This window comes from Mycobacterium alsense (assembly GCF_002086635.1).
Lineage (GTDB): Bacteria > Actinomycetota > Actinomycetes > Mycobacteriales > Mycobacteriaceae > Mycobacterium > Mycobacterium alsense.
This window is the reverse complement of sequence record NZ_MVHD01000018.1, coordinates 1-55505: the sequence shown is the minus strand read 5'-3', so window position 1 is coordinate 55505 and position 55505 is coordinate 1. Positions and strand designations below refer to the sequence as shown.

Here is a 55505-nt window from a genome sequence, read left to right as displayed (position 1 = left end):
CCCGGGCAATACGATCTGCGCCGCTACGACGCCTATACTCACCAGCACTGAAACGCGTAGGGGGCCCACGATGTTCACCGTCGACGACCAGGCAGCGGGCCCGCATGACGCGTCGCTGGACCACGAGCGGCTGGTCCTCGAGGCGCGCGACGTGGAGTTCGACTGGCGCGGTTGCCGTTCCATTACGTGCCGGGAGAGCCGTTCGTCACGCACGTCCTGAACGTCCTGCACCTGCTGCTGCCCGCAGGCGAGGAGTTCTTCGTCGACGCGTTCAAGAAGGCGCTGCCGTTGATCAAGGACGACCAGCTGCGTCTGGACGTGCAGGGCTTCGTCGGCCAGGAGGCCATACATTCTCAGGCGCACTCGAAGGTGCTCGCCCACTTCGCCGCCGCCGGCGTCGACCTGACCCCGTTCACCGCCCAGATCCGGTGGCTGTTCGAGAGGCTGCTGGGCCCGCGGCCCGGGTGGAGCCCGCGCCGGCAGAACAGCTGGCTGCTGGAGCAGATTTCGATCGTGTCCGCGGTCGAGCACTACACCGCCATCCTGGGCGAGTGGGTGCTCGACTCGCCGGCCCACGACGCCATCGGCACCGACCCGGTGATGCTGGACATGCTGCGCTGGCACGGTGCCGAGGAGGTCGAGCACAAGGCCGTCGCCTTCGACACCATGCAGCACCTGCGGGCCGGTTACCTGCGACGGGCGCGCGCCCAGCTGATCGTGACGCCGGCCATGCTGTTGTTCTGGATTCGCGGGGTCCGGTTCCTTTACTCGGTGGACCCCTGCCTGCCGCCGGGCAGCAAGGCGCGCTGGCGGGACTACTTCCGCGCGGCCCGCCGTGGCCTGGTGCCCGGCCCCATGCGCTTCGTGCGGGTGGTCTTCGACTACTACCGGCCCGGTTTCCACCCGTCCCAGCTGGGCGGCCTGGAACGGGCGGTCAACTACCTGGCGGTCTCGCCGGCGGCGCGCGCGTCGCGCTGAGCCATGCCGGCACCCTTGCGCGTCACCGCCTCCGACGGCGTCACCCTCGCGGTGCACCGGTATACCGAGGTCGACGCCGCGCGCCCGACGATCCTCGCCATTCACGGCTGGCCCGACAACCACCACCTCTGGGACGGGGTGGCCTCGGAATTGGACCGGCACCGGCCCGGTGGCTACAACGTGGTGGCCGGGGCGGCCTACAACGTCGTGGCCGGGGCGGCCTACAACGTGGTGGCCGGGGCGGCCTACAACGTCGTGGCCTACGACGTCCGCGGCGCCGGCGAATCCTCCCGTCCCGCAACGCGATCCGGATACGCGTTCGCCCAACTGATCTCCGACATCGGCGCGGTGATCGACAGCCTGGGCGTCGGGCGGGTGCACCTGCTGGCCCACGACTGGGGCTCGATCCAGGCCTGGGCGGCGGTCACCGACGACTCGGTGATGCCCAAAGTCGCTTCTTTCACCTCGATTTCGGGTCCACACCTGCGCCACGCGGGCGCCTTCCTGCGGTCGGCGCGCACCCCGCGGGCCGTCGGGCAGGTCGTCAGGCAGCTGCTGGGTTCGGCCTACATCGCGTTCTTCCTGTGCCCCGGCGTGCCCGAACTCGTCTTCCGCTCCCGGATCGGCGTGAAAGTCCACGAGGCGCTCGAGCGCATCGGCGCGTCGAGCACGCGCAGCCGGCGCCACGCGCCGCCGCGGTCGATCGCCGACTACGTCAACGGGCTGAGCCTGTACCGCGCGAACATGCCCGGCCCGATGTTGCGGCCCGGACCGCTGCTGCCGCAGACCACCGTCGCCGTCCAGGTCCTGGTGCCGCGCCGCGACGTCTTCGTGACCCCCGCCCTGCAGCGCTTCACCGGTGCGATTCCGCGCGGCGGCAGGGTGATTGAGATCGAGGGCGGCCACTGGGTGGTCACCTCGCGCCCCGACGTCATCGCCCGGCTGACCGCCGAGTGGGTCGACCGCAACGATGGCCGCAACGCGAGCGGACTCGTCACCGGCGGCTGAGCCGGTAGCCGAGGTGGGCCACCCTGATGCCGGGCAGCGGCTCCCAGGTGAGGGTGCGGCCGTCGGCGTGGAAGTGGTTCTTCTCGTAGAAGCGGCGCGCCTTGGCGTTCTGTTCGGCGCACCACAGGATCACGTCACCGGAAGGATGCGCGCCCAGCACCTCGTCGAGCAGGCGGCCGCCGATCCCGCGCCGTTGGCATTCGTCCGCGACGTAGAGCGCGTCGATCTGCAGGTCGGCGGGGACGTCGGCGTCCGGCCCGAAGATGGCCACGCCGAGCGTCCGACCGCCGGATTCCGCGATCCACATGTGCCACCCTGGCCGGCTCAGGTTCTGTGGGTAGACGTCGGCGACCCAGCGTCTCGCCGGCCCGAGCAGGTCGAGGACCGCGGGGATGAGGATCCCGGTCCAGGACCGCCGCCACGCCGGATAGTGCATGTCCGCGACGGCGGCGAAATCGTCGGGCGTGGCTTCCCGGATCGCGACGTCGCTGGCCTGCACGGGTCAAGGCTAAACGGGCCCCTCCAGATAGGCGGCCAGCGCGTTGGTCAGGCCCCGGCGCGCCATGTCGAGGTCGACGTAGGAGCCCAGCTGGCGCTCCGATACCAGCCCGCGCATCGCGCCCGGGATCAGGGCGGCCACCTCGCGGACGCGGTCCGGGTCGACGTCCAGGCCGGCGAAGGCGTTTTGGCAGGTCTCGAGCCAGCTCTTGCCCCAGGAAAACAACTCGGCGGCGGTGCGCGGGTAGAGGCGTTCCAGCTCGCGGGGATCTCGGGGGAGTGCGGCGCGCAGGTTTTCGATCGCGCGGGAATCCGCGGACGCCAGGCCCCGGTAGAGGGTGTCGATGATCGCGCCGACCCGCTCCCGCAGGGGGGCGTCGGGTTGCACCGGCGCCGACAGCGTGGAGAAGACCGCCGCGCGCCGCTCGGCGGTGCGGTGCAGCACGGCGGCCCAGAAGCCGTCGGTGTCGCCGAATTGGTACTGGACCGCGCCCCAGGTGGCCCCGATGTCCTTGGCGATGCGGTTGGCCGACACCGAGCCCGGCTCGCCGGAGGCGAGCGACTTGAGCGCGGCCTCGAGCATGCTCTCGCGCGTCGCATGGCCGCGCCGGTTGGGGCGCCTGCGGGCGACCTGAGCCTCGGGCACCTCCCTAGCCTAGCATTTTCATAGAAGGTACTGTGATTGTGCGAGGAGGGAGCTCGATGGCTAAGCCGCCGTTGTCGATGAAGCCGACCGGATGGTTCCAGGTCGCCTGGTCCGACGAGATCGGCGTCGGCGACGTGCACAAGATGAAGTACTTCGACCAGGAAATGGTCGCCTGGCGCGCCGAGTCCGGCGCGCTCACCGTGATGAACGCCTACTGCGAACACCTCGGCGCGCACCTCGGTTACGGCGGCAAGGTCGTCGGCGAGGTGCTGCAGTGCCCGTTCCACGGGTGGCAGTGGAGCCGCGAGGGCCGCAACATCTGCATCCCGTACCAGGACCGGCCCAACCGCGGCCGGCGCATCCGCACCTACCCCGTGGTGGAGCGCAACGCCTCGGTCTACATCTGGCACGACGTCGCGCGCCGCGAGCCCTTCTTCGACGCGCCCGACGTGTTCGCCTCGTTCGGCGACGGCAGCGGCGCCGGCGACTACTACCCGCAGCAGCGCCTGTACCGGGCGGGCCTGGAGCTGCACCCGCAGTACGTGCTCGAAAACGGCGTGGACTTCGCGCATTTCAAGTACGTGCACAACACCCCGATCGTCCCGGTGTTCACCCGTCACGACTTCGCCGACGCGGTGTCCTTCGTCGACTTCACCATCACGTTCGAGGGCGACGACGGACAGAGGATCGAGGACGTCAACAGCGGCGTGCAGGCGATCAACGGCGGCCTGGGCATCGCGGTGACCAAGAGCTGGGGGATGGTCGACAACCGCACCATCTCCGCGGTCACCCCCGTCGACGACTGCACCTCCGACGTCCGGTTCATGGTCTACATCGGCCGCCCCGAGCTCGAGTCGGGCAAGGATCCGGCGCGGGCCGAGGCGAGGGGGGCCGAATTCGGGCGCGAGGTGATCCGGCAGTTCGAGCAGGACATCGAGATCTGGGGGCACCAGCGCTACTCGGACCCGCCGGCGCTGGCCACCGACGAGTACGCGGGCTTCACCGCAATCCGCAAGTGGGCCAAGCAGTTTTATCCCGAGGCGGTCGCAGCACAGGAAGGCTCAATGCAATGAGTTCAGCACCGATCCGCGTCTTCCAGGTGGCCACCGGAAACGTCGGCAAGGAGATGATCAAGCGGCTCGCCACGCGACCCGACCTGGAACTCGTTGGTGTGCACTGCTATTCGCCGGAGAAGATCGGGCGCGATGCCGGCGAGGTCGCGGGAATCGAACCCAACGGGGTGATGACCACCGGCACCGTCGAGGAGATCATCGCCGCCCGGCCGGACGTGCTCACCTTCCACGGGGTCTTCCCCGACGAGGATCTCTACGTCAAAGTGCTCGAGGCCGGCATCAACGTCGTCACAACGGCTGACTGGATCACCGGGTGGCACCGCGACAAGAACCACCCGCACCCGTCGGGCAAGCCGGTGACCCAACTGCTGGCCGAGGCGTGCGAGAAGGGCGGCGCGACGTTCTACGGCACCGGAATGAACCCAGGCCTCAACCAGATCCTGGGCGTGGTGTGCTCGGCCGACGTCGCCGAGATCGAGAACATCACCACCATCGAGTCCGTCGACGTGTCGTGCCACCACTCCAAGGACACCTGGATCGAGGTGGGCTACGGCCAGCCGGTCGACGACCCGGAAATCCCGTCGAAGCTCGAGAAGTACACCCGGGTGTTCGCCGACAGCGTGCTGATGATGGCCGACTGCTTCGACCTGCCCCTCGACGAGGTCGCGTTCAGCTACGAGCTGGGCGCCTGCACCAAGGACGTCGATTTGGGCTGGTACACGCTGCCCAAGGGCTCGCTCGGCGGCAACTACATCAAGTACCAGGGCATGGTCGACGGGGTTCCGCGCGTCGAGACGCACCTGGAGTGGCAGATGACCCCGCACACCGACCCGAGCTGGAACATCAAGGGCTGCTACATCACCCAGATCAAGGGCGATCCGTGCATCTACAACAAGCACATGATCTTCCCCAAACCCGGCGTCGACCTGTCCAATCCGGACAGCTTCGCCTCCATCGGCATGACCGTCACCGGCATGCCCGCGCTGGCCTCGATCAAGTCGGTGGTGGCGGCGCCGCCGGGGCTCATCACCAGCGCCGACCTGCCGCTGCGCGGGTTCGCCGGGCGGTTCAAGATCTAGGTGCACGGCGTCATCCCGGTTCGTCGTCGTCATCGTCGTCGTCGACGACGCGCTCGGGGTGGTGGTAGTCGTTCGTGCGTCTTTGCCCCCGGTCGAGACCGGGCGGGGGGATCCACTCGGTGCGCCCGTCGGGCAGCTTTCTAGTCCGCCAACCCTTTTCGATCAGCTTGTGGTTGGCCGGGCAGGTGAAGGTGAGCTTGTCGGCGTCGGTCCTGCCCCCGGCGGCCCAGTCGTCGATGTGGTGGACCTCGCACCAGTAGCCGGGCACGTCGCAGCCCGGGTGGGTGCAGCCCCGGTCCTTTGCATAGAGCACTATGCGTTGATCCGGTGACGCGATGCGGCGGGTGCGGCCGAGGTACAGCGGGCGACTCGAGTGTTCGTCGAACACCGCCAGGTAGTGCCAAGCATGGCTGCCCATGCGAATCAGGTCGCGCATCGGAAGCTCGGTCCCACCGCCCGTCACGGCCCGTCCCGCACCCGAGCAAAGCTCCCGCAGCGTGGTCGACACGACCACGGCCACCGGTAATCCGTTGTGCTGGCCCAGCTTAGGATCGCCCAGCTGCCCACGAACCAGGGCGTTGAGCGCGTCGTGTTGGCGCTGGGCGAGCGTGCGTCCATCCCGCGTGGCGGCGGCATCGTCGGGCTGGTCTGTGACGCAGGGTGTTTCGTCGTCCGGGTTGCACATGCCGTGGGCAGCGAACCGCGCGAGCCAGGTGTCGAGGTTGGCGCGCAACTCCGGGGTGGCGACCAGCTTGCCGAGGCTCATGCCGTCGGCCCGCTGGGGGCACCACGTGAAGCCGCGCTGCCGGGCGCGGTCGGCGTCGGAGAACTTGCCGTCGGGGTTGATGAGGACGGCGGCGCGGTTGGCGGCCCTGCGCAGTTGGTCGGGGCGCAGGTCGGCGGCGTGCCCGGCCAGTCGCCGTTCGGCGTGCTCGGCGACGGCGACCGGGGTGTCCCGGGGCAGGTCATGCACGAAGGTCTGGATCACTCGCAGGTGCTCGGCGTCGAGCATCCCGTCTCGCCACGCCACGGCGGTGGCCGGCAGTTCGGGCGGCAGGTGCTGGCCGGTCAGGGTGAGCCGAGGGGACAGCTGATGGGCGTCGCGGATGCGGCGGCGCGCCTCCGTGTAGCTGATGCGCAGCCAGTCGGCCACCACTTGGTGGGCCGGGCCGCCGAGGTCCGCGGGGTCCTCCTGCGCCAAGGCGCCGATGACGTCGTGGCTGAGCGCGATCTGGCGTCGTCGCGCGGTCTCCATTCGCTCCAGCGCGCCCAGCCGAACGCCCGGAGCCAGCGCGCCGAGATCGAGCCCCGCGACCACCGCGACGGCCGCGTCGAGCGCGTCCAATGCGGCGGCCACCTCCGGCGGCTCGGCAATCGAATGCATGTTCGAATTTTATGCGGCGGAAGCCGGGGCCGGCCATCGCAAGACCCGTGGCTGTGGATGAACCGCCAACTGGGGATAAAGCCACCGCGGCCGGGCGAACGGCTACGATGCGGCACCATGAACCGCCGGATCTCGCGCCGGATCTCGCGCCGGATCTCGCGCCGGATTTCGTTGGCGATAGCGGCGCTATCCGTTGGGGCGGCGACCGCCCTCGCGGCGCCGGCGCAGGCCGACGACACCGACACCAACAGCGACACCGCGTTTCTCAACGCGGCCCACGAGCGCGGCATCACCATGGAGCATGGCGATCAGGAGCTGATCGGTTTCGCGCACAACGTCTGCCGCTTGCTGGCCGACGGCTACAGCATGAACGCGCTCGTGGAAAGCGACGAATTGCATGAGACCAACGGCATATCGAACGACGACGTGCAGTTCATGGTCGCCGCGGCCGCCGCGTCATATTGCCCCGAATACGCGGTGCCCTAAAACCCACCCTGAAACCCACCCCAAATCCGGCCCCAAATCCGGCCCCAAATCCGGCCCCAAATCGGGTTAGGCGCCCGGACAAAGATCGACGATTGCGTAGCCGACGAGCGCGTTGGCCTGTTCCGGGGTGAGCCCGTTGGGGCCCAGCGTGGCGTCGGAGTGTTGCAGCGCAAGGCCCACCAGCTCCGCCGGAGAAGCGCCGTAGGTGATCTGATTGCACAATTTCTGGCCCACCTGCAGCAGCCCGTCATCACCGCGGTCGTAGTCGCGGATACCGGCGCTGTGCAGGTGGTTGAGATAGCTGGTGGCGTCGGCCTGAGCCGGGGGCGCCCACGCCGCTCCGGCGATCAAAAGTGGCCCAATTACCGCCACCACGCCCGCAAATCGCGCCGCCATAGCTCATCTCCTCTGGCTTCCGACTGAATTGGAAAGCACGCTATGAATTTTGGCCGCTGTGGTTATCAACAATAGCGCGCCGACCTGTGAAAGAGCTTCCAAATTCGAGACCCGACAACGCCCCGGTCTAGGCTGAAGCTATGCGGGTAGGCGTGTTGGGGGCCAAGGGCAAAGTCGGTTCGACGATGGTGGCGGCGGTGCAGGCCGCCGACGATCTGAGCCTGTCCGCGGAGGTCGACGCCGGCGACCCGCTGAGCCTGCTGACCGACGGCTCCACCGAGGTGGTCATCGACTTCACCCACCCCGACGTCGTGATGGGCAATCTAGAGTTCCTCGTCCGCAACGGAATTCACGCCGTGGTCGGCACGACGGGGTTCACCGAGGAGCGCCTCGAGCGGGTGCAGGCGTGGCTGGCGGATAGCCCCGACACGTCGGTGCTGATCGCGCCGAACTTCGCCATCGGGGCGGTGCTGTCGATGCATTTCGCCAAGCAGGCCGCGCCGTTCTTCGACTCGGCCGAGGTCATCGAGCTGCACCATCCGCGCAAGGCCGACGCGCCGTCGGGCACCGCGGCGCGCACCGCGAAACTGATCGCCGAGGCGCGGAAAGGCATGCCGCCCAACCCCGATGCCACCACCACCAGCCTGGACGGGGCCCGCGGCGCCGACGTGCAGGGCATACCGGTGCACTCGGTGCGGCTGGCCGGGCTGGTCGCCCACCAGGAGATCCTGTTCGGGACCGAGGGGGAGACGCTGACCATCCGCCACGACAGCCTGGACCGCACGTCGTTCGTGCCCGGCGTGCTGCTGGCCGTGCGGCGCGTCAGGGAACGTCCCGGGCTCACGGTCGGCCTTGAACCGCTCCTCGACCTGCAATGAGGGCCAATGAGGGGCCAATGAACGGTATCGTTCGCATCCAGCTGCTGATCGCGTTCCTGTGCCTGGCGATGCTGGTGTACTTCGTGCTGCTGGGCCGCATGGCCGTCGCGATGATCGCCTCGGGGCGGCCCGCCGCCGTGGGTCTGGGCGGGGCACTGTTGGTCATGCCGTTCATCGGCCTTTGGACGATGGTCGCCACCCTGCGGGCCGGGTTCGCCCATCAGAGGCTGGCCCGCCTGATCGCCGACGACGGGCTGGAACTCGACACCAGCGCGCTGCCGCGGCGGCCGTCGGGGCGCATCGAGCGCGACGCCGCAGACGCGCTGTTCGCGACCGTGCGCACCGAGGTGGAGGACGATCCCGACGACTGGCGGCGCTGGTACCGGCTGGCCCGTGCCTACGACTACGCGGGCGATCGACGCCGCGCCCGGGAGGCCATGAAGACCGCGGTCGAACTCCAGGCCGGCCGATGAGCAAGACGCTGCTGATCGTGCACCACACGCCGTCGCCGCACACGCAGGAGATGTTCGAGGCGGTGTTGTCCGGCGCCACCGACCCCGAGATCGAGGGCGTGGAGGTGGTGCGCCGGCCCGCGCTGACCCTGGCGCCGTCCGACGTGCTCGAGGCCGACGGCTACGTGCTGGGCACCCCGGCCAACCTCGGCTACATGAGCGGGGCCCTCAAGCACGCGTTCGACGTCTGCTACTACCCGTGCCTCGACGCCACGCGGGGGCGTCCGTTCGGGCTGTACCTGCACGGCAACCAGGGGACCGAGGGCGCCGAACGGGGCGTCGATGCCATCACCACCGGGCTGGGGTGGACGAAAGCGGCTGAGACCGTGGTGGTTTCGGGCAAGCCCAGCAAGGCCGACCTGGAGGCGTGCTGGGAACTGGGCGCGACGGTAGCCGCTCAGCTGATGGACTGAGCTACTGATAGGCCGGCTTGAACGCATCGGCGGGTTGCGCCAGGGCCAGCGCGGTGCTGGAGCCGATCGGCCCGTGCCGGTCGAAAAGGGTTGCGGTGCCGGTGGCCACGCCCTCGCTGCCGTAGTGACTCTGGGCCGCCAGCCCGAGGAATTCGCCGTCGGGCAGGCGGCTCGCGGTGACGGTGTAGTCGGCGTTGATGTAGCGCAATCCGCCAGTGCCCCAATGGGTGAGCGAACTCGTGACGTCGCCGACGAAGGCCAGGCGCACGAAAGGCGTCAGCGGGAACCCCTGCACCATCGGGCGGAACAGCCTTGTCCACGCGAACTTCTGCGAATGGGCCTGTTCCCACTCGCCGGCCGCGATGCCCGGGGTGCCTTCGGCGGTGGCGCCGTACCCCCAGATGAGGAACGGCATGTCCGCCGGGAAGCCGTCGGAGCGCCGCGGAAGGGGCGGCATTTCCGCCGGGGCGGACCACACCTGACCGTCGGGGTGATCGCCGCGCCGCAAAAACAGCGCACTGGCGCGCGCGACGGTCCGGCCGTGCTGCACGAGCGCGCCGTCGACCAGGCGGATGCGCCGGCCCTCGCGCTGGACCGACGTCGCTATCTGCACCGGCTCGAGCAGGACCGGGCGCAACAGGTCGACGGTCAGGCGCGCCGGCTGAAACTCGGGGTCGATGCCCGATCGCTCTATCCCAAACGCCAGTAGGCCGCCGACGTTCTGTCCGCCCATCGCCGCGCCCCACGGTCCTTGCGTCAGCGTGGTCGGCAAGTAGGAGTCGCCGTCGACAGTGAAGAACGCCTGGGGCATGATGGCGGAATCCTCGATCGTCACCGCTATCACGATAGGACACCGGAAAGTAGGAACCGGGCATGCCTCCAGTGATCGAAATCTCGCGGGACCACAACCCATTCCCAACGACGGGGGTGTCCCGCGACGCCGACGGCATCCCGCGCTACGACGAGCTGCCCGCCACCCTGCTGGACATGCTCGCCGAGCAGGTCGACGCGCGCCCCGACGGCGAGGCGGTGGTCGAGCTGGGCGGTGGCCGGCTGACCTACCGGCAGCTGTGGGACCGCGCGGCGCGGGTCGCCGGCGGGTTGCGCGCGGTCGGCCTGAAACCCGGCGACCGGGTCGCCGTGCGCCATCCCGCGGGCACCGACTGGGTGCTGGCGTTCTGGGGCGCCGTGATGGCCGGCGGCGTTGTTGTGGCGGTCAATACGCGTTCGGCGCGACCGGAGGTCGAGTTCGTCCTGACGGACTCCGATGCGCGGATAGACCTCTCCGCCGACGCGCCGCTGCCCGACGGTCCGCCCTTCGTGACGGAGCAACTCGGCCGCGCGGACACCGCCGCGCTGTTCTACACGTCGGGCACCACCGGCCACCCCAAGGGCGTGCCCACCACCCACGAGGCGTTCCTGACCAACACCGAGAACGCGATCCGGTGCCTCGATCAGCCGCGCGATCTCGGCGAAGCGATGCGCACGCTGATCTCGGTGCCGCTGTTCCACGTGACCGGGTGCAACTCACAGCTTTTGGCCGCCACCCGCCTCGGCGGCGCGTCGGTGATCATGCCCGCACTCAACCTCGACGAGTTGATCGCCACGCTATCCGCAGAGCGCATTTCGGTGATGGTGACCGTTCCCGCGATCTATGCGTTGATGTTGCGGCACAAGGCCTTCGCCGGCGCCGACGTGTCCGGCGTGCGTTGGGTGGGCTACGGCGGCGCACCGATCGCGCCGTCGCTGGTGGCCTCGGTGAAGGAGGCGTTCGCCGGCGCCACCGTGTTCAACGGCTACGGCATGACCGAGTCGGCCTCGCTGATGACCGTCCTGCCGGACCGCGACGCCGTCGAGCACGCCGACTCCGTCGGCTACGCCGTGCCCTCGGTGGACCTCGGTCTGGTCCCTTTCGGTGAGCGGGCCGATGGTGCCGAGCCCGGGGTGGGCGAGCTGGTCACCCGCGGCGCCAATGTCACTGCGGGCTACTGGAATCGGCCCGAGGCGACCGCGGCGACCATCAGGGACGGCTGGTTGCACACCGGCGACGTGGTCCGGGTCGACGACGCGGGGCGGGTGCACATCATCGACCGGCTCAAGGACATCATCAACCGCGGCGGCGAGAACGTGTCCAGCGTCGAGGTCGAGGCGGTGCTGCTGGGGGCGCCCAACGTCGCCGACGCCTGCGTGCTGGCGGTGCCCGACGAGGTCATGGGCGAGAAGGTCGGCGCCGTCCTGGTCGCCGGGGACGCGGAGATCGACGTGCCGGCCGTGCTCGAACACTGCGGCGCCAGGCTGGCCGATTTCAAGGTTCCCCAGTACGTCACCGTGGTGACCGAGGCGTTGCCGCGTAACGCCGGCGGCAAGCTACTCAAGACCAAGCTCCGCGGGCAGGTGCGATGGGGTGACCCGCTACGGTGAGCGCCGCCCTGTTGATCGCCAACCGCGGTGAGATCGCGCTGCGCATCATCCGCACCGCAACCGAATTGGGGATCCGGACGGTGGCGGTATACGCCGAAGATGACGCGGACAGCCCGCACGTGCACGCCGCCGACGAGGCGATCGGCCTGCCGGGCGCCGGACCGGGCGCCTACCTCGACCACGCCGAGGTGTTGGCGGCGGCCAAGAAGTCCGGTGCCGAGCTGATCCACCCGGGCTACGGGTTCCTGGCCGAGAACGCCGAATTCGCCCGCGCCTGCGCCGCGGCCGGCTACACCTTCGTCGGCCCGGATCCCGGCGTGCTCGAGCTGGTCGGCAACAAGTCGTCGGCCCGCGCCGCCGCGACGGCCGCCGGTGTCCCGGTGCTGCCGGCGACCGAGGGGCCGAGCAGCGTCGAGGACGTCAAGGCGTTCCTCGCCCGCCGGGGCGGCGCCGTCATGATCAAGGCGCTCGCCGGCGGCGGCGGCCGGGGAATGCGCAAGGTGCGCGACGCCGACGAGGTCGACGCCGCCTACCGCCACTGCGCCGCGGAGGCGCGACTCGGGTTCGGCGATCCCGCGCTGTTCGCCGAGGCGGTCCTCGACGCCGCGCGGCACATCGAGGTCCAGGTGGTGGGCGCGCCGGCCGGGCATCAGACGCATGCCCTGGCCCTCGGCGACCGCGACTGCAGCATCCAGCGGCGCTACCAGAAGCTGATTGAAGTCGCCCCGGCACAAGGGCTTTCGGACGCGCTGCGCCGCGCTCTGCACCAGGCCGCGGCGCGGCTGTGCGCCAAGGTCGGGCTGCGCGGGCTGGCCACGGTCGAGTTCCTGGTCGCCGGCGACGAGTTCGCGTTCCTCGAGATCAACCCGCGCATCCAGGTCGAACACACCGTCACCGAGGAAACCACCGGCGTGGACCTGGTGGCCGTCCAGCTGGCCATCGCCGGCGGCGCGTCGTACTACGCGCTGGGCCTTCCGGCCGGGATCGCTTCGGACGGAACCGAAGTCATCGGTGAGCCGGCCGCGCGTCGGGGCATCGCGATCCAGGCCCGTGTCAACATGGAGACCTTGGCCGCCGACGGCTCGGTGGCGCCCGCGGCGGGCACTGTGACGGTGTTCTCGCCGCCGGGCGGTCCCGGTGTCCGCGTCGACACCTACGGCCGGCCGGGCCTGATCACCAGCCCGCGCTACGACTCGCTGCTGGCCAAGGTCGTCACCCACGTGCGCGCGCCGTCGTGGGCCGCGGCGGTGCGCAAGGCGCGCACCGCTCTGGGCGAATTCGCCATCGAGGGCGTCGCCACCAACATCGGGATTCTGCGAGAGCTGCTGGGCGACGGTCAGATCGGGTCGGGCCCGGTCACGACGGACTTCCTGGACGGGAAGCTTCCCGAGCTGGCGGCCGCGGCGCTGGCGCACCAGCACGACGTGCGCGTGGCCCCGGTGGAGCTGTACCCCGGCGAGGAGGCGCTGCGCGCACAACTGGCCGGCACCGTGGTCGAGGTCGCCGCCGAGGGCGCCGAGGTCGCCGCCGGCGGGCAGCTGGTCGTCCTCGAGGCGATGAAAATGCAGCACGTGCTCACCGCCCCCGACGCGCTGCGCACGGTCCGCAGGCTCGTGGCGCCGGGCCAGGTCGTCGGAACCGGCGATCCGCTGCTGGTGTTCACCCGCACCGACGCCGGCGCCGAGGGCGAATCACCCTCGGCCGCAGTGGATCTCGATCGACCGCGCGCCGACCTCGACGAGGTCGCCCACCGCCACCTGCTCACCCTCGACGGGGGTCGGCAGGCGGCCGTCACCAAGCGGCACGCGCAGGGGCGGCGCACCGCCCGGGAGAACATCGCCGACCTGGTCGACCCGGGCAGCTTCGTCGAATACGGCGCGCTGGCCATCGCCGCCCAGCGCAGCCGGCGCTCCGAGGAGGACCTGATCGCCAACACCCCCGCCGACGGCCTGGTCGCCGGCCTGGCCACGATCGGCGCGGAGCGTTTCGGGCGGGCCGCGGCCGAGGCGGTCGTCGCGTCCTACGACTACACCGTGCTGGCCGGCACGCAGGGCATGCGCAACCACGCCAAGACCGACCGCGTCTTCGAGCTGGCGGGCCGAAAACGCCTGCCGGTGGTGCTGTTTGCCGAGGGTGGCGGGGGCAGGCCCGGCGACACCGACGTCGGGGGCGTGGCCGGGCTGGACGTGCCGACCTTCCGGATGCTGGCGGGCCTGAACGGCCGGGTCCCGCTGGTTTCGATCGTCTCGGGCCGCTGCTTCGCCGGCAACGCGGCCCTGGCCGGGGTCTGCGACGTGATCATCGCGACCCCGGACGCCAACATCGGGATGGGCGGGCCGGCCATGATCGAGGGCGGCGGTCTGGGCGTGTACCCGCCGGAGGCGATCGGCCCGATCGACGTGCAGCGGCACAACGGTGTGGTGAGCCTGGTCGCCCGCGACGAGGCGCACGCGGTCGCGCTGGCCAAGCAGTACCTGTCGTATTTCCAGGGCAGCGTGGACCACTGGGACGTGCCCGATCCGCGGCTGATTCGACATGTGGTGCCCGAGAACCGATTACGGGCGTACGACGTGCGCAAGGCGATCGACTCGATCGTCGACGTCGGATCCGTCCTCGAGCTGCGGCCCGACTACGGCGTCGGGATCGTCACCGCGCTGGTGCGCGTCGAGGGGACGGCATACGGCCTGATCGCCAACAGCACCCACCACCTCGGTGGCGCGATCGACGCGGAGGCCGCCGACAAGGCGGGCGACTTCCTCGCCCTGTGCGAGTCGTTTCGGCTGCCGGTGATCTCGCTGTGCGACACCCCCGGATTCATGGTCGGGCCGGACGCGGAGAAGGAGGCCGCCGTCCGTCGCTTCGGCCGGATGTTCGTGCTCGGCGCGAAATTGACTGTGCCGCTGGGGATGATCATCCTGCGCAAAGGCTACGGGCTGGGTGCGATGGCGATGGCCGGCGGCTCGTTTCGGGCGCCGCAATTCACAGTGGCGTGGCCGACCGGGGAGATCGGCGGCATGGGACTGGAAGGAGCCGTGCGCCTCGGGTTCAGCAAAGAGCTTGCGGCCGAGGCGGATCCGGTCGAGCGCGACAAGCTGTTCGACAAGCTCGTCGCGGCGGCTTACGAGCACGGCAAGGCGCTACGCGCGGCCACCACGTTCGAGCTCGACGACGTCATCGACCCCGCCGACTCCCGGGCCTGGATTTCCAGGCTCCCGGGGGGCTCGGGGTGAACCGCTATCCGTGGCCGGAGCCGCAGCCGACGCCGGGCAGGCAGCCCTGGCCGCCGGGAACGCCGCCGGGACCGGCGAACTGGCCGCCGGAGCCGCAGCCGACCCCCGGCACGCAGCCCTGTCCGCCCGGGCCGCCGCCCGGCCCGTTGTTCTGGCCGCCGGAGCCGCAGTTGCCGTTGTTGTCGCAGCCGCCCCCGCCCGGCTGGTCCTTGAACACGACGTGCGTGGGCGCGGGGCCGGTGGGCCCCGCCACCAAAGCACTCGAAGCCATGGAACCGGTGACGGCGATCGGCGCGACCGCGATCGCCGCGGCCGCCGCCCCGCCCACCACCAGTCTTTGCGTGAGGGTTAATTTCGTGGACATGCGGGTCGCATACCACGCACCCACATGTGTAAAACATCCCTGTAGCGAACTTGTGGTAGCGAACTTTTTGTAGCGAACTTGTAGTAGCGAACTTGTGGTAGCGAAGCATCGTTCGCTTCCGCGCTAGGAAAGGCACACCATGACCTCACTGGATTTGACCGGTCGCACCGCGATCATCACGGGTGCCTCGCGCGGAATCGGGTTGGCGATCGCCCAGCAATTGGCCGCCGCCGGCGCCGACGTGGTGTTGACCGCCCGCAAGCGGGAGGCGGCGGAGGCGGCCGCGGCGCAGGTCGGCGAGAAGGCCCTGGGCGTCGGGGCGCACGCCGTCGACGAGGACGCGGCGCGGCGCTGCGTGGATCTGACGCTGGAGCGCTTCGGCAGCGTCGACATCCTGGTCAACAACGCCGGAACCAACCCGGCCTACGGCCCGCTGATCGACCAGGACCACGCCCGGTTCACCAAGATCTTCGAGGTCAACCTGTGGGCCCCGCTGCTGTGGACCTCGCTCGTGGTGAAGTCGTGGATGGGCGAGCACGGCGGCGCGATCGTCAACACCGCGTCGATCGGCGGCCTGCACCAGTCACCGGCGATGGGCATGTACAACGCCACCAAGGCCGCGCTGATCCACGTAACCAAGCAACTGGCGCTGGAACTTTCACCGCGCGTCCGCGTCAACGCGATCGCGCCCGGGGTGGTGCGCACCCGGTTGGCCGAGGCGCTGTGGAAGGACAACGAGGACCCTCTGGCCGCGTCGATCGCGCTCGGCCGCATCGGTGAGCCGGTCGACGTCGCGCACGCGGTGGCCTTCCTGGTTTCCGACGCGGCGAGCTGGATCACCGGCGAGACGATGGTCATCGACGGCGGCCTGTTGCTCGGCGCCGCACAGGGATTCCAGTCGCGGCCGGAGGGCAACCGATGAACACCGACGACCTCGACGCCCGCCTGCGGGCCCTGCTCGACGAGCACGACCCGGCGACCAGCGACCCGCGGGAATTCCTTGGTGCGCAGTACGATGCGGGGCTTGCCTGGGTTTATTTTCCGGAGGGATTCGGCGGGCTCGGCCTGCCGCGCAAGGCGCAGGAACTCGTCAACGCGCGGCTCAGCGCCGCCGGGGCGCCGGTCGGCGGCACCGCCAAGAACTACATCGGAATGGGCATGGCCGCTCCCACGATCGCGGCCTTCGGCACCGACGAGCAGAAGCGAAAGTTCCTGCGGCCGTTGTTCACCGGCGAGCAGATCTATTGTCAGCTGTTCAGCGAACCGGGCGCCGGATCGGACCTGGCCGGGGTCGCCACGCGCGCGGTCCGCGACGGTGATGATTGGATCGTCAACGGCCAAAAGGTGTGGACGTCGCAGGCGCAGCACGCACAGATGGCCATCCTGGTCGCGCGCAACGACCCCGCGGTGCCCAAACACCAAGGCCTGACGTACTTTCTGTGCGACATGACGCAACCCGGCGTCGAGGTCCGGCCGCTGCGCCAGATCACCGGCGAGGCGGAGTTCAACGAGGTGTTCCTCACCGATGTCCGGGTGCCCGACGCCAACCGGCTCGGCCCCGAGGGCGGCGGCTGGCGGGTCGCGACGACCACGCTCAACCACGAGCGTGTCGCGATCGGCTCCCGCTCCGGCATGCCGCGGGAAGGCGGCCACATCGGCAAGGTCACCGCGGCCTGGCGCAAGGAGCCGGGCTTGCGAGATCCCGCCATGCACGACGAGCTGATGCGGCTGTGGGTGGACGCGGAGGTGCTGCGGCTGACCGGTGAGCGGCTGCGACAACAGGCCAGCTCGGGTCAGCCCGGACCCGAGGGCGCCGGCATGAAGGTCGCTTTCGCCCGTCTGGCGCAGGCGATCTCGGGATTCGAGATCGAGCTGCACGGCGAGGCCGGGCTGCGCTACGACGACTGGACCATGCGCAGGCCCGAAACGGTCGACCTGATCGGACGCGAGCCCGGCTACCGCTACCTCCGGGCGCGCGGCAACTCGATCGAGGGCGGCACGTCGGAGATCTTGCGCAACACCATCTCCGAGCGCATCCTCGGGCTGCCCGGCGAACACCGCGTCGACAAGGACGTCGCCTTCAAGGACCTGAACAAGGGGGACCAATGAGCGCCGGCGACCTGCTGTACTCCGACACCGAGGAGGCGCTGCGCGACAGCGTCCGCCACCTGTTCGCCGATCGCTGCCCACCGGAGTCGGTGGCGAAGGCGTACGAGCAACCACCGCAAGACTTTTCGGACCTGTGGCGGACACTGGCGGCCGAGCTGGGGGTGGCCGGCCTGTTGGTGCCCGAGTCGCTCGGCGGGGCCGGGGCCGGCGCCCGCGAAGCCGCCGTCGTGATGGAGGAGATCGGCCGCGCCGTCGCCCCGGTGCCGTACCTGTCCAGCGCGGTGCTCGCCACGGTCGCGCTGTTGGAGGCCGGTGAAACCGAGATTCTGCCCGAGCTGGCCCGCGGTTCGCTGACCGCGGCGCTGGCGGTGCCGCTGTCGGCGGCACCGTGGGAGCCGATCGCCGGGGTGAGCGCCGGCGCCGACGGCGTCAGCGGATCGGTCAGCAGCGTCGCCGGGGCCGATGCGGCCGACGTCCTGGTGGTGCCGGTCGCGGGCCACGACGGCCTCGAACTGCACACCGTGTCTTGCTCCGCCGCCGGTGTCGAGGTCTTGCCCGTGCTGGCGCTGGACATGACGAGACCCCTTGCGGACGTGCGTTTCTCGGGAGCGCAATCGACGCGGGTCGGCGCGGCGGACGGGCCGATCGCGGCGGCCCTGCAGGCGGGGGCGACGCTGCTCGCGTCCGAGCAGCTCGGCCTGGCGCAGTGGTGTTTCGACACCACGCTCGACTATGCCAAGCAGCGCAAGCAGTTCGGCCGCGCGATCGGCTCCTACCAGGCGATCAAACACCGGCTGGCGGACCTGTGGTTCGAGGTCGGGGCGGCGACGGCGGCGGCCCGCTACGCCGCCGACACCCGCGCGCGGGGAGATGACGACGCCGACGTCGCCGGGAGCATCGCGCAGGCCTATTGCAGCGGGGTCGCGGTGAACGCCGCCGAGGAGTGCGTGCAACTACACGGCGGCATCGGGATGACCTGGGAGTATCCGGCGCACCTCTACCTCAAGCGCGCCAAGAGTGACCAGCTCGCGCTGGGCACCCCGTATCGTCACCGCGCGCGAGTGGCCCAGTCGGTCAACCTGCCGGTCTCGTGATCCGGCGCGTCGTCGTTGAGCCAGAGCTCTTCGGTGCGGTCGTGGAAGGTGACCAGCGCGACGGTGTCGTCGCGGCGGCGCATCGCCGACTTGCTCATGCTGGCCCACACCGCATGGCCCGACTTGTGCCGCAACTCGACGAGGCGGCTGGTGCCCGTGCCGACCAGCGCAACCCAGCGGTCTTCGTCCGGCGGGCGGAAGAAGATGCCTTCGAAATCCATCGTGAGCAGTTCGTCGCACGAGTAGCCCAGCATGTCGCAGAACGAGCCGTTGGCGAACAGGATGGTCCCCACGCGGTCGACCGCCAGGGCCGGGGCGGGTAGCCGCTCCAGGACGACCAACGCGGGCATCCGTCGCAGTTCGTCGATGGGCATTTGGTTGGGCGGCCGCGGGATTCGACGGTCGACTCGTCGACCATTGACGGCTGTGGGATTCTTCGTGATCACCATCCGCCCTTCGTGGCCTTCGGCCATGCCCCGACTCGGGGATAAGCGCACTCCGGCCTAAATGCGCTGACGGCAAATATTATGCGCGGGGACGGTACAAAGTCCATAGTTCGTTAGCTCTATTAAGCTATTTGCCATACGCCCAATTATTTCGGGTGGTAGCCGCCAATATGGGCATGCAATTCCCGATGTCCGTCACTAGCTGACCGCCCGCGCTATTCGTCGCCCTGCGGCGCGCGACCATTCCACAGCAAACGCCTTCCAACGAACTTCGCTAACTCCGCGGGCGGCGGTCCGGCCGGTGAGCGCGGCGGCAGCAACCCCACGTTACGGGTGCGCCGCTAACTCCGACGATTGGGCGTTCTCGGCGCCGGGGAAATGCCCGCCGTTTCGCCCTTTCGACGACTTTTCATTCGGCCGCCCGCGGCAGCGCCGCGCCGAACGTCTCCGTCATCGCCGCCCAGTGCCGCTCGTCGGCGGCGACGTCGTACGGGGGGTTGTCCGGAACGGCGAACCCGTGCCCCGCCGAATACCACTCGATCGTGTGGTCCACCCCGGCCGCCGTCAGCGCCTTGTCGAGTTGTTCGGCGTGATCGGACGTGAACGACGCATCGTTTTCGGCGCCGCCCACGTACAGAGTGGCCGTCATCCGGTCGGCCAGCAGGTGCGGGCTGTCCGCGCCGTCGGTGACCAGCCCGCCGCCGTGGAACGACGCCGCGGCGGCCACGCGTTCGGGAAGGCGGCCGGCCACCACCAGCGAGGTGCGCCCACCCATGCAGTAGCCGCACACGCCGAAGCGGCTCCCGGACACCTCGGGCCGGGAGGCCAGGTAGTCGAAGAAGGCGCCGGCGTCGACGGCCATCTTGTCCGGCGTGACGCTGCCGATCATCGCGAACAGCCGGTTGCGCTCCTTCGCGTCGCCGAAGACCGTGGCCATGTCGAACGGGGCCCAGTCCCCGCTGCGGTAGTACACGTCGGGAAGCAGCACGGCATACCCGAATCCGGCCAGCTTGGCGGCCATCTGGTCGAAGGTGTCGCGCACCCCGCCGGCATCGCAGTACATCACGACGCCGGGCCAGGGGCCTTCGGAGCCGTCGGGGGTGAAGAGGCGGACTGGGCAGGAGCCGTCGGGAGTGGTGATGCTGTCTTTGATGTTCGGCATGGCACCGTTCTACTCCTGGGCCCCAGAGCTGGATTCATCGCGGTGACCCGCCGCGTCCGGCTCCGCCGCCCCCGCGATCACCGCTGAACTATTGGCGGTGACCCGCCGCGTCCGGCTCCGCCGCCCTCGCGATCACCGCTAAGCTGGCCGCGTGCCGATCCCCACGCCCTACGAGGACCTGCTGCGCCTGGTGCTCGAGCGGGGCGCGGCCAAATCCGACCGCACCGGCACGGGGACCCGCAGCCTGTTCGGCCAGCAGCTGCGGTACGACCTGTCGGTCGGCTTCCCGTTGCTGACCACCAAGAAGGTGCATTTCAAATCGGTCGTCTACGAGTTGCTGTGGTTCCTGCGCGGCGACTCCAACGTCGCCTGGCTGCAGGAGCACGGCGTCACCATCTGGGACGAATGGGCAAGCAGCACGGGCGATCTCGGGCCGATCTATGGCGTGCAGTGGCGGTCCTGGCCGACGCCGACCGGCGAGCACGTCGACCAGATCAGCGCCGCGCTGGAGCTGCTGCGCACCGACCCCGACTCGCGGCGCATCATCGTCTCGGCCTGGAACGTCGGCGACATTCCGAAAATGGCGCTGCCGCCCTGTCACGCGTTCTTCCAGTTCTACGTGGCCGACGGGCGCCTGAGCTGCCAGCTCTACCAGCGCAGCGCGGACCTTTTCCTCGGGGTCCCGTTCAACATCGCCAGCTATGCGCTGCTCACCCACATGATGGCCGCCCAGGCCGGGCTGCAGGTCGGCGAGTTCGTCTGGACCGGCGGCGACTGCCATATCTACGACAACCACGTCGAACAGGCGCGGCTCCAGCTCACCCGTGAGCCCCGCCCGTATCCGGAACTTGTTCTGGCCCAGCGGGATTCGATCTTCGACTACACGTACGATGACGTCGTGGTGAAGAATTACGATCCGCACCCGGCGATCAAAGCCCCCGTCGCCGTATGACGCGCGCCGGCGACGTGGGGGCCCCGCCAGCTCGCGGGGGAGAGCGGCGCCGTTGAGCACCGTGGGCCTCGTCTGGGCTCAGTCGACTTCCGGCGTGATCGGGCGCGGCGGCGACATCCCGTGGCGCGTGCCGGAGGACCTGGCCCGCTTCAAGCAGATCACCATGGGACACACGGTGGTCATGGGGCGGCGGACCTGGGAGTCGCTGCCGGCTCAGGTGCGCCCGCTGCCCGGGCGTCGCAACGTGGTGCTCTCGCGCCGGCCCGACTTCGTGGCCGAGGGGGCCGAGGTGGTGGGCTCGATGGAGGCCGCGGCGGCCATTTTCGAATCCGGGCCGCAGGCGTGGGTGATCGGGGGTGCGGAGGTGTACGGGCTCGCGCTGCCGCTGGCCGCCCGCTGCGAGGTCACCGAGGTCGAGATCGACCTGGTGCGCGACGACGAGGACGCGCTGGCCCCGGCGCTCGACGAAGGATGGGTGGGCGAGACGGGGGAGTGGCTGAGCAGCCGCACCGGGCTGCGGTACCGGTTTCACAGCTACCGTCGGACGTAAGCGCGCGCACCGGCGCCGATCGCACGGTGACATACTCGCTGACATACTCGCTGACATACTCGGAAGTCTGGGGTCGGGGCGCACGGGGTCTACGAGGCGTTTCCAGGAGGGGAAAATTGGCAGTGATAACCGAACCCGCGAAGACGTTCACGCGCATGTTCCGGGGCTATGACCCCGCGGCGGTCGACGCCCACATCGAGATGCTGACCACAAAGCAGCAGTTGCTGCTCGACGACGTCGAGAGCCTGCGGGCGCGCCTGAAGGAGTCCGGCGACGAAGCGGCCGCCCTGCGCAAGGAGGTCGCCGTCCTCACCGACACCTCGCCGTCTCCCCACGCGATGCAAAAGCGGATGGCGCAGATGCTGCGGCGGGCGGTCGACGAGGTTTCCGAGATGCAGGCCGAGGCGCGGGCCGAGGCGGAGGCGCTGATCGCGGCGGCGGAGGCCGAGATCGAGGCCGAGCGGCGCAAGCACCAGGAGGTGCTGGCCGACCTGGAGGCGCGGCGCAAGGCCATGGAGGCCGAGTACCAGGAAGCCAAGGACAAGCTCGAGGCCGAGCTGGCCAGCATGCGCGAGGACGCCGACCGGGCGCGCGAGCAGCTCCTCGCCGACGCCAAGCAGAAGGCCGATCATGACCGCGAGCAGGCCCAGCGGGCGGTGGACGAGGCGAGCGGGCAGCGCATCAGGATCCTCGAGCAGCTGATGGGCGTCTACCGCGACCTGGAAGGGGTTCCGGCGGCGCTCGAGTCGGCATACGAGGAACAACAGGACCCGTCGGAGGCGAAGTCGGAGAACCCGTCGGAGGCGAAGTCGGGGAACCCGTCGGCGGAGAAGTCGGCGGAGAAGTCGGCGGCGAAGGTAGCCGCGCGGTAAGCGTCGCGGCCGGGAATGTCGGATGCGGCCGGTATTCTCGGCGCCGTGTCCATCCCGAGGATGACCGCCGCGCAGGCTCGGCGGACAGCCGTTGCGGCCCAAGGGTTTAGCGAACTGCGGCCCACCGGTGCGGTCACCCGCGCGCATCTGAAGCGGCTGATATCGAGAATCCAAGTGCTGCAATTGGATTCGGTGTCGGTGGCGGTGCGTGCCCACTACGCGCCGGTGTTCAGCCGGCTCGGCCCCTACGACCGCGACGTGCTGGACCGCGCGGCCTGGGGCCCGCGCTCGTCACGGCTGCTCGCCGAGTACTGGGCCCACGAAGCGGCGCTGATGGCCGTCGACGACTGGCCGCTGCTGCGCTGGCGGATGCGCCAGTACCGCCACGGCCGCTGGCGCACGCACATCGCCAGGGACAATCCGCAGCTCGCCGACGCCATCGTCGCCGCCGTCGCGGAGCTCGGGCCCAGCACCGCCGGGCAGATCGAGGCCCACCTGGCCGCTATCCACGGCGAACCGCGGCGCAAGAAGGGGACCTGGTGGACGCGCAGCGACACCAAGTGGGTCGCCGAGGCGCTGTTCGCCTCCGGGGTGCTCACGACCGCCACCCGGGTGGGCTTCGCCCGCCACTACGACCTGGTCGAGCGGGTGCTGCCGCCCGGCGTGCTGGCCCGCGAGATCGACGACGACGAGGCCGTCCGCGAGCTCACCCTGCGGGCCGCGAGCGCGCTGGGCGTGGGCACCGAGGCCGACATCCGCGACTACTTTCGGCTGTCTGCCCAGCAGACCACGCCGGCGCTCGCCGGGCTGCTCGCCGCCGGCGAGATCGAGCGCGTCGAGGTCGACGGCTGGTCCGCCCCGGCCTACCTGCGGGCCGGGCGGGCGGTGCCGCGCTTCGACCGCGGCACCGCGCTGCTGTGCCCGTTCGACCCGTTGATCTTCTTCCGGCCCCGCGTCGAGCGGCTCTTCGATTTCCACTACCGCATCGAGATCTACACCCCGGCCGCCAAACGCCGGTATGGCTACTACGTGTGGCCGCTGCTGATGGACGGCGAGCTGGTCGCGCGGGTGGATCTCAAGGCCGACCGCGCCGCCGACTCGCTCAGGGTGGTCGGCGCGTTCGCGGAGCCCGGCAGGCCGCGGGCGCGGGTCGCCGCGGCGTTGGCGGGCGAGCTGGAGTCGATGGCGTCGTGGCTGGGTCTGGGCGGGTTCAGCGTGGCCGACCGCGGCGATCTGGCCGGGGACCTGCGGCGCGCCGCGAAGCTGTCTCGATGATCTGCCACCGCGAGGTACCTTTCTGCCATGAGCTCGAGCGGTCACCCGGCCGGTCGCTGATGTCCCCGCCGACTTCCAGAGAACTCAAGGCCACGCTGTGGAAGGCGGCCGAAAAGCTGCGGGGGTCGCTGTCGGCCGGCCAGTACAAGGATGCCATCTTGGGGCTGGTGTTCCTCAGGCACGCCGCCGAGCCGGAATGGAAGTCGTTGGTGGACAACGCGGATTCTCCCGCCATCGGCCGGCTCGTCGACGACGCGATGGCGGCCGCGGCGCTGCCCCGGCTGTACCAGAACCTCGACGGGCGCCGGCTCGGTGAGCTGCTGCGGCTGCTCGACGGCGCGCTGTTGGGTCCCGACGGCGGCCCTCGGGCGCGGGACCTGATGGGCGACGTGTACGAATACTTCCTGGGCAACTTCGCCCGGTCGGAAGGCAGGCGGGGCGGCGAGTTCTTCACCCCGCCCAGCGTCGTGCGGGTGATCGTCGAGGTCCTCGAACCGTCGAGCGGCCGGGTGTACGACCCGTGCTGCGGCTCGGGCGGAATGTTCGTCCGCACCGAGCAATTCGTCGCCGAGCACGACGGCGATCCCGCGCGGGTCTCGATCTACGGTCAGGAGAGCGTCGAGCAGACCTGGCGGATGGCCAAGATGAACCTCGCCGTCCACGGCATCGACGGCGCCGACCTCGGGACACGGTCGGCCGACACCTTCGCCGACGACCAGCACGCCGGCGTGCTGATGGACTACGTGATGGCCAACCCGCCGTTCAACATCAAGGACTGGGCCCGCGACGAAGAAGACCCGCGCTGGCGCTTCGGCGTCCCGCCGGCCGGCAACGCGAACTTCGCCTGGATTCAGCACATCCTGTCCAAGCTCGCCCCGGGCGGGAAGGCCGGTGTGGTGATGGCCAACGGCTCGATGTCGTCGAAAACACTGGGGGAAGGCGACATTCGTGCACGCATCATCGAGGCGGACCTGGTATCTTGCATGGTGGCGCTGCCCGCACAGCTGTTCCGCAGCACCGGGATCCCGGTGTGCGTGTGGTTTTTCGCCGCGGACAAGGCCGACCGGTCGGGCCAGGTGCTGTTCATCGACGCCAGGGGCCTCGGCTATCTGGTGGACCGCGCGGAACGCGCCCTGACCGACGAGGAGGTGGTGCGCATCGGCGACACCTACCACGCGTGGTGCGGGTCGGCGTCGGCGACGGCCAAAGGCTTGACATACCAAGACGTTCCGGGATTTTGCAAGTCCGTGTCGCTGAACGACATCAGGGCCGCGGGCTACGCGCTGACGCCGGGGCGCTACGTGGGTGCGGCCGCCGCCGCGGACGACGGGGAGCCCGTGGGCCGCAAGATCGCCCGGCTGACGGACGACCTGCTGGCGGCGCTCGACGAGTCCGCACGATTGGACCGGATCGTGCGCGAGCAGGTGGGACGCCTGCGGTGAGGGTCACCCTCGGCGACCATCTGGAGTTCCGCAATGGGACCAGCCCGCCCCGGCGGGCGCCGGACGGCCGCTTCCGTGTCTACGGTGCCAACGGCGCGATCGGCTACGCCGCGCAACACAATGCGACCGGGCCGCTGATCGTCCTCGGGCGTGTCGGATCCTATTGCGGCAGCTTGCGGTACTGCGACTCCGACGTGTGGGTCACCGACAACGCGCTCGTGTGTCGGGCCAAGGACCCGGCGGAAACCCGGTTCTGGTATTACGCGCTGCACACCTGCGGGCTCAACGGACAGCGGGGCGGATCGGGCCAGCCCCTACTCAACCAGAGCACCCTGCGCGGCGTTTCCGTCTCGACCGTCGCCGCGCCCCAGCGCCGCCGGATCGCCGAGCTGCTCGGCGCGCTCGACGACAAGATCGCCGCCAACGAGCGCGTGATCGACGCCGCCGAGGCCTTGATGGTCGCCACGGCGGAGGCGGTGCCCGACCGCGTGCCGCTGTCCAGCCTGGCCTCCCGATCGGCCGAAATGGTCGGCCCGCGGGACTTCGACGACGTGGTGGCCCACTTCAGCTTTCCGGCGTTCGACGGCGGCGCCACGCCCCGGGTCGTCGCCGCGGAATCGGTGAAGAGCGGCAAGTTCGCCCTCGCGGAGCCGTGCGTGTTGGTCGCGAAGCTGAACCCCACAAAACCCCGGATCTGGAACGTCGTGCGCCTGCCGCGACCAATGGCCTTGGCCAGCACCGAATTCGTCGTGCTGCGGCCGCTCGGTGTCGACACCTCGGCGCTGTGGTCCGCGCTGCGGCACCCCGAGGTCAGCGACGCGCTGCGGGGACGGGCGGCCGGAACGTCGGGCAGCCACCAGCGCATCCGCCCGCGCGACCTGCTCGAGGTGCGCGTCCGCGACGTCCGGCGGTTGGGGCCCGCGGCGCTGCGGACGATCACCGCACTGGGCGCGCTGTGCCACGCGCGCCGCGACGAGTGCGCGCGGTTGTCCGCCTTCCGCGACGCCCTGCTGCCGCTGCTGACGTCGGGCAGGATCAGCGTCCGCGCCGCCCCTCGCTAAGGTGATCGCCGTGGCCGAGACCGCGCCGCTGCGCGTGCAACTGATCGCCAAGACGGAGTTCCTGGCGCCGCCGGACGTGCCGTGGACGACCGAAGGCCCCGACGGCTCCGATGTCAGCGGCGGCAGCGCCTTGACCGAGTTCGCCGGCCGGGCCTGCTATCAGAGCTGGTCGAAGCCCAACCCCAAGACGGCGACCAACGCCGCCTACATCAGGCACATCATCGAAGTCGGGCACTTTTCGGTGCTCGAGCACGCCAGCGTGTCGTTCTACATCACCGGCATCTCGCGGTCGTGCACCCACGAGCTGATCCGCCACCGACATTTCTCCTACTCGCAGCTGTCGCAACGCTATGTGCCCCAGGGCGACTCGCGGGTCGTCGTCCCGCCGGGCATGGACGACGATCCCGAACTGCAGCGGATCCTGACCGCGGCCGCCGACGCCAGCCGCGCCACCTACGCCGAGCTGTTGGCCAAGCTGGAGGCCAAGTTCGCAACGGGTCAGCCCAACGAAAAAATGGGGGTACTGCGGCGCAAGCAGGCGCGCCAGGCCGCCCGGGCGGTGCTGCCCAACGCCACCGAGACCCGTATCGTGGTGACCGGCAACTACCGGGCGTGGCGGCACTTCATCGCGATGCGCGCCAGCGAGCACGCCGACGTGGAGATCCGGCGGCTGGCGATCGAGTGCCTGCGCCGGCTCGTCGACGTCGCACCGGCCGTGTTCGCGGACTTCGAGGTCTCCACCCTGGCCGACGGCACCGAGGTCGCCACGAGCCCTTTCGCCACCGAAGCCTGAGGCTGCACGCGCCGAGCGTCGCCAAAATGTCGGTCCGAGCGGCGTGTCGCCGGACAAGCAACGCGCGCTCACGCGCGGTGACAAAAGCCCTTGGTACCGCCAGGTAACCTGAACATCGTGAGCTCCGTCGGATTCGACGCCCCCACCCGGTTGGGAACCCTGCTGACCGCGATGGTGACGCCCTTCGCCGCCGATGGCTCCCTGGACACCGCCACCGCGGTGAAGCTGGCAAAGCACCTGGTGGGCGCGGGGTGCGACGGCCTGGTGCTGTCCGGGACCACCGGCGAGTCGCCGACCACCAGCGACGACGAGAAGCGCGAGCTGCTGCGCGTCGTGCTGGAGGCGGTGGGGGACCGGGCCCGCATCATCGCCGGCGCGGGCACCTACGACACCGCGCACAGCGTCCGGATGGCCAAGGACTGCGCGGCCGAGGGCGCGCACGGGCTGCTGGTGGTCACGCCGTACTACTCGCGACCGACGCAGGCCGGGCTGATCGCGCACTTCACCGCCGTCGCCGACGCCACCGACCTGCCGGTGCTGCTCTACGACATCCCGCCGCGCTCGGTCGTGCCGATCGAACCCGACACGCTGCGCGCGCTGGCCGAACATCCCAACATCGTCGGCGTCAAGGACGCCAAGGCCGACCTGCACGGCGGCGGCCAGATCATGGCCGAGACCGGGCTGGCCTACTACTCCGGCGACGACTCGCTGAACCTGCCCTGGCTGGCGATGGGCGCCACCGGCTTCATCAGCGTGATCGGCCACCTGGCCGCGGGACAGCTCCGAGAGTTGTTGTCCGCCTTCAACTCCGGGGACGTCAGCACCGCCCGCAAGATCAACGGGTCCGTCGCCCCACTGTGCGACGCGATGTCTCGGCTGGGAGGGGTGACGATGTCCAAGGCCGGCCTGCGCCTGCAGGGCATCGACGCCGGCGATCCCCGGCTACCGCAACTGCCGGCAACGCCCGCACAGGTCGAGTCGCTGGCGGCCGACATGCGCGCGGCCTCGGTGCTCAGGTAACCCAAGGGTGGCCGACAAGTGGATGTAGACCTCGCCCCGCCCGGTCCCTTGACCCCGGGCGGGCTGCGGGTCACGGCGTTGGGCGGTATCAGCGAAATCGGCCGCAACATGACCGTTTTCGAACACCTGGGCCGGCTGCTGATCATCGACTGCGGGGTGATGTTTCCCACCCACGACGAGCCCGGGGTCGACCTGATCCTGCCGGACCTGCGCCACATCGAGGACCGCCTCGACGACATCGAGGCACTGGTGCTGACCCACGCCCACGAGGACCACATCGGGGCGATCCCGTTCCTGCTGAGGCTGCGCCCCGACATCCCGGTCGTCGGTTCGAAGTTCACCCTGGCGCTGGTGGCCGCGAAATGCCGCGAGTACCGCATCAAGCCGGTCTTCGTGGAGGTGGCGGAGAAGCAGCGCACCACGCACGGCGTCTTCGGGTGCGAATACTTCGCCGTCAACCACTCCATCCCGGACGCGCTGGCCATCGCGGTCCACACGGGCGCCGGAACCGTCTTGCACACCGGCGACATCAAACTCGACCAGCTTCCGCTCGACGGCCGCCCCACCGACCTGCCCGGCATGTCGCGGCTGGGCGACGCGGGCGTGGACCTGTTTTTGTGCGACTCGACCAACTCCGAGATACCCGGTGTCGGGCCCTCGGAAAGCGAAGTGGGCCCCACCCTGCACCGGCTGATCCGCGGCGCCGACGGCCGCGTCATCGTGGCCTGCTTCGCCTCCAATGTGGACCGGGTGCAGCAGATCATCGACGCCGCAGTGGCGTTGGGCCGGCGGGTGTCGTTCGTGGGGCGGTCCATGGTGCGCAACATGGGCATCGCCCGGGAACTGGGCTTTTTGCGGGTGGACGACTCCGACCTGATCGACATCTCCGCCGCGGAGATGATGCCGCCCGAGCGGGTGGTGCTGATCACCACCGGCACCCAGGGCGAGCCGATGTCGGCGTTGTCGCGGATGTCGCGCGGCGAGCACCGCAGCATCACCCTGACGTCGGAGGACCTGATCATCCTGTCGTCATCGCTGATACCCGGTAACGAGGAAGCGGTGTACGGGGTGATCGACTCGCTGGCCAAGATCGGGGCCCGCGTCGTAACCAACCAGCAAGTGCGCGTTCATGTTTCGGGCCACGCGTACGCGGGCGAACTGTTGTTCCTCTACAACGGGGTACGGCCGCGCAACGTGATGCCGGTCCACGGCACCTGGCGCATGCTGCGCGCCAACGCCAAACTGGCGGCGCGCGCCGGGGTGCCCGAGGAATCGATCCTGTTGGCCGAGAACGGCGTCAGCGTCGACCTGGTCGCCGGGAGGGCCTCCGTCTCCGGGGCGGTGCCGGTGGGCAAGATGTTCGTCGACGGCCTGATCACCGGCGATGTCGGCGACATCACCCTGGGTGAACGGCTCATCCTGTCGTCGGGCTTCGTCGCGGCGATCGTGGTGGTGGCGCGCGACTCCGGGCGTCCGGTCGTTGCGCCGCAACTGCTTTCGCGCGGCTTCTCCGAAGACCCCAAGGCGCTCGAACCCGTCGTGCGCAGGGTCGAGGCGGAGCTCGAGCAGCTGGCCGCCGACAACGTGACCGACGCGGTGCGGATCGCGCAGTGCGTGCGCCGCACCGTGGGCAAGTGGGTCGGCGAGACCTATCGCCGGCAGCCGATGATCGTGCCGACGGTCATCGAGGTCTAGTGGCGATCGCGAGCGCGGCGCTGGGGGCGCCCCGCGAAGCTGGGGGACCGGGCGAAGCGGGTCGCCACCGTCGGGGCTAAGCCTTCTCCGCGTAGGCCGACCATTCCAGTTGGGACGCCGGCAGTTTGCGGCCGGCGGGCTCGACGTAGCGCCGGACGAGTTCGTCGGGACCGGCCTGCTCCACCAGCCGCCAGCCGTACTCGGCGATGAACTCCGCGACGTCCTCGGGCTGCAGCCCGAATCGCCACAGCCGGCGGCGCTCACGGACGTTGCGGTACAGCGTGCGGGCGCCGTACAGGTTCGTCCCGTCGATGAAGTCCTTTCGGACGTAGGTGAACACCAACCGGCTGCCCGGCGCCGCCGCGCGCAGCCCCTCGAGGGTGCGCCGCACCCCGCCCTCGGTGAGGTACTGCGTCACGCCCTCACAGATGAAGAAGGCCCGGTAGTCGGTTCGATATCCGTGCTCGGCCAGCGAGGTGAGCAGGTCGTCGCGCTCGAAGTCCAACGCCACCAACCGAACCGACAACGGCAGCGACCCCAGCACCCGTCGCACGGTCTGGGCCTTCCTGGCGATGTTGACCGGCAGGTCGACCTCGAACACCGGGATCCTCACGCGCCGGGTCAGCAGGTAGCCGCGGGTATCCAGCCCGGCGCCGAGGATGACGACCGCGTCGATGCCGTCGCGCGCTTCGTCGAGCTTGTCGGCGATGAACCGCTTTCGGCAGGCCAGATTCGCCCACAGCCCCGGGCCGGTGTACTCCGACGCGCGGACCATCAACCGCCGGGCCGGCGCCCACCGCGTCGCGGCCACCAGCCAGCGCAGCCGGGCGGGCAGGAACAGTTCGGCGAGGTCGTCATCCACCAGGCGGCGCCCGGGCGGCTCGTTGTGTTCCACCGCCGCCAGCACCATCGGGCCGAAAGCGGTCTGTGCCACGGGGTTCGGTGCCATGGGCGCTACTTGTTCAAAAAGCCCGCGTCGACCGGCAGGGCGACGCCGGTGACGTAGCGGGCCTGGTCGGACACCAGCCACGCCACGGCGTTGGCGATGTCTTCGGCTTGCAGCACCTCCACCGGCATGGCGTTGCCCATGGCGCCCGGCGTGTCGGTCCCGGCGGCCATCTTGGCCAGCCATTCCCGGGTGAACTCGTTGTTGATCATCGGGGTTTCCACACCCGACGGGTGGATCGAGTTGACCCGGATAAATTGCTTCGCAAGCAGATTCGCGTACACCCGCATCAGCCCGACCACCCCGTGCTTGGCGGCCGCATAGCCGACGGACCCGGCGTCCGGGCTGCCGACGCCGGCCAGCCCCGCGCTCGAGCTGATCAGCACGATCGACCCGCCGGTGCCCTGCTTGACCAAGGTCGGAATCGCGGCCTTGATGGTGTTGTAGACACCGGTCAGGTTCACGTCGATGACGTCGCGCCAGCCGTCGTCTCCCGAGGACATCGGGGCGATGCCGGCGTTGGCGACGACGATGTCGAGGCGGCCGAATTCGTCGAGGCCGGCCCGCAGCGCCGCCGACAGCGAGGCCCGGTCGCGGACGTCGCCTTGGCGGGCCACGATCCGGGCACCGGTGTCCTCGACCAGCTTGACGGTGGCCGCCAGGTCGTCCGGGGTTGCCATCGAGTACGGCACGCTGGCGATCTGGTCGCACAGGTCGACGGCGATCACGTCCGCGCCGTCGGAGGCCAGGCGAACGGCGTGCGCGCGGCCCTGGCCGCGGGCCGCGCCGGTGATGAACGCGACCTTGCCTTTCAGCGGGCCGTTCAGCGGGCCGTTCGGGGCGGCGTGGCGTGGCCGGGCCATTACGGGCGCAGCTGACCCTTGTCCGGGTCGCCCGCGGGCACCGGCTGCAGCAGCTTGATGTCCGGGGCCCCGGCCAGGTGGTCGCCGACGGCCTGGAACATTCCGCCGACCGCGGGCGCGGCGCTGTGCGCCTTGAGCGCCTCGTCGTCGGCCCACTGCTCGATGAACACGAAGGTCTCGCCGGTCTGGTGCAGCGAGTACAGCTGGCAGCCCGGCTCTTTGTGCACGTCTGCCACCGTGCGGGTGAGGATGTCGCGGACGGTGTCAACCGATTCGGGTTTGACGGTCAGGGTGGCGACGACGACGGGCATGGGGGTCTCCTGGGCGGTCGCGGGGATCTAGCGGCGTGACGGCTGCCACCCTACTCACGAAGTTCGCCGGGATCATTGGCACCGCGGCGACGAGCGCCGACGGCCGAAACCGTCACCTATTTGTGACCCGTGTGGCAGATGGTGATTCTGGGGCGATTGCGACTACGCTTGGCCCCATGCCCAGTAAGACCGCCGCCCGCTCCGGATCCCGAACGAGCAGGTCAAAGGCCGCTTCCCGAGGCAAAGCCCGGAGCCGGCGACCGGCCCCGCCCCGCAGGCCCACCAGGCGCCACAGCCGGTCCGTGCTGGTCACCGCCGGGCTGACCTGCGGTCGGGCCCTGCGCGCCACCTGGCTGATGGCGGCCCGGGGCACCGGCACCGCGGCCCGGTCGATCGGCCGGGCCCGCGACATCGACCCCGGGCACCGCCGCGACGGCATCGCGCTAGTGCTGCTCGGCTTCGCCGTCGTGGTCGCCGCCAGCTCGTGGTTCGACGCCGCCCGGCCGGTCGGGGCGTGGGTCGACACCGTGCTGCGGACCTTCATCGGCTCGGGGGTGCTGGCGCTGCCCCTCGTCGCCGCCGCGGTGGCCGTGGCGCTGATGCGGACCCAGCCCAACCCCGATGCGCGGCCCCGGCTGATCCTGGGCGGCAGCCTGATCGCCCTGTCGGCGCTCGGGTTGCGTCACCTGTGGTCGGGTTCGCCCGAAGATCCCGAATTACGCCGCCGCGCCGCGGGTTTCGTCGGTTTCGCCATCGGCGGGCCGCTGTCGGACGGGCTGACGCCCTGGATCGCCGCGCCGCTGTTGTTCATCGGCTTCATGTTCGGCCTGCTGCTGCTGACCGGGACCACCATCCGGGAGGTGCCCGACGCGGTCCGCGCCATGTTCGGCCCCCGGCTGATGGGTGACGACGAGATCGCCTACGACTACGCGGACGAGTTCGACAACGACGCCGACCAACCCCGCGACGACTACTCCGAGGGCTACTACGACGAGTTGACGGAACAAGAGCCGCAGGCGTGGCCGGCGGCCGGCGCCGCAATGTCGGAAGCCCCGCTCGCCGACGACTCACCGACCATCCCCGAACCCGGCGTCGCCCGCGGGCGCCGCCGCGCGAAAAAGAGCACCGAAGCGCTGGACCGGGTCGTCGAGGGCCCCTACACGCTGCCGCCGCTGAGCCTGCTCATCGCCGGCGACCCGCCCAAGAAGCGCAGCGCCGCCAACACCCACATGGCCACCGCGATCGGGGAGGTGCTCACCCAGTTCAAGGTCGACGCCGCGGTCACCGGCTGCACCCGCGGGCCCACCGTCACCCGCTACGAGGTCGAGCTGGGCCCCGGGGTCAAGGTGGAGAAGATCACCGCGCTGCAGAAGAACATCGCGTACGCGGTGGCCACCGAGAGCGTGCGCATGCTGGCCCCGATCCCCGGCAAGTCCGCCGTCGGCATCGAGGTGCCCAACACCGACCGGGAGATGGTGCGGCTGGCCGACGTGCTCACCGCCCCGTCGACCCGCCGCGACCATCACCCGCTGGTGATCGCGCTGGGCAAGGACATCGAAGGCGATTTCATCTCGGCCAACCTGGCCAAGATGCCGCACCTGCTGGTCGCCGGCTCCACCGGATCCGGAAAGTCCAGCTTCGTCAACTCCATGCTGATCTCGTTGTTGACGCGGGCCACCCCGGAGGAGGTCAGGATGATCCTGATCGACCCCAAGATGGTGGAACTGACGCCCTACGAAGGCATTCCGCACCTCATCACCCCGATCATCACCCAGCCGAAGAAGGCGGCGGCCGCGCTGGCTTGGCTGGTCGAGGAGATGGAGCAGCGCTACCAGGACATGCAGGCGTCGCGGGTGCGCCACATCGACGACTTCAACGCCAAGGTGCGCTCCGGGGCGATCACGACCCCGCTGGGCAGCCAGCGCGAGTACCGGCCGTACCCGTATGTGGTGGCGATCGTCGACGAGCTGGCCGACCTGATGATGACGGCCCCGCGCGACGTCGAGGACGCCATCGTGCGCATCACCCAGAAGGCCCGCGCGGCCGGCATCCACCTCGTGCTGGCCACCCAGCGGCCGTCGGTCGACGTGGTCACCGGGCTCATCAAGACGAACGTGCCCTCGCGGCTGGCGTTCGCGACGTCGTCGCTCACCGACTCCCGGGTGATCCTCGACCAGGCGGGCGCCGAGAAGCTGATCGGGATGGGCGACGGCCTGTTCTTGCCGATGGGCGCCGGCAAGCCGCTGCGGCTGCAGGGCGCGTTCATCACCGACGAGGAGATCCACGCCGTCGTCAACGCCTGCAAGGAGCAGGCCGAACCCGAGTACACCGAGGGCGTCACCACCGCCAAGCCCACCGGCGAACGCGCCGACTCGGACGGTCGGGACCCCGACATCGGCGACGACATGGACGTGTTCCTGCAGGCCGTGGAGCTGGTGGTGTCCAGCCAGTTCGGGTCGACCTCGATGCTGCAGCGCAAGCTGCGGGTCGGCTTCGCCAAGGCCGGCCGGCTGATGGATTTGATGGAGACCCGCGGGATCGTCGGGCCGTCCGAGGGCTCCAAGGCGCGCGACGTGCTGGTCAAGCCCGACGAGCTGGCCGCGACGCTGGCGTCGATCCGCGGCGCCGGGGACGGCGGGCCCACCGAATAGCGCCGAACGTGAAACTGTTGCGATTTTCCGGCCGGATTTTCGCAACCACCGCACGCTCGGCGCGCAGATTGCGCGGAAAAACCGAGGCTACCGGTGCTAAACGGTCGATGTTAGGCTCCACTCCTCGCGCATCAGCTCGATATTTGGTCGGGGGGTATTTCAGCCCAGGAGGCTAACAATGCCGTTGCTAAGCGTCGTGCCCGATCTCGTATCGGAGGCAAGCGGAAACCTGGCGAATATCGGCTCTACCCTGCGCAACACGGTCGCGGCCGCGATGACGCAAACGACGGCGATCGCGGCGCCGGGCGGTGATGAGGTGTCGGCGGCCATTACAGCATTGTTCGCCGGCCACGCCGGTGACTTTCAGGCCTCGAGCGCCCAGGCCACGTCTTTTCACAATGAGTTCGTGAATCTGCTGAGCGGCGGCGCGGCTCAGTACGTGACCACCGAAGTCGCCAACGCTCAGCAAAACGTCATCAATGCGGTAAACGCGCCGGCTCAAGCGCTTGTGGGCCATCCCTTGATTCCTACGGGCGCCGGCGGGGGCGCGGCCGCCGCCGGTACCCCCGAGTTCACCGCCGGAACCCAGCAATACGGTCCGATTACGGTTGCCACGACGTCGTCGGCCAATCTGTCCACCTTCGACGCGTACATAGGAACCCCGATCGGCAACTTGTCATTGGTGTCGGCTCACGTCTTCGTCTCGCCAGACACCATAGGGCCGCCGGAAGCGCCATTGACGCCGATGGACCTGCATCTCGGTTTCCTGAACAACGGGTTTGGCTGGACCTTGTCGGCCCTTCCCGTCGGCGCGAACACCTTCGAGTACTCGTTTTATGCAACCAACTTCTGGGACACCGCCCAGGGCTTTTATTACACCCAGCCAATCTTCGGAAGCTGGCCGGCAACCGCAAGCATTCTGGAAAGCTATGGCCCGTTAGGCCCGACGGGGATCTCATTCGTCTCCCAAACCGGCGAACCGTTCGTTCCATGGATCGTCTTCAACGGTTCACCGGTGTTGGCCATTTAGCGTCGAGTTTCTCCGGCCGAGCGTGAAGCCGACTTCACGTTCGGTGTTACAACACCAGCAGCATCCGGGAGTTGCCCAGAATGTTGGGCTTGACGTAGCTGAGGTCCAGGAATTCGGCGACCCCGATGTCGTAGGAGCGGCACATCTCGTCGTACACCTCGGCGGTGACGGGCGTGCCCTCGATCTCGGTGAAGCCGTGCCTGCCGAAGAACTCCGTCTCGAAGGTCAGCACGAACAGCCGCCGCAGCTGCAGCTCGCGCGCGACCTCGAGGAGCCGGTCGACGATCGCGTGGCCGATGCCGCGGCCGGTCATGGCCGGGTCGACCGCCACGGTGCGGATCTCGCCGAGATCGGCCCACAGCACGTGCAGAGCCCCGCAACCGACCACCTGGCCCGGCAGGTCCGGGTGTTCGGCCACCCAGAACTCCTGGACGGCCTCGTACAGCGTGACGAGGTTCTTTTCCAGCAGGATCCGCCCCGAATAGGTGTCGACGAGTTGCTTGATCGCGGGGACATCCGAGGTTCGCGCACGCCGGACCACCGGCAGGGAACTTTCGGTCACGGGTAACAGTATCGGCGACGCGAAGGGGCGCGCTGGTCAACCGTTATTCTGATGCCGTGTCGGGACAGCCTCAGACCGGTCCGCTTACGGGACCGACGCCCGGCGCCCGCATCGCCAACCTCGCCAACACGCTGACCCTGCTTCGGCTGGTGCTGGTCCCGGTCTTCCTGATCGCGCTGTTCACCGCCGACGGCCACCAGATCGCCAACCGGGTAGCGGCTTTCGTGATTTTCGCCATCGCCTGCCTTACCGACCGGTTCGACGGCCTGCTGGCCCGAAACTACGGGATGGCGACCGAATTCGGCGCGTTCGTCGACCCGATCGCGGACAAGTTCCTGATCGGATCGGCGCTGATCGGCCTGTCGATGCTGGGGGACCTGCCGTGGTGGGTGACCGTGGTGATCATGGCCCGCGAGCTGACCGTCACACTGCTGCGGCTGGCGGTGATCCGCCGTGGGGTCATCCCGGCGAGTTGGGGCGGCAAGCTCAAGACCGTCGTGCAGGCGCTGGCCATCGGGCTGTTCGTGCTGCCCCTTTCGGGGGCCTTCCAGGTGGCGGCCTCGGTGGTGATGGGGATCGCGATCGTGCTCACCGTGGTTACCGGCGTCGACTACGTCGCCGGGACCGTCAAAACGGTCCGGGAAACGACCGACTGAGCGGGAACCAGGCCGAGGCCCGCGGCGTTGTGCGTTATGAGCGCCTGCCGGAGCGGCCGGAGCGGCTTGTCAGTGAGGAGTCGAGTGTGGGGCAGGGCTGGACGAAGGAGAGCAGGATGCCGCCATTGATGCGCGAGGTCATCGGGGACGTGTTGCGTCGGGCCCGGACGTCACAGGGCAGGACGCTGCGCGAGGTATCGGACTCGGCGCGGGTGAGCCTCGGGTATCTGTCGGAGGTCGAGCGCGGGCGCAAGGAGCCCTCCAGCGAGCTGCTCAACGCCATTTGCGACGCCCTGGACATGCCACTGTCGACGGTCCTGACCGGCGCCGGCGAGCGCATGGCGAGCGCGGAACGCACCGCGCACGGCGAGGCGAGCGGGCCCGCCATCGACCCCGCCACGAAGGTCGTCATCCCGCCCGTCGTGTCGCTGGCCGTGGCCTGACCGTTCCGGCGCTGTTCCGGCCGCAAGGGTGGGGCGATCGGCGCCGACCCGTTAAATTGAGCGACAGGGCGATACCAGCTGGACCCAGCTGGACCCAGCCCGGTAGACCGGAAGCGAAGGTGGAGCTGACCGATGGCCAATCCGTTCGTCAAAGCGTGGAAATACCTCATGGCGCTGTTCAACGCCAAGATTGACGAGCACGCCGACCCGAAAGTGCAGATCCAGCAGGCCATCGAGGAAGCGCAGCGCCAGCACCAGGCGCTGACCCAACAGGCGGCGCAGGTGATCGGCAACCAGCGCCAGCTCGAGATGCGGCTCAACCGGCAACTCGCGGACATCGAGAAGCTGCAAGTCAACGTGCGTCAGGCGCTCACACTGGCCGACCAGGCCACCGCCGCCGGGGACGCCGTCAAGGCCACCGAGTACAACAACGCCGCCGAGGCGTTCGCGGCGCAGCTGGTGACCGCCGAGCAGAGCGTCGAAGACCTCAAGGCCCTGCACGACCAGGCGCTGTCCGCCGCGGGCCAGGCGAAGAAGGCCGTCGAACAGAACTCGATGGTGTTGCAGCAGAAGATCGCCGAGCGCACCAAGCTGCTCAGCCAGCTCGAGCAGGCGAAGATGCAGGAACAGGTCAGCGCGTCGCTGCGGTCGATGAGCGAGATCGCCGCCCCGGGCACCACCCCCAACCTCGACGAGGTCCGCGACAAGATCGAGCGCCGCTACGCCAACGCGGTCGGCGCCGCCGAACTCGCCAAGGGCTCCGTGCAGGGCCGCATGCTCGAGGTCGAGCAGGCCGGCATCCAGATGGCCGGCCATTCGCGGCTGGAGCAGATCCGTGCGTCGATGCGTGGCGAGGCCCTGCCGGCGGGCGGGACGGCCGCCGAAGCCGCGCCGGCCACCCCCGCGCCCGCCGAGCCCGCCGGTGGTCAAGTCGCCGAGAAGCCCTTTGGTCAGTGACGCGCCGGGCGGCGTGAGATGGCGGTGAAAGCGACCCAGCGCGGGGCGTGGCGCGCGTTGGTGCAGCGGGGATTGGACACCGCCGCCGACGTTTCCGACCTGGTGGCCCAGAAGATCAGCGCCGCCGCCGATCCGCGGGCCCGGCTGCTGCGCCGCCGCCGCCGGGCGCTGCGGTGGGGGCTGATATTCAGCTTCGGTTGCCTGTTTTGGATCGCGGTGACCGGGGTGCTCGCGGCGTGGGGCTGGTTCGCCCTGCTGCTGGAGATCACCGGCGCCGTCGCGGTCGTGCTGGCGATCCCGGCGACGCTGCTGATGCTTCGCTACCGCTGGCTGCGCGCGGAGCCGCTGCCGGCGCCGCGGCCGGCCGCCGCGCGGCGCCTGCCGCCGCCCGGTTCGGCCGCCCGGCCCGCGATGTACGCGCTGGGCGCGTCGGAGCGCGGGTTCTTTTCGCTGCTGGGCGTGATCGAGCGGGGCGCGATGCTGCCGGCGGGCGAAATCGAGGACCTGACCGCCGCGGCCCGCAAGACCTCGGCGGCGATGGCGGCCACCGCCACCGAGGTGGTGTCGATGGAGCGGGCCGCGCAGCATTCGGAGTCGTCGCGGTCGTATCTGGTGCCCACCATCAACGCGTTCACCGCGCAGCTGAGCGCTGGCGTGCGTCAGTACAACGAAATGGTCACCGCCGCAGCGCAATTGGTGTCCTCCGCGAACGGTGACTCCGAGGCCGGTTTGGCCGCGGCCCAGCAGCGCTACCGCAGCGAGCTGGTCGACGCGACCGATCGCCTGCTGGGCTGGGCGCAGGCGTTCGACGAATTGGGCGGGCTGCCCCGGGGTTAATTCTCCGGCCGCGGGCCGTAGCGCTCGATGTAGGCGCGGTGGATGTGGGCGTCACGCTCGCGGGCGCGCTCGTCGACGAGTTCGGGGTCCAGGCCGTGCACCGCCAGCATGTGGCGGCGCCACACCTTGTTCAGCGCGTGCGAGAAGTAGACGAACGGGATGAGGATCGGCAGCGTCATGCTCAGGTGGACATCCAGCGTGGTCGGGATCAACCAGAACGGCGCCAGCACCAGCACGGCCGGCACCGCGACCCGCATCATCATTCGCCGGGTGGCGCCCTTGCCGGCCAGGTCGTTGCGCACCCACTCGCGCATCGAGTCGGGCAGCCGCGCCCCGGCGCAATACCGCACGAACTGCCAGGCGTTGGGTTTCGCCCGGGATGTATTGCCGCTCATTGCTATAGCGTCGCTTTCAGTGACGGGACCACCAGCCCGGCCAAACCGCGCGCCAGCCCCTTGAACATGTCGTAAACGTCAACGTAATCGCGCCACAAAGTAATCCGCCCGCCGTGCACCTCGAAGATTCCACAGGCCCAGAATTGTATCCGCAGCGGCCCGAAGATCAGTGCATCGGTGCGCTCGGTGAGCACCGCGGCGCCGTCGGCGGCGATGCGGTGAATCTTGACCTCGAAACCGATGCGCCCTTGCATGCTCCGAAGCATTTTGGCCGTGCGGCGCCCGCCGCGGATCCTGGACAGGCCGACGTTCTCGTAGACGAGGTCGTCGTCGAGTAAGCCGTCGACGGTGTCGAAGTCCTGATCCTGCAGGGCGTTGAGGAAACCTTCGACCGTGCGGGTGTTCGCCACGCCTGTTCCAGTCAGCTCGGTCATGGCTGCCAGCGTAGGCGAAACGCGGCGGTGGGTGACGCGCCGGCTCTGTGGCAGGGTAGGGCCGATGCGTGTCGCCGTGGTCGCCGGGCCGGATCCCGGGCACTCGTTCCCCGCGATCGCGCTGTGCCAACGGTTCGGCGAGGCGGGCGACGAGCCCGTCCTGTTCACCGGCGAGGAGTGGACCGGCGCGGCCCGCGCCGCGGGCGTCGACGCCGTCGAGTTGGACGGGCTCGCGGCCACCGATGGGGACGTCGACGCCGGGGCCCGGATCCACCGGCGCGCGGCGCGCATGGCGGTGCTCAACGTGCCCGCGCTGCGCGACCTGGCGCCTGATTTGGTGGTGTCCGACGTCATCACCGCCGGCGGCGGCATGGCCGCCGAGCTGTTGGGGATCCCGTGGATCGAGCTCAACCCGCATCCGCTGTACCTGCCGTCCAAGGGGCTGCCGCCGATCGGCAGCGGGCTGGCGCCGGGCACCGGCGTCCGCGGCCGGCTGCGCGACGCCACGATGCGGGCGCTGACGGCGCGGTCCTGGCGGGCCGGCATCAAGCAGCGCGGGGCGGCCCGGCTGGAGATCGGGCTGCCGGCCGTCGACGCCGGGCCGCTGCGCCGGTTGATCGCCACGCTGCCCGCGCTGGAGGTTCCCCGGCCGGACTGGCCCGACGAGGCCGTCGTCGTCGGACCGTTGCACTTCGAGCCCACCGATCGGGTCCTCGAGATCCCGCCCGGCGCCGGGCCGGTCGTGGTGATCGCGCCATCGACCGCGCTGACGGGCACCGCGGGGCTGGCCGAGGTCGCGCTCGAGTGTCTGATACCCGGGGAGACGCTGCCGGCGGGTTCGCGCCTGGCGGTCTCGCGGCTGGGCGGGGCCGAGTTGGCGTTGCCGCCGTACGCGGTGGCCGGGCTGGGGCGTCAGTCGGAGTTGCTGACCCACGCCGACGTGGTGATCTGCGGCGGGGGCCACGGCATGGTGGCCAAGACGCTGCTGGCCGGGGTGCCGCTGGTTATGGTCCCCGGCGGCGGGGACCAGTGGGAGATGGCCAACCGGGTGGCGCGCCAGGGGAGCGGCCGGCTGATCCGGCCGCTGACCGCCGACGCCCTCGTGGCGGCGGTGAACGACGTGCTGTCGTCGCCCGGCTATCTGCTCGCCGCGCGCCTGGCCGCCGCCGGCACCGCCGACGTCGCCGACCCTGTCGGTGTGTGCCACGAAGCGCTGGCGCTGGCGGGGTGAGCGCCTCGGTATGTTGGCTGACGTGCGGCTGACGGAATTCAACGAGCGGGTGGTCTTGCGATTCGGCGCGGCGTATGGCGCGTCGGTGTTGGTGGATCACGTGTTGACCGGTTTCGGCGGCAAGACCGCCGCGCAGGCGATCGAGGACGGCATCGAGCCGCGCGACGTGTGGCGCGCGCTGTGCGCCGACTTCGACGTGCCGCGCGACCAGTGGTGAGGTCTTTCCGGTCTGCGTTGCCGCATTGAGTGGGAACTGACGGCATTGCGTGTGAACCCAGGGCGGGATTTCGGGCGGCGTTTTTCCCGCCCAGGCTTCACACCCAAAGCCCAGGCTTCACAGTCGATCCCCGCTCGAGCGCGGCGCCCGACGAAACACGCAATCCCCGCAGACGGACATCCCCGGGACGCGGTAGAGCAGGCAGCAACTGCGCCGCCGAAAGCCCAGCCGTGGGCCCTCGAGCACACCGGATCCGGCCAGCATGCCGGTGTCCAGCAGCGCGCCCGCGGCGGCAACGACCGGGCCGCGCAGGTCGGGCCGCGCGTCGAGCAGGGCCCGGGCCGCCCCGACGAGGGCGGACGCGACGTTGCCGGCCAACAACCCGGGCGCCAGCTTCATTCGCAGGCCGGCGGCCAGCGGCTCCAGGTGTTCGTGCACGACGATGCGGTAGAGCACGTCCGTCGAGGGGGAGCCGACGGGGGCCCCGACGGGTTCGGGGATCCGGAGCTGCGCCCCGTCGTCCGCTCGCTGCAGGCGGCGCAGATCGGGGACGACGCCGTGGCCCAGGGCGCAGGCGAGCACCGGTGACCACAGCCGGGTGGCGTGGCCGAGGTGGACCAGGGAGGCCGCGATCCGCAGATCCGGCGTGGCGTAGCGGCGGGCGGTGGCATCGATCAGGTCGGCGCAGCCGTCGGCGTAGGACTGCCCGACGGGATGCCATCCCGCCGCGTCACCACCCACGGTGAGCGCGAAAAACCCTTTGTAGGAGGAGGTTTCGGCCAGCGCATGCGAGATGTCCATCCGCTGGCTACCAATCCTCGTCAGGGGAATCCGCCCCGGTCTCGTGAGGAAGCGCCGACGGTGAATGGCTGGCCCTCAGCTCGTGCAAACCCCGTCGGCGCCTTTCGGTAGCAGATGTTGCCACACGCCCCGCCCCGCCCGGCGTGTCCGCTTGAATCGAACAGATGTTCGGCTAGTGTGGGGAGCGTTCGGAGACCAACTTGTCGGTGGCCTTCCCTAGGGTCACGGCCAACCGACCAATACCGGTCAGAAGAACACACCGACGATAGGAAGAGGCACCATGACGCAAGCCCCCGACCGCGAGAAGGCTCTCGAGCTGGCGATGGCCCAGATCGAAAAGAGCTACGGCAAAGGATCGGTGATGCGTCTCGGCGACGAGATGCGTCAGCCGATCTCGGTCATCCCGACCGGATCCATCGCCCTGGACGTGGCCCTGGGCATCGGCGGCCTGCCGCGCGGCCGGGTCGTGGAGATCTATGGTCCGGAGTCCTCGGGTAAGACCACCGTCGCCCTGCACGCGGTGGCCAACGCCCAGGCCGCCGGCGGCGTCGCGGCGTTCATCGACGCCGAGCACGCGCTGGACCCCGAGTACGCCAAGAAACTCGGCGTCGACACCGATTCGCTGCTGGTCAGTCAGCCTGACACCGGGGAGCAGGCACTGGAGATCGCCGACATGCTGATCCGCTCCGGCGCGCTGGACATCCTGGTCATCGACTCGGTGGCGGCCCTGGTGCCGCGCGCGGAACTCGAAGGCGAGATGGGCGACAGCCACGTCGGGCTGCAGGCCCGCCTGATGAGCCAGGCGCTGCGGAAAATGACCGGCGCGCTCAACAACTCGGGCACCACGGCGATCTTCATCAACCAGCTCCGCGAGAAGATCGGTGTGATGTTCGGGTGCATGAATTACTCCACCCGAGTCACTCTTGCTGACGGCTCCACCGAAAAGATCGGCAAGATCGTCAACAACAAGATGGATGTCGAGGTGCTGTCTTACGACCCCGCGTCCGACCGGATTGTGCCCCGCAAGGTGGTGAACTGGTTCAACAACGGTCCTGCCGAGCAGTTCTTGCGGTTCACAGTCGAAAAGTCCACCGGTAACGGCAAGTCGCAGTTCGCCGCCACGCCCAACCACCTGATCCGCACGCCCGGTGGCTGGACGGAAGCCGGTGACCTCAACACCGGTGACCGGGTGCTGGCTGCCGAACCGCATCTACTCAGCGACCAGCAGTTTCAGGTGGTATTGGGGTCTTTGATGGGCGATGGGAACCTTTCGCCTAATCGGCGCGATCGAAACGGAGTCCGTTTCCGGCTGGGTCACGACGCTAAGCAGGTGGAGTACCTGCAGTGGAAGACCGCGTTGATGGGCAACATTTCGCATGCGGTGCGGGAGAACGCTATGGGCGCGAGCTTTGTCGACTTCACTCCGTTACCGGAGCTCGCCGAATTGCAGCGCGCGGTTTATCTCGGGGATGGCAAGAAATTCTTTTCTGAGGAGTATCTCAAGGCGCTCACGCCCCTCGCCCTGGCTATTTGGTACATGGATGACGGCTCTTTCACCTTGCGCTCCAAGGGATTGCAGGAACGGACCGCCGGTGGCAGCGGGCGCATCGAGATTTGCGTCGAGGCCATGACTGAAGGCGCCCGCGTACGGGTGTGCGACTATCTGCGCGACACGCACGGCTTGGATGTGCGGCTGCGGCACGCCGGCTCAGCCGGCAAGGCGGCCCTGGTGTTTTCGACCGCGGCCACGGCTAAGTTTCAGGAATTGGTCGCGCCTTACATGGCGCCGTCCATGGACTACAAGCTGTTGCGGCGGTTCCGTGGGCGGGGGACGGTAACGCCTCAGTTCACCGAACCCACACAGCAGTTGGTGCCGGCCCGCGTTCTGGATGTGCATGTCAAACCGCACACGCGATCCATGAATCGATTCGACATCGAGGTCGAGGGCAATCACAACTATTTCGTTGACGGAGTGATGGTCCATAACTCGCCCGAAACCACCACGGGCGGAAAGGCTTTGAAGTTCTACGCCTCGGTTCGCATGGACGTGCGCCGGATCGAGACGCTCAAGGATGGCACCAACGCGGTCGGCAACCGCACCCGGGTCAAGGTCGTCAAGAACAAGGTGTCGCCGCCGTTCAAGCAGGCCGAGTTCGACATCCTCTACGGCAAGGGCATCAGCCGCGAGGGCTCGCTGATCGACATGGGGGTGGATCAGGGCTTCATCCGCAAGTCCGGGTCGTGGTTCACCTACGAGGGCGAGCAGCTCGGCCAGGGCAAGGAGAACGTGCGCAACTTCCTGATGGAAAACGCCGATGTCGCCAACGAGATCGAGAAGAAGATCAAGGAAAAGCTCGGCATCGGCGCGGTCGTGACCGACGACCCCTCCGGCGATGTCCTCCCCGCTCCCGTCGACTTCTGAGCCATCCCGCGACGAGCAGGCGCGCGCGTTGTGCCTGCGCCTGCTCACCGCGAGGGCGCGCACGCGGGCCGAGCTGTCCGGTCAGCTGTCCAAGCGCGGCTATCCCGACGACGTCCGCGCCAGGGTGCTCGACCGGCTGGCCTCCGTCGGCCTGATCGACGACGCGGAGTTCGCCGAGCAGTGGGTGTCCTCCCGGCGCGCGAGGGCGGGAAAGAGCAAACGCGCCCTGGCCGCCGAGTTGCACACCAAGGGCGTGGACAACGACGTGATCACGGCGGCGCTGGCCGGGATCGACGCCGACGACGAGCGCGACCGCGCCGAGCAGTTGGTGCGGTCCAAGCTGCGGCGGGAGGCGCTGGACGACGAAGCGCGGGTGACCCGCCGGCTGGTGGGGATGCTGGCGCGCCGCGGCTACGGCCAGAACCTGGCGTGCGAGGTCGTCCTGGCCGAGCTGGCCGCCGAACGGGAGCGCCGCCGCGTCTAGCTGCGGGTTAATCCGAGAACCCGCGGTCGCCGTACCATGGCCCCGTGACTTCGACGGTGACGCGGGACGACCCTGCCGCGGCGGGCGCCGCGCCCGCGCGCACCTACCAGGTCCGCACCTACGGCTGCCAGATGAACGTCCACGACTCGGAGCGGTTGGCGGGGTTGCTGGACGCCGCCGGTTACCGGCGGGCGTCCGACGGCGCCGATTTCGGAGACGCCGACGTGGTGGTCTTCAACACCTGCGCCGTGCGGGAGAACGCCGACAACAAGCTGTACGGCAACCTCAGCCACCTGGCCCCGCGCAAGCGCGGCAACCCCGACATGCAGATCGCGGTCGGCGGCTGCCTGGCCCAAAAGGACCGCGACGCGCTGCTGCGCAGGGCGCCGTGGGTCGACGTCGTCTTCGGCACCCACAACATCGGGTCGCTGCCGACGCTGCTCGATCGCGCCCGGCACAACAGGGTCGCGCAGGTGGAAATCGCCGAGGCGCTGCAGCACTTCCCGTCGTCGCTGCCCAGCGCCCGCGAATCGGCTTACGCCGCCTGGGTTTCCATCTCGGTCGGGTGCAACAACAGCTGCACCTTCTGCATCGTCCCGTCGCTGCGCGGCAAGGAGGTCGACCGCAGCCCGGCCGACATCCTGGCCGAGGTCCGCTCGCTGGTGGACGACGGCGTGCTCGAAGTCACCCTGCTGGGCCAGAACGTCAACGCCTACGGCGTTTCCTTCGCCGACCCCGCCCTGCCCCGCGATCGCGGCGCGTTCGCCGAGTTGCTGCGCGCGTGCGGCGAAATCGACGGGCTGGAGCGGGTGCGGTTCACCTCCCCGCACCCGGCCGAGTTCACCGACGACGTCATCGAGGCGATGGCGCAGACGGCGAACGTGTGCCCCGCGCTGCACATGCCGCTGCAGTCGGGATCCGACCGGGTGCTGCGCGCGATGCGCCGCTCCTACCGCGCCGAGCGCTACCTGGGCATCATCGAGCGCGTCCGGGCGGCCATGCCGCACGCGGCGATCACCACCGACCTGATCGTCGGGTTTCCCGGCGAGACCGAGGAGGACTTCGCCGCCACCCTCGACGTCGTGCGGGAGGCCCGGTTCGCGGCCGCGTTCACCTTCCAGTACTCCAAGCGGCCCGGCACCCCGGCCGCCGAACTGCCCGAGCAGCTGCCGAAAGCCGTTGTCCAGGAACGCTATGAGCGGCTGGTCGACCTGCAGGAGCGGATCTCGCTGGCGGGTAACCGCGCGCTGATCGGGCAGACCGTCGAACTCCTCGTGGCCACCGGCGAGGGACGCAAGGACACCCGCACGGCGCGCATGACGGGGCGGTCGCGCGACGGCCGGCTGGTGCACTTCGCACCTGTCGAGGCCCCCGGCGACGCGGTCCGGCCGGGCGACATCGTCACGACAAGGATCACCGAGGCCGCGCCGCACCACCTGATCGCCGACGCGGGCGTCCTCACCCACCGGCGCACGCGCGCGGGCGACGCCCACGCCGCCGGGCAGCGGCCGCGCACGATCGGGCTCGGCATGCCCGCCGTCGGGCCGACCGTCGAGCCGCTCGAACCCCTGGGATGTCAACGATGAAGAAACACCACACCGACATCGACGCGCTGCGCAGCGAAATCGAGGCCGCGGAGCGGCGGGTGGGGCGCGAGATCGACCCCGGCGCAAGGGCTTTGGTGGTCGCGATCCTGGTGTTCGTGCTGCTGGCTTCGTTCATCCTGCCGCACACCGGCCACGTGCGCGGATGGGACGTGCTGTTCGCCAGCCACGGCGCCGGCGCGGCCGCGGTGGGCCTGCCGTCGCGGGTGTTCACCTGGCTGGCGCTGGTGTTCGGCGTGGGCTTCTCGATGCTGGCGCTATTGACCCGGCGCTGGGCGCTGGCCTGGATCGCGCTCGCGGGCTCGGCGATCGCGTCGGCCTGTGGGCTGCTGGCCGTCTGGTCGCGCCAGACCGTGGCCGCCGGGCATCCCGGACCCGGGATCGGGCTTTTCCTCGCGTGGATCACCTTGATCCTGTTGACGTTTCACTGGGCCCGGGTGGTGTGGTCGCGCACCATCGTGCAACTTGCGGCCGAGGAGCAGCGGCGCCGCGTCGCCGCCGAGCAGCACTCCAAGACCCTGCTGGAGAGCCTGGATGACCCGGATGCCGCGCCGCCGGGCGAAGGCCGCGATCAAAGCTAGCGGTGTCGCAGGCCCGGGCTAGGTCTTGCGGGTCAGCGCTTCGGCCGCCGCGTCGGCCCACTGCCGCCACTGTTCGGCATTGGCCTTGGCCTCCTCGGCGTCCTTGGTCCGGCCGGCTGCGGCCGCCTTCTGGGCCTGCTGTTCGTACTGCTCGGCACGCGTGCGGAACTGCTCGGCGCGGGCCTGCGCCTGGGGGTCGGACCAATCCGCCTCGCCGGCGTCGCGCACCTTCTTCTCGACCGCGCGCAGGCGCCGCTCCAACTCGGCCGACCGTTCCCGCGGCACCTTGCCGATCGCGTCCCATCTGTCGGCGATCGACCGCAGCGCCGCCCGGGCCGCGTCCAGGTTGCTGGTGTCGATCCTTTCCGCCTCGGCCAGCAGCGCCTCCTTGGCGGTGGCATTGGCGCGGAACTCGGCGTCCTTTTCCGCCGTCGCCGCGTTGCGGGCACTGAAGAAGCAATCCTGGGCGGCCTTGAAGCGGCGCCACAGCGCGTCGTCGACCTCCCGGGTGGTGCGCCCGGCGCCCTTCCACTCGCTGAGCAGCTTGCGGAACTCGGCGCTGGTGGCGGTCCAGTCCGTCGAGTCGGACAGCTCTTCGGCGCGTTCGCAGAGGCGTTCCTTCGCCTGGCGTACCCCCGACCGCTCGCGGTCCAGCTCGGCGAAGTGAGCCCCGCGCCGCCGGTTGAACGCGTCCCTGGCCGCCGAGTAGCGCTTCCACAACGCGTCGTCGACCTTGCGGTCCAGGCCGCTGATCGTCTTCCACTCGTCGAGGATGGCGCGCAGCCGGTCTCCGGCAGCCTTCCATTGCGTCGCGTTGGCGGCCAGGTCCTCGGCCTCGGCGGCCAGCGCTTCCTTGCGGGCGGTCTGCGCGGCCCGGTGCTCCACGCGCTTGGAGCGGTCTTCCGCGATGGCGGTGTCGGCGTGCTCGAGAATGCTGGCCAGCCGGCCCGCGAGCGCGTCGATGTCGCCCAGCACACTGGCGGTCGGCAACGTCTCCGACAGCGCGGACGCGTTGGCCTTGATCTTGCGGGCATCCCCGCTGCCCGAGGCCAGCCGCTCCTCCATCAGGGTGATTTCGGTGCTCAGATCGTCGAAGCGCCGCCCGAAGTGGGCGAACGCGGCCTCCCGGTCGCCCGCCTGCCAGGAGCCGATGACGCGCTCGCCGGCGGAGCTGATGAGCCAGACCGTGCCGTCGTCGTCGACGCGCCCGAACCGGTGCGGATCGCTGGCGGGGTGCAGGGCCGGCGGGTGGGGCGGTCGCGGACCAGGGCTCGCGGGCCGGGGCCCGGGACGCGGCCCCGGACGGGGCGCGGGCTTGGGTGAAGCGTGGCTCCCGGGCTGGTCGGCCGTCATGCGCTCGTCACCACCCTTCTGCCCCTTCGGCAAACTTCCGCGAACCGTTCGCGCGGGAGTGTCCCGCGCGGGCCGGCTCCAACAGTATTCAAGCAGCTTGGCCGGTCGCACGCGCCTACCTGTTACGCCCGGCGCGGGCGGATAACGTTTCGATTCCACCGTCGCCTCGGCCATAGGGCGGCGTCGCGCCGCCCGGTACCGTGGCGGACACCGGCGATCAGTTTGCTGCGGTCGCCGACGGCCACGGCGGCCGTGGCGTGGCCCGTACAGTGGTCGGTGAACTGTTATGAAACGGCGCGTGTACACATGGATTTCGGGGGGAGCGCTGGTGAGGGGTTCCCATGACGAAAGTTGACATCGCGGCGCTGATCGCCTTGTGCGCAGCGCTGGCCTCCGCGTGCGGCGATGTCATCCGGCAGCGCTCCGCGCAGGAGATCACCGACAAAGAGGTCGGCCACCTCGAGCTGTTCCGCATGTCGCTGCGCGACAAGCGGTGGTGGCTGGGCGGCGCGGCGGCGGTGACCAACTACAGCCTGCAGGCCGCGGCCCTGGCATGGGGGTCGGTGGTGCTCGTGACGGCGCTGCAGGTGACCGCCCTGCTGTTCGCGCTGCCGATCTACGCGCGGCTGACCAAACACCGGGTCACCCGCTGGGAGTGGCTGTGGGCGTTCGCGCTGGCGGCCGCGCTGGCGTTGGTCGTCGTCGTCGGCGACCCGACGGCCGGACACCACCGGGCGCCGTGGTCGACGTGGATCGTGGTGGCCGTGGTGCTGGGCCCGGCGTTGGTGGTGTGCGTCCTGGCGGCGCGGATCTGGTCGGGGCGTCCGATCGCGGCCGCGCTGCTGGCCGTGGTGGCGGGGTCGTCGTTGGCGCTGTTCGCGGTGTTGACCAAGGGCGTCGTCGAGGTGCTCGAAGGGGGGCTGGGCGCCGTGCTGGCCGCGCCCGAGTTCTACCCCTGGCTGGCGGCGGCGTTGTGCGGGATGATCTTCCAGCAATCGGCCTTTCGGGCCGGGGCGCTGACCGCGTCGTTGCCGACGATGACCGTGTGCAAGCCGGTGGTGGCCGGCGTGCTGGGGGTCATGGTGCTCGACGAGACGCTGAACGCCAGGGGCCCCGAGTCGATCGTCCTGGTCGCCGCGGTGGCGATGGTGATCGTCGCCACGGTCGCCCTGGCGCGCGGGGAGGCCGCGTCGATGGCGGCGGGCACGGGGCGCGACGTGCTGGCGGCCGTGCGCCGCGCGACCCTGCCCGACGGCGGTCGCCGCTGGGACGTGGCCCCGGCCGCGTCCGAGGGAAGCCGGACCATCACCTAGCCCCGTCCGACCCCGTGCGCCTTGGCTAAGTTTGGTCACGTGCTGGGCACCATCGCGATCGTTCCCTCGACGCCGCTGCTCGTTCCCGAGCTCGCGGGGACGGCCGCCGCCGAGGTCGCCGACCTGACCGCCGCGGTGCTGGCCGCGGCCGCCCTGCTGCCACCGCGCTGGGTGGCCGTGGGCGCGGGCCGCGCCGACGAGGCGTTCGAACCCGACGGGCCGGCCGGCACCTTCGCCGGGTTCGGCGCCGACCTGCGAGTGGGGCTCTCGCCGCGGGCGCTGGACGGCGCCGACGCGCCGGTCGAATTGCCGGTGTGCGCGCTGCTGGCGGCGTGGGTGCGGGGCCGGGCCCGGCCGGAGGGCAGCGCGCAGGTCCGCGTCTACCGCTGCGACCACGACGCCGAGGCCGCGCTGGCCCGCGGCCGGCGGCTGCGCGCCGAGATCGAACGGCTGCCGGAGCCCGTCGGGGTCCTGGTCGTGGCCGACGGCGCGAACACCCTCACACCGGCCGCCCCCGGCGGCTACCGGCCGGATGACGCCGGGGTGCAACTGGCGCTGGACGACGCGCTGGCCAACGGCGACGCCGCCGCGCTGGCCGGGCTGCCGCCGCAGATCGGCGGGCGGGTCGCGTTCCAGGCGCTGGCGGGCCTCGCCGGGCCGGGGCCGCGGTCGGCCAAGGAGCTCTACCGGGGCGCGCCGTACGGCGTGGGCTACTTCGCCGGCGTCTGGCAGCTGTGAGCCGCGCCGTGCGACCGATGGCGATCGTCGGGCCCACCGGTACCGGCAAGTCGGAACTGGCGCTCGACGTCGCGGAGCGGGCGGAACGGCTGGGCATCGACGTGGAAATCGTCAACGCCGACGCGATGCAGCTGTATCGGGGTATGGACATCGGCACCGCCAAGCTGCCCGTGCAGGCGCGCCGCGGCATTCCGCACCACCAGCTCGACGTGCTGGACGTCACCGAGACCGCCACCGTCGCCCGCTATCAGCGGGCCGCCGCCGCCGACGTCGAAGCGATCGCCGCCCGCGGCGCGCTGCCGGTGATCGTGGGCGGCTCGATGCTCTACATCCAGTCCCTGCTCGACGACTGGGAGTTTCCCGCGACCGACCCCGCGGTGCGGGCGCGCTGGGAGCGGCGGCTCGCCGAGGTCGGGGTGGGCAGGTTGCACGCCGAGCTGGCCCGCCGCGACCCGGCCGCGGCCGCGGCGATCCTGCCCACCGACGGACGGCGCACGGTGCGGGCCCTCGAGGTCGTCGAACTCACGGGGCAGCCGTTCGCCGCGTCCGCGCCGCGCATCGGCGCGCCGCGCTGGGACACCGTCATCATCGGGTTGGATTGCGAGACGGCACTTCTGGACGAAAAGTTGGCCCGGCGCACCGAGGCGATGTTCGACCGGGGCCTGGTCGACGAGGTGCGCGGCCTGCTGCGCGAGGGCCTGCGCGACGGGGTCACCGCCCCGCGCGCGGTCGGCTACGCCCAGGTGATCGCCGACTTGGACGCGGGCGGAAACGGCGACGGCGCGCGGGAGCCGACGTTCGTCGCCACCCGACGCTACGTGCGGCGGCAGCGGTCGTGGTTCCGCCGCGACCACCGCATCCGCTGGCTCGACCCCGCCGACCGCGCCGACGTCGTCGCGGAGGCGGTGCGGGCCTGGCGGGACGTATCCTGAACTGGTGATTTCCGCATGATTTTCGCCAAGGGGCACGGCACGCAGAACGACTTCGTGCTCCTGCCCGACCTCGACGCGGAGCTGACGCTGACCGCCGCCCGCGTGGCCGCGCTGTGCGACCGGCGCCGCGGTCTGGGCGCCGACGGGGTGCTGCGGATCACGACCGCGCGCGCCGCCCAGCGGGTGGGCGTGCTCGACCGCCTGCCCGACGGCGTCGGCGTGAGCGACTGGTACATGGACTACCGCAACGCCGACGGGTCGACCGCACAGATGTGCGGCAACGGAGCGCGGGTGTTCGCGCACTACCTGCGGGCCACCGGGCTGGAATCCCGCGACGAGTTCGTCGTCGGGTCGCTGGCCGGCGCGCGACCGGTCACGCTGCACCACGCCGGCGACACCGACGCCGACGTCACCGTCGACATGGGCAAGGCCAACCGGGTCGGCAGCGGGCAGGCGGTGGTCGGGGGCCGGCGGTTCACCGGCCTGGCCGTCGACGTGGGCAACCCGCACCTGGCGTGTGTGGACCCGCGGCTGAGCGCCGAACAGCTCGCGGCCCTGGACGTGGGCGCGCCGGTGGAATTCGACCACGCCCAGTTCCCCCACGGCGTCAACGTCGAGGTGCTGACGTCGCCGGCCTGGGGCTCGGACGGGGGCGCGGTGCGGATGCGGGTGCACGAGCGCGGGGTGGGGGAGACCCGCTCCTGCGGCACCGGGACGGTCGCGGCCGCCGTCGCCGCGCTGGCCGATGCCGGCGCCGACACCGGCACGCTCGCCGTGAGCGTGCCCGGCGGCGACGTCGTGGTGACCATCACCGACGCCACCAGCTACCTGCGCGGGCCGTCGGTGCTGGTGGCCCGCGGCGAGATCAGCGAGGAATGGTGGCGCGCACAGTGACGTTGAACCGGGCGTTAAATCAGGTGCGCGACACCGCTTCCGCGTGCACTATTGCTAGTTGCCTATGACGAATCCCGAGACACATCCCGAGACTCCCTTTACCGATCTCGAGCTCAGTGCGGGCGAACTCGCCCTCGAAGAGCGCTCGGCGCTGCGCCGCGTCGCCGGGCTGTCCACCGAACTCGCCGACGTCTCCGAGGTCGAGTACCGCCAGCTGCGGCTGGAACGCGTCGTGCTGGTGGGCGTGTGGACCGAAGGCAGCGCCGCCGACAACCAGGCCAGCATGGCCGAGCTGGCCGCGCTGGCCGAAACCGCCGGCTCGCAGGTGCTCGAGGGGCTCATCCAGCGCCGCGACAAGCCGGACCCGTCGACCTACATCGGCTCGGGCAAGGCGGCCGAACTTCGCGAGGTGGTCGTGGCGACCGGCGCGGATACCGTCATCTGCGACGGCGAACTGTCCCCGGCGCAGCTGACCGCGCTGGAGAAGGCCGTGAAGGTCAAGGTGATCGACCGCACCGCGCTGATTCTGGACATCTTCGCCCAGCACGCCACCAGCCGGGAGGGCAAGGCCCAGGTATCGCTGGCCCAGATGGAGTACATGCTGCCGCGGCTGCGCGGCTGGGGTGAGTCGATGTCGCGGCAGGCCGGCGGCCGCGCCGGCGGCAGCGGCGGCGGGGTGGGCCTGCGCGGTCCCGGTGAGACCAAGATCGAGACCGACCGGCGGCGCATCCGCGAGCGGATGGCCAAGCTGCGCCGCGAGATCAAGGGCATGAAGCAGGCCCGCGACACGCAGCGCAGCCGTCGGCTGCACAGCGACATCCCGTCGATCGCGATCGTCGGCTACACCAACGCCGGGAAATCCAGCCTGCTCAACGCGCTGACCGGGGCCGGTGTGCTGGTGCAGGACGCGCTGTTCGCCACCCTCGAACCCACCACGCGGCGCGCCGAACTCGTGAACGGCCGCCCGTTCGTGCTCACCGACACGGTCGGGTTCGTGCGCCACCTGCCCACCCAGCTGGTCGAGGCGTTCCGCTCGACCCTGGAGGAGGTCGTCGACGCCGACCTGCTGGTGCACGTCGTCGACGGCTCCGACGTCAACCCCATGGCCCAGATCAACGCGGTACGCCAGGTGATCTCCGAGGTGATCGCGGACCGTAGCGGTGATCCGCCCCCCGAGCTGTTGGTGGTCAACAAGGTCGACGCCGCCAGCGACCTGGCGCTGGCCAAGCTCCGCCACGGGCTGCCCGGCGCCGTGTTCGTCTCCGCGCGCACCGGCGAGGGCATCGACGCCCTGCAGCGGCGGATCGCCGAGCTCGCGGCACCCACGGAAACCGCCGTGGACGTGGTGATCCCGTACGACCGTGGCGACCTGGTCGCCCGGCTGCACGCCGGGGGACGCGTCCAACGGGAGGAACACGACGCCGACGGCACCCGCATCCGCGCCCGCGTCCCGATGGCGCTGGCCGCCGCGCTGCGCGAGTTCGCCGCCGACTAGACGAGCCGCCGAGGGCGCGCCGCGCCCCGAGACTGCGACCACGCACGCCCGCATCGCCGTGTCCCGTGCGTCGGTGCGGTGGCGGTGCGGTGTCGCGGGTCGCGGGGGCGCTGACGCGTCGCGCCCGGCCTGACCCCGCCAAATGCCGACCAACCGGCTGGTTGGTATATCTTGGGCGAAACAGTCCCATTCGGCGAAAGTCAGCGGAGGTCATCCATGAGTGGTGCCGTCAAGTACCAGCGCACACTTTTCGAGCCCGAGCACGACTTGTTCCGTGAGTCCTACCGCAGCTTCCTCGACCGCCACGTGGCGCCCTACCACGCCGAATGGGAAAAGGCCAAGATCGTCGACCGCGACGTGTGGCTCGAGGCGGGCAAGCAGGGCTTTTTGGGCATGGCCGTGCCCGAAGAGTACGGCGGCGGCGGCAACCCCGACTTCCGGTACAACACGATCATCACCGAGGAAACCACCGCCGGGCGCTACAGCGGGATCGGCTTCGGCCTGCACAACGACATCGTCGCGCCCTACCTGCTCGACCTGGCCACCGACGAGCAAAAGCAGCGCTGGTTGCCCAAGTTCTGCACCGGCGAGCTGATCACCGCGATCGCGATGACCGAGCCCGGAACCGGCAGCGACTTGCAGGGCATCAAGACCCGGGCGGTCAAGGAGGGCGACCACTACGTCCTCAACGGGGCAAAGACGTTCATTACCAACGGGATCAACTCCGACCTCGTGATCGTGGTGGCCCAGACCGACCCCGACAAGGGCGCCCAGGGCTTCTCGCTGCTCGTCGTCGAACGTGGCATGGAGGGCTTCGAACGGGGCCGCCACCTCGACAAGATCGGGCTGGACGCCCAGGACACCGCCGAGCTGTCTTTCACCGACGTGCACGTGCCGACCGAAAACCTCCTGGGCGAGGAGGGCATGGGCTTCATCTACCTCATGCGCAACCTGCCCCAGGAGCGGATCAACATCGCCATCATGGCCGCCGCCGCCATGGAGCAGGTGCTCGAGGAGACGCTGCAATACACCAAGGAGCGCAAAGCTTTTGGCAAGCCGATCGGCAGCTTCCAGAACAGCCGGTTCGTGCTCGCCGAGCTGGCCACCGAGGCCACCGTGGTGCGCATCATGGTCGATGAGTTCATTCGCCTGCACCTGGACGGAAAGCTGACGGCCGAACAGGCCGCGATGGCCAAGTGGTATTCCACCGAGAAGCAGGTGCACCTGATCGACCGCTGCCTGCAGCTGCACGGCGGCTACGGCTACATGCGCGAATACCCTGTGGCCCGAGCCTATCTCGACGCTCGGGTGCAGACCATCTACGGCGGCACGACCGAGATCATGAAGGAAATCGTCGGCCGCAGCCTGGGTGTCTAGCAATCCCGTTGCCGCGCAACCACAATCGCGGCCACCGTCTCCTACGGGGCGCCGCGGCCACTAGCTACTTCGACCTGAAAAAGTCGGGGCGTGTCGAGCCTTTTGAGGATCGCTGAGCTGGGATGATGTCCTCGAACCCTT

The 55505-nt window shown here is 70.0% G+C and carries 56 protein-coding genes and 1 pseudogene (1 of these 57 running past the window's edge); 41 read left to right on the top strand and 16 right to left on the bottom strand.

Annotated elements, in window-relative coordinates; translation table 11 throughout:
* The 3 genes and pseudogenes from BST11_RS12840 to BST11_RS12830 form a co-directional block, all read left to right on the top strand.
* Window positions 1-51 carry the 3' portion of a flavin-containing monooxygenase gene (locus tag BST11_RS12840; RefSeq protein WP_264010356.1) on the top strand. 1455 nt of this gene lie to the left of the window's left edge, so 51 of the gene's 1506 nt are visible here — the last part of the coding sequence; its start codon lies beyond the left edge, outside the window; the stop codon is at window positions 49-51.
* 19 nt (window positions 52-70) lie between these two features.
* Window positions 71-978 (top strand): annotated as a pseudogene (locus tag BST11_RS12835) (metal-dependent hydrolase).
* 3 nt (window positions 979-981) lie between these two features.
* On the top strand, window positions 982-1986 hold the full coding sequence (locus BST11_RS12830) for an alpha/beta fold hydrolase (protein ID WP_083138339.1): 1005 nt from the start codon (window positions 982-984) through the stop codon (window positions 1984-1986).
* Here the strand turns inward: BST11_RS12830 and BST11_RS12825 are convergent.
* Together BST11_RS12825 and BST11_RS12820 are read right to left on the bottom strand one after the other, a co-directional pair.
* Window positions 1973-2485, bottom strand: coding sequence for a GNAT family N-acetyltransferase (locus tag BST11_RS12825; RefSeq protein ID WP_244897635.1), 513 nt, complete (start codon window positions 2483-2485; stop codon window positions 1973-1975). The two genes, BST11_RS12830 and BST11_RS12825, sit on opposite strands and share 14 nt — an antisense overlap.
* A 9-nt stretch (window positions 2486-2494) precedes the next feature.
* On the bottom strand, window positions 2495-3067 hold the full coding sequence (locus BST11_RS12820; RefSeq protein WP_083138338.1) for a TetR/AcrR family transcriptional regulator: 573 nt from the start codon (window positions 3065-3067) through the stop codon (window positions 2495-2497).
* A 119-nt stretch (window positions 3068-3186) separates the two neighbouring features.
* On the opposite strand from BST11_RS12820, the gene BST11_RS12815 reads away from it, so the two are divergent.
* Window positions 3187-4203 carry an aromatic ring-hydroxylating dioxygenase subunit alpha gene (locus BST11_RS12815; RefSeq protein ID WP_083138337.1) on the top strand — a complete coding sequence of 339 codons (1017 nt, stop codon included), beginning with the start codon at window positions 3187-3189 and terminating at the stop codon, window positions 4201-4203.
* The gene (locus tag BST11_RS12810; protein WP_083138336.1) at window positions 4200-5282 is read left to right on the top strand and encodes an NAD(P)H-dependent amine dehydrogenase family protein; all 1083 of its coding nucleotides are present in this window, start codon (window positions 4200-4202) and stop codon (window positions 5280-5282) included. Before BST11_RS12815 ends, BST11_RS12810 begins: the two co-directional genes overlap by 4 nt.
* A gap of 10 nt (window positions 5283-5292) precedes the next feature.
* Here BST11_RS12810 and BST11_RS12805 read toward each other — a convergent pair whose 3' ends face one another.
* A complete protein-coding gene (locus BST11_RS12805; RefSeq protein ID WP_083138335.1) occupies window positions 5293-6666 on the bottom strand; it encodes an HNH endonuclease signature motif containing protein in 1374 nt (457 codons plus the stop codon).
* A gap of 117 nt (window positions 6667-6783) precedes the next feature.
* On the opposite strand from BST11_RS12805, the gene BST11_RS12800 reads away from it, so the two are divergent.
* On the top strand, window positions 6784-7152 hold the full coding sequence (locus BST11_RS12800) for a DUF732 domain-containing protein (protein WP_158086789.1): 369 nt from the start codon (window positions 6784-6786) through the stop codon (window positions 7150-7152).
* A 66-nt stretch (window positions 7153-7218) separates the two neighbouring features.
* Here BST11_RS12800 and BST11_RS12795 read toward each other — a convergent pair whose 3' ends face one another.
* Window positions 7219-7548 (bottom strand): DUF732 domain-containing protein, encoded by a 330-nt coding sequence (locus tag BST11_RS12795; protein WP_083138333.1) that lies wholly within the window; start codon window positions 7546-7548, stop codon window positions 7219-7221.
* Window positions 7549-7688: 140 nt separating this feature from the next.
* On the opposite strand from BST11_RS12795, the gene dapB reads away from it, so the two are divergent.
* From dapB to BST11_RS12780, 3 genes are read left to right on the top strand one after another with little or no spacing between them, the layout of a single operon-like run.
* The gene (dapB, locus tag BST11_RS12790) at window positions 7689-8426 is read left to right on the top strand and encodes a 4-hydroxy-tetrahydrodipicolinate reductase (protein ID WP_083138332.1); all 738 of its coding nucleotides are present in this window, start codon (window positions 7689-7691) and stop codon (window positions 8424-8426) included.
* Window positions 8427-8443: 17 nt separating this feature from the next.
* A complete protein-coding gene (locus BST11_RS12785) occupies window positions 8444-8899 on the top strand; it encodes a tetratricopeptide repeat protein (RefSeq protein ID WP_083138331.1) in 456 nt (151 codons plus the stop codon).
* Window positions 8896-9351, top strand: coding sequence for a flavodoxin family protein (locus BST11_RS12780; protein ID WP_067325408.1), 456 nt, complete (start codon window positions 8896-8898; stop codon window positions 9349-9351). Before BST11_RS12785 ends, BST11_RS12780 begins: the two co-directional genes overlap by 4 nt.
* A 1-nt stretch (window position 9352) precedes the next feature.
* Here the strand turns inward: BST11_RS12780 and BST11_RS12775 are convergent, their stop codons facing one another.
* Window positions 9353-10186 (bottom strand): thioesterase family protein, encoded by an 834-nt coding sequence (locus BST11_RS12775; RefSeq protein WP_211284704.1) that lies wholly within the window; start codon window positions 10184-10186, stop codon window positions 9353-9355.
* 38 nt (window positions 10187-10224) lie between these two features.
* Here BST11_RS12775 and BST11_RS12770 point away from each other — a divergent pair, with 38 nt between their 5' ends.
* Together BST11_RS12770 and BST11_RS12765 are read left to right on the top strand one after the other, a co-directional pair.
* Window positions 10225-11772, top strand: a complete 1548-nt coding sequence (locus BST11_RS12770; RefSeq protein WP_211284703.1) for a class I adenylate-forming enzyme family protein — start codon at window positions 10225-10227, stop codon at window positions 11770-11772.
* Complete coding sequence (locus BST11_RS12765; protein WP_083138329.1) at window positions 11769-15002, top strand: acetyl-CoA carboxylase family protein; 3234 nt, start codon at window positions 11769-11771, stop codon at window positions 15000-15002. The genes BST11_RS12770 and BST11_RS12765 overlap by 4 nt, the downstream gene beginning before the upstream one ends.
* Window positions 15003-15006: 4 nt before the next feature.
* On the opposite strand, the gene BST11_RS12760 is transcribed toward BST11_RS12765, so the two are convergent.
* Complete coding sequence (locus BST11_RS12760; protein ID WP_083138364.1) at window positions 15007-15366, bottom strand: PE-PGRS family protein; 360 nt, start codon at window positions 15364-15366, stop codon at window positions 15007-15009.
* 139 nt (window positions 15367-15505) lie between these two features.
* Between BST11_RS12760 and BST11_RS12755 the strand changes: the two genes are divergently transcribed.
* Genes BST11_RS12755 through BST11_RS12745 form a run of 3 tightly spaced genes read left to right on the top strand, consistent with a single transcriptional unit; the run spans window position 15506 to window position 18569 of the window.
* Window positions 15506-16288 (top strand): SDR family oxidoreductase, encoded by a 783-nt coding sequence (locus BST11_RS12755; RefSeq protein ID WP_083138328.1) that lies wholly within the window; start codon window positions 15506-15508, stop codon window positions 16286-16288.
* Window positions 16285-17475, top strand: a complete 1191-nt coding sequence (locus BST11_RS12750) for an acyl-CoA dehydrogenase family protein (RefSeq protein ID WP_083138327.1) — start codon at window positions 16285-16287, stop codon at window positions 17473-17475. Before BST11_RS12755 ends, BST11_RS12750 begins: the two co-directional genes overlap by 4 nt.
* On the top strand, window positions 17472-18569 hold the full coding sequence (locus tag BST11_RS12745; RefSeq protein WP_083138326.1) for an acyl-CoA dehydrogenase family protein: 1098 nt from the start codon (window positions 17472-17474) through the stop codon (window positions 18567-18569). The genes BST11_RS12750 and BST11_RS12745 overlap by 4 nt, the downstream gene beginning before the upstream one ends.
* Here the strand turns inward: BST11_RS12745 and BST11_RS12740 are convergent.
* A complete protein-coding gene (locus tag BST11_RS12740; RefSeq protein ID WP_244897634.1) occupies window positions 18524-18919 on the bottom strand; it encodes a PAS domain S-box protein in 396 nt (131 codons plus the stop codon). The genes BST11_RS12745 and BST11_RS12740 overlap by 46 nt on opposite strands.
* Window positions 18920-19424: 505 nt before the next feature.
* Window positions 19425-20177, bottom strand: a complete 753-nt coding sequence (locus BST11_RS12735) for a dienelactone hydrolase family protein (protein ID WP_083138324.1) — start codon at window positions 20175-20177, stop codon at window positions 19425-19427.
* A gap of 151 nt (window positions 20178-20328) precedes the next feature.
* Between BST11_RS12735 and BST11_RS12730 the strand changes: the two genes are divergently transcribed.
* The 9 genes from BST11_RS12730 to BST11_RS12690 all read left to right on the top strand — a co-directional run bounded on the left by BST11_RS12730 (window position 20329) and on the right by BST11_RS12690 (window position 29837).
* On the top strand, window positions 20329-21129 hold the full coding sequence (locus BST11_RS12730) for a thymidylate synthase (protein WP_083138323.1): 801 nt from the start codon (window positions 20329-20331) through the stop codon (window positions 21127-21129).
* Between the two features lie 52 nt (window positions 21130-21181).
* On the top strand, window positions 21182-21679 hold the full coding sequence (locus BST11_RS12725; protein WP_244897633.1) for a dihydrofolate reductase: 498 nt from the start codon (window positions 21182-21184) through the stop codon (window positions 21677-21679).
* Window positions 21680-21801: 122 nt separating this feature from the next.
* Window positions 21802-22551, top strand: a complete 750-nt coding sequence (locus BST11_RS12720; RefSeq protein ID WP_083138321.1) for a DivIVA domain-containing protein — start codon at window positions 21802-21804, stop codon at window positions 22549-22551.
* 15 nt (window positions 22552-22566) lie between these two features.
* Window positions 22567-23826, top strand: a complete 1260-nt coding sequence (locus BST11_RS12715; RefSeq protein WP_083138320.1) for a winged helix-turn-helix domain-containing protein — start codon at window positions 22567-22569, stop codon at window positions 23824-23826.
* Window positions 23827-23885: 59 nt separating this feature from the next.
* Window positions 23886-25268, top strand: a complete 1383-nt coding sequence (locus BST11_RS12710; protein ID WP_083138363.1) for a type I restriction-modification system subunit M — start codon at window positions 23886-23888, stop codon at window positions 25266-25268.
* Complete coding sequence (locus BST11_RS12705) at window positions 25265-26329, top strand: restriction endonuclease subunit S (RefSeq protein WP_083138319.1); 1065 nt, start codon at window positions 25265-25267, stop codon at window positions 26327-26329. The genes BST11_RS12710 and BST11_RS12705 overlap by 4 nt, the downstream gene beginning before the upstream one ends.
* A gap of 10 nt (window positions 26330-26339) precedes the next feature.
* Window positions 26340-27122 (top strand): FAD-dependent thymidylate synthase, encoded by a 783-nt coding sequence (thyX, locus tag BST11_RS12700; protein WP_083138362.1) that lies wholly within the window; start codon window positions 26340-26342, stop codon window positions 27120-27122.
* A gap of 117 nt (window positions 27123-27239) precedes the next feature.
* Complete coding sequence (dapA, locus tag BST11_RS12695) at window positions 27240-28142, top strand: 4-hydroxy-tetrahydrodipicolinate synthase (RefSeq protein WP_083138318.1); 903 nt, start codon at window positions 27240-27242, stop codon at window positions 28140-28142.
* Window positions 28143-28160: 18 nt separating this feature from the next.
* Window positions 28161-29837 carry a ribonuclease J gene (locus tag BST11_RS12690; RefSeq protein ID WP_083138317.1) on the top strand — a complete coding sequence of 559 codons (1677 nt, stop codon included), beginning with the start codon at window positions 28161-28163 and terminating at the stop codon, window positions 29835-29837.
* Between the two features lie 76 nt (window positions 29838-29913).
* Here the strand turns inward: BST11_RS12690 and BST11_RS12685 are convergent, their stop codons facing one another.
* From BST11_RS12685 to BST11_RS12675, 3 genes are read right to left on the bottom strand one after another with little or no spacing between them, the layout of a single operon-like run.
* A complete protein-coding gene (locus tag BST11_RS12685; RefSeq protein WP_083138316.1) occupies window positions 29914-30786 on the bottom strand; it encodes an SAM-dependent methyltransferase in 873 nt (290 codons plus the stop codon).
* Between the two features lie 5 nt (window positions 30787-30791).
* Window positions 30792-31646 carry a mycofactocin-coupled SDR family oxidoreductase gene (locus tag BST11_RS12680; RefSeq protein ID WP_083138315.1) on the bottom strand — a complete coding sequence of 285 codons (855 nt, stop codon included), beginning with the start codon at window positions 31644-31646 and terminating at the stop codon, window positions 30792-30794.
* Entirely contained in the window at window positions 31646-31957 is a 312-nt protein-coding gene (locus tag BST11_RS12675) for a putative quinol monooxygenase (RefSeq protein WP_067325457.1), read from the bottom strand. The genes BST11_RS12680 and BST11_RS12675 overlap by 1 nt, the downstream gene beginning before the upstream one ends.
* A gap of 176 nt (window positions 31958-32133) precedes the next feature.
* On the opposite strand from BST11_RS12675, the gene BST11_RS12670 reads away from it, so the two are divergent.
* The gene (locus BST11_RS12670) at window positions 32134-34608 is read left to right on the top strand and encodes a DNA translocase FtsK (RefSeq protein WP_083138314.1); all 2475 of its coding nucleotides are present in this window, start codon (window positions 32134-32136) and stop codon (window positions 34606-34608) included.
* 178 nt (window positions 34609-34786) lie between these two features.
* Window positions 34787-35638 (top strand): PE family protein, encoded by an 852-nt coding sequence (locus BST11_RS12665; RefSeq protein WP_083138313.1) that lies wholly within the window; start codon window positions 34787-34789, stop codon window positions 35636-35638.
* 46 nt (window positions 35639-35684) lie between these two features.
* Here BST11_RS12665 and BST11_RS12660 read toward each other — a convergent pair whose 3' ends face one another.
* Complete coding sequence (locus BST11_RS12660) at window positions 35685-36209, bottom strand: amino-acid N-acetyltransferase (protein ID WP_142276321.1); 525 nt, start codon at window positions 36207-36209, stop codon at window positions 35685-35687.
* A 47-nt stretch (window positions 36210-36256) separates the two neighbouring features.
* Between BST11_RS12660 and pgsA the strand changes: the two genes are divergently transcribed.
* The 4 genes from pgsA to pspM all read left to right on the top strand — a co-directional run bounded on the left by pgsA (window position 36257) and on the right by pspM (window position 39093).
* The gene (pgsA, locus tag BST11_RS12655; protein ID WP_083138311.1) at window positions 36257-36856 is read left to right on the top strand and encodes a CDP-diacylglycerol--glycerol-3-phosphate 3-phosphatidyltransferase; all 600 of its coding nucleotides are present in this window, start codon (window positions 36257-36259) and stop codon (window positions 36854-36856) included.
* A 116-nt stretch (window positions 36857-36972) separates the two neighbouring features.
* Window positions 36973-37299, top strand: a complete 327-nt coding sequence (gene clgR / locus BST11_RS12650; protein WP_083138361.1) for a transcriptional regulator ClgR — start codon at window positions 36973-36975, stop codon at window positions 37297-37299.
* 132 nt (window positions 37300-37431) lie between these two features.
* The gene (pspA, locus tag BST11_RS12645) at window positions 37432-38256 is read left to right on the top strand and encodes a phage shock protein PspA (protein ID WP_067325474.1); all 825 of its coding nucleotides are present in this window, start codon (window positions 37432-37434) and stop codon (window positions 38254-38256) included.
* A gap of 18 nt (window positions 38257-38274) precedes the next feature.
* On the top strand, window positions 38275-39093 hold the full coding sequence (gene pspM / locus BST11_RS12640; RefSeq protein WP_083138310.1) for a phage shock envelope stress response protein PspM: 819 nt from the start codon (window positions 38275-38277) through the stop codon (window positions 39091-39093).
* Here the strand turns inward: pspM and BST11_RS12635 are convergent.
* On the bottom strand, window positions 39090-39488 hold the full coding sequence (locus BST11_RS12635) for a DUF5313 domain-containing protein (protein ID WP_083138309.1): 399 nt from the start codon (window positions 39486-39488) through the stop codon (window positions 39090-39092). The two genes, pspM and BST11_RS12635, sit on opposite strands and share 4 nt — an antisense overlap.
* Before the next feature lie 2 nt (window positions 39489-39490).
* Window positions 39491-39922 carry a limonene-1,2-epoxide hydrolase gene (locus tag BST11_RS12630; protein ID WP_083138308.1) on the bottom strand — a complete coding sequence of 144 codons (432 nt, stop codon included), beginning with the start codon at window positions 39920-39922 and terminating at the stop codon, window positions 39491-39493.
* Between the two features lie 64 nt (window positions 39923-39986).
* On the opposite strand from BST11_RS12630, the gene BST11_RS12625 reads away from it, so the two are divergent.
* Together BST11_RS12625 and BST11_RS12620 are read left to right on the top strand one after the other, a co-directional pair.
* Window positions 39987-41153 carry a glycosyltransferase gene (locus tag BST11_RS12625; RefSeq protein ID WP_083138307.1) on the top strand — a complete coding sequence of 389 codons (1167 nt, stop codon included), beginning with the start codon at window positions 39987-39989 and terminating at the stop codon, window positions 41151-41153.
* A gap of 22 nt (window positions 41154-41175) precedes the next feature.
* Window positions 41176-41370, top strand: a complete 195-nt coding sequence (locus tag BST11_RS12620) for a DUF3046 domain-containing protein (protein WP_425320600.1) — start codon at window positions 41176-41178, stop codon at window positions 41368-41370.
* A gap of 117 nt (window positions 41371-41487) precedes the next feature.
* Here the strand turns inward: BST11_RS12620 and BST11_RS12615 are convergent, their stop codons facing one another.
* Window positions 41488-42171, bottom strand: a complete 684-nt coding sequence (locus BST11_RS12615; RefSeq protein WP_083138305.1) for a (2Fe-2S)-binding protein — start codon at window positions 42169-42171, stop codon at window positions 41488-41490.
* Window positions 42172-42451: 280 nt separating this feature from the next.
* Between BST11_RS12615 and recA the strand changes: the two genes are divergently transcribed.
* The 4 genes from recA to BST11_RS12595 are packed head-to-tail and all read left to right on the top strand — an operon-like array spanning window position 42452 to window position 47262.
* Entirely contained in the window at window positions 42452-44593 is a 2142-nt protein-coding gene (gene recA / locus BST11_RS12610) for an intein-containing recombinase RecA (RefSeq protein ID WP_083138304.1), read from the top strand.
* A complete protein-coding gene (gene recX, locus BST11_RS12605; protein ID WP_083138303.1) occupies window positions 44565-45077 on the top strand; it encodes a recombination regulator RecX in 513 nt (170 codons plus the stop codon). Before recA ends, recX begins: the two co-directional genes overlap by 29 nt.
* A gap of 44 nt (window positions 45078-45121) precedes the next feature.
* Window positions 45122-46663 carry a tRNA (N6-isopentenyl adenosine(37)-C2)-methylthiotransferase MiaB gene (gene miaB / locus BST11_RS12600; protein ID WP_083138302.1) on the top strand — a complete coding sequence of 514 codons (1542 nt, stop codon included), beginning with the start codon at window positions 45122-45124 and terminating at the stop codon, window positions 46661-46663.
* Window positions 46651-47262 (top strand): Rv2732c family membrane protein, encoded by a 612-nt coding sequence (locus BST11_RS12595; RefSeq protein WP_083138301.1) that lies wholly within the window; start codon window positions 46651-46653, stop codon window positions 47260-47262. Before miaB ends, BST11_RS12595 begins: the two co-directional genes overlap by 13 nt.
* Window positions 47263-47280: 18 nt before the next feature.
* Here the strand turns inward: BST11_RS12595 and BST11_RS12590 are convergent, their stop codons facing one another.
* Window positions 47281-48615, bottom strand: a complete 1335-nt coding sequence (locus BST11_RS12590) for a DUF349 domain-containing protein (RefSeq protein WP_083138300.1) — start codon at window positions 48613-48615, stop codon at window positions 47281-47283.
* 341 nt (window positions 48616-48956) lie between these two features.
* Between BST11_RS12590 and BST11_RS12585 the strand changes: the two genes are divergently transcribed.
* The 6 genes from BST11_RS12585 to BST11_RS12560 all read left to right on the top strand — a co-directional run bounded on the left by BST11_RS12585 (window position 48957) and on the right by BST11_RS12560 (window position 55364).
* Window positions 48957-49928, top strand: a complete 972-nt coding sequence (locus BST11_RS12585; RefSeq protein WP_083138299.1) for a DMT family transporter — start codon at window positions 48957-48959, stop codon at window positions 49926-49928.
* A 39-nt stretch (window positions 49929-49967) separates the two neighbouring features.
* Window positions 49968-50666 carry a class III extradiol ring-cleavage dioxygenase family protein gene (locus BST11_RS12580; RefSeq protein ID WP_083138298.1) on the top strand — a complete coding sequence of 233 codons (699 nt, stop codon included), beginning with the start codon at window positions 49968-49970 and terminating at the stop codon, window positions 50664-50666.
* A gap of 8 nt (window positions 50667-50674) precedes the next feature.
* A complete protein-coding gene (gene miaA, locus BST11_RS12575) occupies window positions 50675-51598 on the top strand; it encodes a tRNA (adenosine(37)-N6)-dimethylallyltransferase MiaA (protein ID WP_083138360.1) in 924 nt (307 codons plus the stop codon).
* A gap of 15 nt (window positions 51599-51613) precedes the next feature.
* Window positions 51614-52492 carry a diaminopimelate epimerase gene (gene dapF, locus BST11_RS12570; RefSeq protein ID WP_083138297.1) on the top strand — a complete coding sequence of 293 codons (879 nt, stop codon included), beginning with the start codon at window positions 51614-51616 and terminating at the stop codon, window positions 52490-52492.
* 64 nt (window positions 52493-52556) lie between these two features.
* Window positions 52557-53987, top strand: a complete 1431-nt coding sequence (hflX, locus tag BST11_RS12565) for a GTPase HflX (protein WP_083138296.1) — start codon at window positions 52557-52559, stop codon at window positions 53985-53987.
* 216 nt (window positions 53988-54203) lie between these two features.
* Window positions 54204-55364: an acyl-CoA dehydrogenase family protein gene (locus BST11_RS12560; protein ID WP_083138295.1), complete on the top strand. Its 1161-nt coding sequence runs from the start codon at window positions 54204-54206 to the stop codon at window positions 55362-55364.
* Window positions 55365-55505 lie beyond the last annotated feature (141 nt).

What these genes read in the sequence shown, in the direction of transcription:
- BST11_RS12590 (WP_083138300.1), bottom strand. Translation starts at nt 48,615, where the DNA reads ATGACGGCCGACCAGCCCGGGAGCCACGCTTCACCCAAGCCCGCGCCC.
- BST11_RS12805 (WP_083138335.1), bottom strand. Translation starts at nt 6,666, where the DNA reads ATGCATTCGATTGCCGAGCCGCCGGAGGTGGCCGCCGCATTGGACGCG.
- BST11_RS12740 (WP_244897634.1), bottom strand. Translation starts at nt 18,919, where the DNA reads ATGCCCGCGTTGGTCGTCCTGGAGCGGCTACCCGCCCCGGCCCTGGCG.
- BST11_RS12560 (WP_083138295.1), top strand. Translation starts at nt 54,204, where the DNA reads ATGAGTGGTGCCGTCAAGTACCAGCGCACACTTTTCGAGCCCGAGCAC.
- BST11_RS12635 (WP_083138309.1), bottom strand. Translation starts at nt 39,488, where the DNA reads ATGAGCGGCAATACATCCCGGGCGAAACCCAACGCCTGGCAGTTCGTG.
- BST11_RS12685 (WP_083138316.1), bottom strand. Translation starts at nt 30,786, where the DNA reads ATGGCACCGAACCCCGTGGCACAGACCGCTTTCGGCCCGATGGTGCTG.
- BST11_RS12595 (WP_083138301.1), top strand. Translation starts at nt 46,651, where the DNA reads ATGTCAACGATGAAGAAACACCACACCGACATCGACGCGCTGCGCAGC.
- BST11_RS12830 (WP_083138339.1), top strand. Translation starts at nt 982, where the DNA reads ATGCCGGCACCCTTGCGCGTCACCGCCTCCGACGGCGTCACCCTCGCG.
- BST11_RS12625 (WP_083138307.1), top strand. Translation starts at nt 39,987, where the DNA reads ATGCGTGTCGCCGTGGTCGCCGGGCCGGATCCCGGGCACTCGTTCCCC.
- BST11_RS12665 (WP_083138313.1), top strand. Translation starts at nt 34,787, where the DNA reads ATGCCGTTGCTAAGCGTCGTGCCCGATCTCGTATCGGAGGCAAGCGGA.
- BST11_RS12820 (WP_083138338.1), bottom strand. Translation starts at nt 3,067, where the DNA reads ATGCTCGAGGCCGCGCTCAAGTCGCTCGCCTCCGGCGAGCCGGGCTCG.
- BST11_RS12670 (WP_083138314.1), top strand. Translation starts at nt 32,134, where the DNA reads ATGCCCAGTAAGACCGCCGCCCGCTCCGGATCCCGAACGAGCAGGTCA.
- BST11_RS12800 (WP_158086789.1), top strand. Translation starts at nt 6,784, where the DNA reads ATGAACCGCCGGATCTCGCGCCGGATCTCGCGCCGGATCTCGCGCCGG.
- recA (WP_083138304.1), top strand. Translation starts at nt 42,452, where the DNA reads ATGACGCAAGCCCCCGACCGCGAGAAGGCTCTCGAGCTGGCGATGGCC.
- BST11_RS12615 (WP_083138305.1), bottom strand. Translation starts at nt 42,171, where the DNA reads ATGGACATCTCGCATGCGCTGGCCGAAACCTCCTCCTACAAAGGGTTT.
- recX (WP_083138303.1), top strand. Translation starts at nt 44,565, where the DNA reads ATGTCCTCCCCGCTCCCGTCGACTTCTGAGCCATCCCGCGACGAGCAG.
- BST11_RS12585 (WP_083138299.1), top strand. Translation starts at nt 48,957, where the DNA reads ATGACGAAAGTTGACATCGCGGCGCTGATCGCCTTGTGCGCAGCGCTG.
- BST11_RS12710 (WP_083138363.1), top strand. Translation starts at nt 23,886, where the DNA reads ATGTCCCCGCCGACTTCCAGAGAACTCAAGGCCACGCTGTGGAAGGCG.
- clgR (WP_083138361.1), top strand. Translation starts at nt 36,973, where the DNA reads ATGCCGCCATTGATGCGCGAGGTCATCGGGGACGTGTTGCGTCGGGCC.
- hflX (WP_083138296.1), top strand. Translation starts at nt 52,557, where the DNA reads ATGACGAATCCCGAGACACATCCCGAGACTCCCTTTACCGATCTCGAG.
- pspM (WP_083138310.1), top strand. Translation starts at nt 38,275, where the DNA reads ATGGCGGTGAAAGCGACCCAGCGCGGGGCGTGGCGCGCGTTGGTGCAG.
- BST11_RS12715 (WP_083138320.1), top strand. Translation starts at nt 22,567, where the DNA reads ATGTCGGATGCGGCCGGTATTCTCGGCGCCGTGTCCATCCCGAGGATG.
- BST11_RS12780 (WP_067325408.1), top strand. Translation starts at nt 8,896, where the DNA reads ATGAGCAAGACGCTGCTGATCGTGCACCACACGCCGTCGCCGCACACG.
- dapB (WP_083138332.1), top strand. Translation starts at nt 7,689, where the DNA reads ATGCGGGTAGGCGTGTTGGGGGCCAAGGGCAAAGTCGGTTCGACGATG.
- BST11_RS12770 (WP_211284703.1), top strand. Translation starts at nt 10,225, where the DNA reads ATGCCTCCAGTGATCGAAATCTCGCGGGACCACAACCCATTCCCAACG.
- BST11_RS12810 (WP_083138336.1), top strand. Translation starts at nt 4,200, where the DNA reads ATGAGTTCAGCACCGATCCGCGTCTTCCAGGTGGCCACCGGAAACGTC.
- BST11_RS12735 (WP_083138324.1), bottom strand. Translation starts at nt 20,177, where the DNA reads ATGCCGAACATCAAAGACAGCATCACCACTCCCGACGGCTCCTGCCCA.
- BST11_RS12760 (WP_083138364.1), bottom strand. Translation starts at nt 15,366, where the DNA reads ATGTCCACGAAATTAACCCTCACGCAAAGACTGGTGGTGGGCGGGGCG.
- BST11_RS12680 (WP_083138315.1), bottom strand. Translation starts at nt 31,646, where the DNA reads ATGGCCCGGCCACGCCACGCCGCCCCGAACGGCCCGCTGAACGGCCCG.
- BST11_RS12675 (WP_067325457.1), bottom strand. Translation starts at nt 31,957, where the DNA reads ATGCCCGTCGTCGTCGCCACCCTGACCGTCAAACCCGAATCGGTTGAC.
- pspA (WP_067325474.1), top strand. Translation starts at nt 37,432, where the DNA reads ATGGCCAATCCGTTCGTCAAAGCGTGGAAATACCTCATGGCGCTGTTC.
- BST11_RS12745 (WP_083138326.1), top strand. Translation starts at nt 17,472, where the DNA reads ATGAGCGCCGGCGACCTGCTGTACTCCGACACCGAGGAGGCGCTGCGC.
- BST11_RS12815 (WP_083138337.1), top strand. Translation starts at nt 3,187, where the DNA reads ATGGCTAAGCCGCCGTTGTCGATGAAGCCGACCGGATGGTTCCAGGTC.
- dapF (WP_083138297.1), top strand. Translation starts at nt 51,614, where the DNA reads ATGATTTTCGCCAAGGGGCACGGCACGCAGAACGACTTCGTGCTCCTG.
- BST11_RS12785 (WP_083138331.1), top strand. Translation starts at nt 8,444, where the DNA reads ATGAACGGTATCGTTCGCATCCAGCTGCTGATCGCGTTCCTGTGCCTG.
- BST11_RS12750 (WP_083138327.1), top strand. Translation starts at nt 16,285, where the DNA reads ATGAACACCGACGACCTCGACGCCCGCCTGCGGGCCCTGCTCGACGAG.
- BST11_RS12795 (WP_083138333.1), bottom strand. Translation starts at nt 7,548, where the DNA reads ATGGCGGCGCGATTTGCGGGCGTGGTGGCGGTAATTGGGCCACTTTTG.
- BST11_RS12630 (WP_083138308.1), bottom strand. Translation starts at nt 39,922, where the DNA reads ATGACCGAGCTGACTGGAACAGGCGTGGCGAACACCCGCACGGTCGAA.
- BST11_RS12755 (WP_083138328.1), top strand. Translation starts at nt 15,506, where the DNA reads ATGACCTCACTGGATTTGACCGGTCGCACCGCGATCATCACGGGTGCC.